We start from the raw sequence: 41,486 nt of genomic DNA, 5'->3' as shown, positions 1-41,486 counted from the left end.
ACTTCTGGTTTCACTTCTGGTTTTACTTCTGGTTTCACTTCTGGTTTTACTTCTGGTTTCACTTCTGGTTTTACTTCTGGTTTCACTTCTGGTTTTACTTCTGGTTTCTCTACTTTATTAATCACATTATATAAGAACTGCGAATATTGTTCGCGAGTTACAATTACTTTAGGTTCAAATTTACCATTTCCTGTGCCTGCGCTTAATTTATTTTCTTGCAGTGCACTGATTGCTTTCGTTGCCCAATAATTTTTATCTACATCTTTAAAATTAGTTATTGAATTCGCTTTTAATTTAAATGCATTTGTAAGAACTACTGCCATTTGTTCACGAGTTAAGCTATCATTTGGTCCAAATTTACCATTTCCATATCCAGTCATAACTCCTGCTTTTACCATTGCTAAAATGTCTTTTTCAAACATATTACCTTTTATATCTGTAAATGGATTTTTAAAACTTGAGTCTACATCCTGTGGTTTTAGATAATTGTATAACATTCTCGCTACCTGACCACGTGTGACTTTATCTCCAAATCCAAAAGTATCATTTCCATAGCCATATACAATTTTTCTACTTGCTAAATCATTAATTGCTTGTTCAGACCAATGATTGACTGGAACATCATTAAATATTTTCCTCTCAGCCTGTACACTATTCAAAGTCGTTAATGTGGCTGTAGCAATGACAGCACCTGCTAAAATAATTTGTTTAAAATTCATAATTAAATCTCCTTTATTTTTATGAAATGATGCTATATATATCGGTTCATCATAAGAAATCCAAGATACAAACGAGGAGAATACTGGATATACCATAATTTTAATTTATTTTAATATTACGTTTAAAATAAAATCATTCTTTATATTAATTTCAAGTTCTCCAACTATCCATACGAAATTATGACTAATAAGACTGTATCCTATACATATAAAGCTAATAGTTACACGTGTTTTTGTTTTAAAATAGATACACATCTTTTTTAGTTAAAAGTATTAATATACACAGTACTTACAGATGAATCGCTGTTGCGTAATTAGTATAGTTACTTATATATACGAGTGTCAATTAAAGAAATCTTACATTATTGTAAGGTAACTATATTATATAGAATAGTTAAGAAAAATGTTTCTAATTCCATGAAGTAAAGGAATTTTCTTTAGATTAAACAATATCAACGTAAGAATTTTTTATATCTTTCTTATAGTTATTATAATGAGTAATTATTCACCTTATATAATAATTACTAACTTCATTATTAACATGGTTATCTTACAAAAATGTAATTCTTTTTCAATTGACACTCGTACATACGAGTAACTATACTAGTTACACACGCTTGGTGAATATATCAAATAGTCCCTTACTACAAGTGTATGTCTGTGAATTCTTTTCGAAATAATATTTTGAATCAACCATATATTATTTATCTGTAATATAGTGATGATACCAACCCAATCTATTAAACTAGGTCATATTACTTATGAGTTTAACTATAAATGATAGATTTACCAAGCTGTAATAATTTTTAGGAGTGTTACATTTTGAAATACAAATTAATTGCTACAGGAATTCTTGCTGGAAGTCTACTTTCCTACTCAACTAGTGCATTTGCAAATACTCACAAATTCCCAGATGTTCCTGCATGGGCTGACAAATCCGTTAATTATTTAGTTGATAAAAAAGTATTAAGTGGGTATCCTGATGGCACTTTTGGTTCAAGTGATTCATTAGATCGAGCTGCTGCTGCAACCATTATGACAAAAGCACTAGGTATACAAGTTGACTTCGATGCAAAACCATCCTTTACAGATTCTCAAAATCATTGGGCAACCCCTTATATTGCAGCTGCTGAAAAGGCAGGAATCATTAAAGGCGAAGGAAATGGAATATTCAATCCCTCAGGAAAAGTTACACGTGCTGCTATGGCAGCAATGCTAGTAAATGCATATAAGTTACAAGATACTACAAATAGTAATGGACAAATTACGTTTCATGATTTAAAAGGACATTGGGGTGAAAACCATGCAAACATTTTAATACAAACGGAAATTTCTAAGGGCACTGATGATGGAAATAATTGGTCCCCTAATAGACCGATTACTCGTGCAGAGGCTGCACAATTTCTTGCAAAATCTGATCAAATCCACCACCAAACAAAACAAGTAGAAAATACTGTAGTTGGAGTAATAAATGATGCAGACCCTTATTATGTGACTGTTACATATAAAGATGCTAATGGCAATAATCAAGAAGTTACTATAGACTTCCCGAATGGTAGTAACTCTAACTTTAAAAACGGTGACAAAGTTAAAGTTGCTAACAAAAATCAATGGAAACATCAAAAAATCTATGGACAAACTGTATTTTATACTGATGTAAATTCTATTTCTAAAGTAAATGAAGAATCTAATAAACAACAAGAAAACCATGTAGTTGGGGTAATAAATGATTCAGATCCTTATTATGTGATTGTTGCATATAAAGATGCTAATGGCAATAATCAAGAAGTTACTATAGACTTCCCGAATGGTAGTAACTCTAACTTTAAAAACGGTGACAAAGTTAAAGTTGCTAACAAAAATCAATGGAAACATCAAAAAATCTATGGACAAACTGTATTTTACACTGATGTAAATTCTATTTCTAAAGTAAATGAAGAATCTAACAAACAACAAGAAAACCATGTAGTTGGGGTAATAAATGATTCAGATTCTTATTATGTGACTGTTGCATATAAAGATGCTAATGGCAATAGTCAAGAAGTTACTATAGACTTTCCGAATGGTAGCAACTCTAACTTTAAAAACGGTGACAAAGTTAAAGTAACTAACAAAAATCAATGGAAACATCAAAAAATTTATGGACAAACTGTATTTTATACTGATGTAAATTCTATTTCTAAAATAAATGAAGAATCTAACAAACAACAAGAAAAGCAAGTAATGAGTAAAGATAAAGAACAAAAACTCTTAGCACAATTAAAAAAACGTTCTGGTACAGTGACAAAAAAATCCGAAGATAGCCTAGAAATTTCAAGTGAAAATCAAACCATTCGTTCCCATGTTAATCCAAAAGTACTACCAAACATTCAGATAGGTGATACAGTAAATGTTTATGCTCAAGCATTTGAAATGGCCCCTATTCTTCTAAAGGACTTACCTTTCGAGGCAAGAAACGCGATTATTCAAAAAGGAAATGAACAAAATATTTTAGAGAATCAATACAAAAAAATCACAGGAAATGTTACAGGAAAATCTGACAATTCAATCTTAGTTTCAAGTAACAACATAACTTATGAAGTTGAAACTTCTACCGAAGTATTACAAGATATTGTAATCGGTGATACAGTAAACGTTTATGCTGCATCTTTTGAGTTTAGCCCTATTTTACTTGCTGGTGTTCCTGTGAAAGCTATTTCTCCGATTGTTGAAAAAACAAATTAATGTTCAGCATTCTATAAATTTGTTGACTTCATCCGAAAAGAACTCCTAAATAACATAGGAGTTCTTTTTATGAAGTTCTATTTTTTCTATCGTGCTCGTAAGACCTAGTATATTAATCGTGATTTACTATCTGTTCAACAGTAACTATCTTATTTTTATTTCTATAAGTTTTTATCAAGAGACAGAGCTTAATTTACCCTTCTTTCTTTGAACTCCCCCACTCTCACTTCTAAATAAAGCTAACGTGTGGAATTCAACTGTTTTAAAAAAAGCAAATTTTATCATTTTAGCCAAGAAGACTCCTTCCTCAAGGAACTCAAAGTGAGTAGGTGGGAGATGAATTGGCTTCGAACAAGAGATGGCAGGAAGCCATCTTAATTGTTCGACATACAGAAAGTGTTACTTCACTATCAATCAAATATACGTTCTGTGTATATTAGTCATATACTGAAATGGAGGTGAATCAAATGATAATTAATAAAACCTTTAAGTTTCGTATCTATCCAAATCAAGCACAAGCAATTCTAATTAATAAAACGATAGGTTGTTCTCGCTTTGTATTCAATCATTTCCTATCCCTATGGAATCACACATATAAAGAAACTGGAAAAGGTTTAACATATGGTACATGCTCTGCCAAACTTCCTGCCATGAAGAAAGAGTTTGTTTGGCTCAAAGAAGTGGATAGTATTGCGATTCAGTCGACTGTTCGCAACCTTGCGGATGCGTATACACGATTTTTCAAAAAACAAAATAGTGCCCCGCGTTTCAAATCCAAGAAGAATAACGTACAATCTTATATCACAAAACAAACAAATGAAAACATTGCCGTTGTAGGAAACAAAATAAAATTGCCAAAACTAGGTCTTGTTCGATTTGCCAAAAGTCGTGAAATAACGGGACGTATTGTAAATGCTACGGTTAGACGGAACCCTTCTGGCAGATACTTTGTATCATTGTTAGTCGAAACAGAAGTACAAGAACTTCCGAAAACAAGTTCGTACATTGGAATGGATGTAGGACTAAAAGATTTTGCCATTTTGTCAGATGGAACAACCTATAAAAATCCGAAGTTTTCCGGTCATTAGAAGATAAGTTGGCGAAAGCACAGCGTGTTCTTTCTAGAAGAATGAAAGGATCTTCTCGTTGGAATAAACAACGAGTAAAGGTAGCTAGAATTCATGAATACATATCAAATGCTAGAAAAGATTACTTAGACAAAATCTCAACTGAAATCATCAAAAGCCAAGATGTTATCGGTATAGAGGATTTGCAAGTATCAAATATGTTAAAAAATCGTAAGTTAGCAAAAGCAATTAGTGAAGTATCTTGGTCACAGTTTCGAACCATGTTGGAATATAAAGCAAAATGGTATGGCAAACAAGTCATTGTCGTATCGAAAACATTTGCTTCCAGCCAATTATGTTCTTGTTGTGGATATCAAAACAAAGACGTTAAAAATCTAAACCTACGTAAATGGGACTGTCCTTCTTGTCGTACACACTATGATAGGGATATTAACGCAAGTATCAATCTAAAGAATGAAGCAATAAGGCTTCTAACCGCAAGGACTGCGGAGTTAGCCTAATCAATTAGAGTTCAATAGAACTCTTTACTTAGGAATCCCTCACTTCTAAACGAAGTGAAAGTGGGGGTAGTTCAAGTTCTCTACTTAAATAAACGTAGCTGTTTGTTTAAAAATATTCCTTCATGATTAGTATATGAATTGCACTTTGAAAAAGAAAAATTTTGTTCAACCGCCTAACTGAACAAGATAAAACACCTAACTAATATTAGTAATTTTTACTGTTTCTATTGATAAATATAAAAAGACTGCCTATTACACTTAATGAAAGCACAAAATATAACAATAAATCAGGTAGAAATTCTAAAGAAATTATATCTACTGATTGAAAAATAAAAATGGCAATGATACCTACAGATAAGATATTGTACAACACATTATTTGTTTTATATTGAATTTCTCTCCCTCTTTCGTCTTTTGCTTCATCACTGGACTGAAATTGTATTACGTACAACTGACTAATGAATATTACAACTAAAAATGAAATTTTTAACCACAACATATGACTCACTCCTCCTGATAATCGAACACGTCAGTTATTGGCTTTTCAAATGCATTTGCGATTTTAAAGGCAAGAATTAGAGAAGGATTATATTTATTCTTTTCAAGAGTAGCGATAGTTTGTCGACTAACACCAACCCTTTTTGCCAATTCTTCTTGAGTCCAACCTTTTTCTGCTCGACAAACTACAATTTTATTATGTAACAATAGGAACACCTCTCAGGGAAATTGTAATTTATTTCTTACAATTCGTAAAGTATTTTTTACAAATCTTTCAATACTTAAAATAAATTTAGATAAAAAGAACCTAAGTTATAAACCACCAAATTCCCCCCTTAATAAAAATAAAGCTCTTTACTTTAAAGTATATAAAGCAGAAGCATAAACCTACATTTTATGAAAAGTTACGCTTCCTATGATAATTATCAAAAACCTACGCTCCCTCTCGTAAGAAGTCTTTAATAGAAAACCGTTAAAAAATCAAAAAATACATTAACGAAACTTGTACTACCTTACCTATACTTTTCAAATTTAAAAGTATGGACAAATTATATATTCAGAACATTCTGTATATTTATGAAAAAAATCGTGATTAAATTTAATTTATCGAATTCCTGTTATTATCAGAATAAGCCTTTACAGAGAAATGGGGGATATTATGACTGTTCAAGAAAAAAGTAATAAACAATTGATGGAATTATTACATGAATGGTATGAAGAAATTCGTTTATATCATGTAGTAGAAGCGAAACAAACATATCTAAAAGTAAAAGAAAGTTTAAAAGGAATAGAAACAGACCAATATGTATCATTCTATTATTCCCTACTGAATTTTAGATATAAAATTTTGGTAGATGGAATGAGTATTACAAAAGATTCTTTTAATCAAATAGAAAAACTACCTCATATTAAAGATGAATTTTCATTTTTAGCTTACTATTATAATTTCTTTAAGGCAATCCACTCTACAATTATAGCAAATTATACTGAGGCAAAAACACACTATGAAAAGGCGGAAGGACTTTTAAAAGATATACCTGACGAAATTGAAAAAGCTGAGTTTGAGTATAGATTTTCAACATACTGTTATCAATCTTATCAACCATTTGAAGCGATTCAACATGCAGTAAAAGCCAAAGAAATATACTTGAATCATGTAGGCTATAAAATTAATATTGCTTTATGCGACAATGTATATGGACTAGCTTGTATAGATTTAAGAGAATTTGAAAGAGCGGAAGAATGTCTCAATATGGTTATTGATGTTTTTAAGAAGTATGATGAAGAACAATTATTATTACGAGTACGATCCAATTTAGGCTGGTTATATAATATTCAAGATTTATATCCATTGGCGATTAGACAGAGTTCTGAAATTATAAATACCATACCGAACCATTTTAAAGCATTATTTGTCTTAGCAAGAGCATATTATAAGTTAGAAGGCGTTGAAACAGCAAAATCATATATCGAGCAAGGAATGAAATATTCAAATGAGTCAGGAAATGAAGAATATATACACCGTTTCTCAGTTTTAAATGAACTAATCACAGAACTGCCTAGAATTAAACTAGAAAAAGTAGTTACTGATGCCATTTCTTATTTTGAAAAAGAGGAAATGTGGGATTGTGTTAAAGAATATGCAGAGATTTTAGCACTGCAATTTTACGAAGCAAATAATCATGTTAAAGCGAGTAAGTATTTCTATATTAGCAATAATGCTGATAAGAAACATTTAAGAAAAGGAGCGTTAAAGTAATGAAAAAAATAAAAAAATTGTTATTCAGTACGATAATAGTAAGTACATTAGCATGTAGCATGATTAGTTTAAATGTATCACAACACTCTTCATTTAATGGTGGAGATACGCCTGCACCAACAAAACTGAATGTCTCTGGTGGAGTATCTATTAATTAACGTAATCCAGTTTTCTCACTTAAAAAACCAGAAAATTCATACTACAAATACAAAAAAGTTGAATAACGTGGATAAAATATTGAACCCCCAGCCCGAAACAGATTTGTTTCGGGCTATTCACGTTACTATAATTGTGCGTAGGGTGATAGACTAAAAGTAGACAAGATTGTCTTTACATAAAAAAGAGCATCCTTTCGCGATGTATAGGAGTGCTCTTTTTTGCGTATATATTTAATGGCCTTCTTTGTCTCTTCTACTGGATTTTTCACTACCAAACCATCCAAATGACCTGTCCCTTTTTCAGAATCACTAATCATTGGTGTATTCATACCAATAATCCCGACTTTAATTCCACCTTTTTCAACAATTGTATATGCAGGAAGAAAATACTCTCCATTTTCCTTGTAAATATTTCCTGCTAACGTCTTTCCCTTATATTGCTCACTAACTTTTTTCAATGTATCTAATCCAAAGTTAAATTCATGATTTCCAAATGCCCAAGCATCGTATCCCATTGCATTCATCGCTACCATCATTGGCGATTGTGGTTGATCGTTGAATAACTCTACTGAGTTTCCTTGAATTGTATCCCCAGCATCTACTAATATGGTATTGGGATTTTCCTGACGCACCTTCTTTATAACCGTATAAAGCTGCGTTAAACTTCCACTCGTATTTGCACCATCAAGTGCATAATCCCAAGGCATAAATCTACCATGAATATCTGCCGTACCTAACAATGTAATATTAACATCAGATTCCTCAGCTTTAGAAATAGCTGGTTTGGCTGTTACTACTGTTCCAAGAAGTATAAGAATAACAAAATAACATAAATAGTTCTTCCATTTCATTTTTTGCATAATAACAATATTTCTCCCCTTTTGTACTATCATATGGTTGCTTGAACTTTAAAGATGTAACTAATTATTCAGAAAACTTAAACTGCAAAAAGTACTTTTACGGGTGATTCTGTATGAAAAACAAAAAATGATATAGAAAAAGCACTGCCGAATTATTCAGCAATGCTTTTCTGTTACTCGTACTATAACAATGAATGTCTACTTTCTTTTATTCATTTGACTAAAGGTTCATATATTTACTTTAATTTCAAGATACGTTCTATTTCCTCTATACTCAACTTACTTGCTTTTGCAATAGTTTCAAGTGGTACACCTATTTCATGCATCCCTCGAATCATTTGCATCTTACCTTGCTCAATACCTTTTTCCATGCCCTCTTGTTCTGCATGTGCTAACTTGGCTTGTTCATCTAGAAGTAATTTCTCTCGAGCTTCATAAGCTGTTCGGAAAGAAGAATCATGGCTCATATTTTCCCATTTATTAATTGCCTTTTGTAAAATTGGATCTTGATTCATCGCAATCTCCTCCAATGTTTGAGTTAAATGTTCATCTTCATGTGCTGGTAATAATAACATCCAACGAACAAATGTATTTTCCCAAGGGTTTACTTTTTCTTCACGCCATTGTTTTACTAATTTCGGTATCTCTACAAAATGAATTTCAATGTCGTCACTTAATATTTTTTGCATTTTTGTATTCCATAATTGTCCGATGGTATGAAATTCATCTTCCTGAGAAAATAAAATAAAATCTAATAAGTTAATGGTAATTGTTTTCCGAAGTGAACGATATGGCATCCCTTCTTGCATTTGGGATGTATAAAGTTTACTCCAATAATATAAAGATCGCTTCACCATATCATGTGTATTTCGAAGCTGAATTTCGATATTTACCTGCGTCCCATTATCTAAAGTTGCTAATAGGTCTAAAATTGATAATTTATCATCTTCATAAGATTTATGGAGATGCGGATCATCTAGTTGTAGCGATGTAATAGGTGCATCTAAAGACTCCTCTAAAATTGCATTTAAGAAACCCGTTAAAATTTCTTCATTTCCTTTCGTCCCAAATAACTGTTTAAAAGCAAAATCAATTCGTAAATTTACTAATTTAGTGGACATGGATTTCCTCTCCCTGTCTATTTCATCTCTTATTCTTATTGTACATAATAAAAGGTAGAACATGCAAACAGACCCTTATGTTATCTCACATAAGAGCCTTCTTAAATTCAAAAAATTGGTTCTGAGCAAAAAAATTGCAAGGACATCATTTTTATCCCGAACCTTTATTTTCGTCTATTCCTTTTCTGGCCAAATTTTCGCGTTTGGTTCTAATAACCACTTGTGTTCTTCCTCCATGATACGATCATTCCAAGGATTATTCTCAAGGTGTCGAATCATCCAACAAAAATACATGGCATATCCAGGCGCGGTTGCTTGTGGATGGTCTAGCTCACCTGGAATTGTAATAAAGCTATTATGTACAACGCGATAAGCATCCTCACCAACCATTGCACATCCAAAACCCTGTGGCTTGTTAAATCGATAATAATATACCTCCGGTTGATCATGGTGATGTGGTGGATAACTGGACCATCGCCCTGGATAAGAAATAACTTCTCCTACTACCATATTAGAATAAGCTGCATTGTTATAGTCAAAAATCGTACGAATAACACGCTGCGCCGTTCCCTCCCATACTCCATCTCCCGCTACAACACTTTGACACTCATTTGGAGTATATAACTTAGACGCAAATTCTTGATCATTATCTGTTTTTTGAACAAGCACTTCACTATCTGAAAGAGCAGTAATTGTAACCTTCACATTTTTAGATATATGTAAGCACCAAGGGTTCTCTTCAAACACAGACTGTCTTTGAATAACTTGTTTCATTCCTTCCCACTCTAAACGTATTGCCCCTTCCAGTAAAAGAACCGCAGTTTCATTCTTATTATCAAATAGCAACTCTTCTTTTCCATTAGATATCTTATATATGCCTATATCCATTAACATATCACTGCATTGACCGTTCATTTCTGTTAATACATTATACCCCTCATTTAATTCACCTAATTTTCCTAACATGGCTTTCTCCCCCTTTTATTTAATGGCTACTCAATCATTCTCTACTTTTGTCAGCTAACTACATTCCAAGTTTCATCTAACTATTACTGAAGAAAGCTTTTCTATTTATACTCTGTTTTCACTTCCGAATATTTGCATATGACTTTTAACATTTTCGTATGCAGCCTCAATAACATCCTGGTGGTACGTAAAGTAATCTGAATACGGATTATTTAGGACTGTATTGTTAACAGCAGTAATTACATTCTGAAATGTGGCTGTTGCTACATTAACTTTTCGAACACCATGTTGAATACATTGCTTGAAATTCTCTGGACTAATGCCAGAGCCGCCATGTAAAACGAGTGGGATATGTACTACCTCATTAATCTCTTGTAGGCGGTCTAATCGTAAATTAGGATCTCCATTGTACATACCATGCGCATTTCCAATTGCAACAGCTAATGCATCTACGTCTGTTTCTTCTGCAAATCGTTTTGCTTCTGTAGTGCTTGTCAGCAACATTTCAATATCTTCTGATCCGTCCTCACTACCACCAACTCTGCCAATCTCAGCCTCTACCGTCGCACCGTACTGTTTCGCAAGTTCTACAATTTCTTTTGTTTTTTGTATATTTTCTTCTAACGGATAGTGAGAGCCATCAAACATAACCGAACTAAAACCAATTTCTAATGTCTCTTGAATCTTTTCAAATGTCATACCGTGATCAAAGTGAACTGCTACTGGAACAGTCGCTTTTTTCGCAGCAGCTATCATCAAAGGGCCAATCATATGAATTGGCGAATGATTCAAACGAACTTCTGCAATTTGTAGAATAAGCGGCGAACTTAACTCTTCAGCTGCTTTGATAGCCCCTATGACCATTTCCATATTCGCAACACTAAAAGCTCCAACCCCATAATTCTCTTGATTTGCTTTTATTAAAATATCTTTCATTTGAACTAATGGCATTACATACTCCCCTATTTCAATATTATTTATTAAATGTAAAAACAACCGTCGCGCCTTTTTACCCCTTTTGTAAGAAGACATGTTGATTACCATGGCATTTACTTAGGGATACTCTCAAAATACGGAAATTACAGACCTGCTTTTTCTTGTATAAATTTTCGGGCTTTTAATGCGTACTCAAAAGGATTCGCTAAAGCCGGGTCTTGCTCTGCTTCTACCACAAACCACCCTTGATAATCAGAGTTTGCAAGGATAGTAAACACTTCATCAAATCCAATTACGCCATCTCCAGGGACTGTAAATACCCCATTCTTCACTGCCTGTAAGAAGCTCAATTCGTTTTCCTTTACTGCATCTACTACTTCTTGACGAATATCTTTTAAATGTACGTGTTTAATACGAGGTAAATATTTCTTCAAAATATAAAGTGGCTCTTCTCCTGAAAAAACAAGGTGACCTGTATCAAAAAGCAGAGATACAAGCGCTGGATCAGTCATATCCATTAACTTTTCAATTTCTGCCGTTGTTTGAACACCCGTACCCATATGGTGATGGTATACAATATGTAGCCCCTTTTCCTGAGCTAATTTACCGAGGTGATGTAATCCATTCGCAAGCTTATCCCACTCTTCCTCTGTAAAAACAGGCTTATTTTTAAATAGTGGTACATCCATTAAACCTTGAATACTATGCCCTTGCTCTGAAACAACGATGACTTTTGCACCCATGTCATGCAAGAAATCTCTATGGTTAATAAATGCTTCTACCGTCTCTTCAAGCGGCTTCGTTGTTAAAAACGTACTAAACCATGCACTAGCAATCTCTAAGTTTCGTAATTCCAAATATTTTTTTAATACAACTGTATTTCTCGGATATTTATTCCCTACTTCACTTCCATTAAATCCAGCTAGTGCCATCTCACTAATACATTGTTCAAATGTATTTTCTGCTCCTAGCTCTGGCATATCATCATTTGTCCAAGCAATTGGTGCAATTCCAAGCTTAATTGTATTCTCTTTAAACATCCCCTTGTCTCTCCTCTTTACAAAATGTGATAGAATTTCGCCCACTTCTCTTATCTATTCGTTAAAAAGAGAGCTTCCTTAACAATATGCATGTAGATAAAAAGCTCTCATTGTGTCCTAATCTAATAAGACCTTGCCTGTTGCAAATTACTTACTTTACTCTCATACGCAGCTTGTACACTTTGACTTTTAGATACTCCTGCAACACCTACATGCCACCATGACTCGTATCCATTTGTCATTGTTTTTGGTAATACTTTAATATCAATTAATGTGGAAACTGTTTGTTTTTTCGCATCTATAAGCGCTTCCTGTAATTGTTCTAGTGATGTAACATGATATGTTTTCACACCATATCCAGCTGCGCTAGCTGCAAAATCAATTTTCATAATTGCCCCGTCTAATTTACGAGTTTCCTGGTTTCGATAGCGAAATTCTGTTCCAAAGCTCCCCATCCCATTACCCATTTGTAAGTTATTAATGCAACCAAATCCGGAGTTATCAAACAATATGACATTAATTTTTTTGTTTTCTTGAAGACTTGTGACAAGCTCAGAATGAAGCATCTGGTAACTACCATCCCCTACCATTGCATATACTTCCTTTGATGGTTCAGCTAGCTTTGCACCAAGTGCGCCCGCAACCTCATAGCCCATGCAAGAGTATCCATACTCCATGTGATAAGTATTCGGTTTTCTTGATGTCCACATTCTTTGTAAATCACCCGGAAGACTTCCTGCCGCTCCAACGATGATTGCATCTTCATCAAGTAATGTATTGATTTGTCCAATGACTGCGGTCTGTGTTAATTGTGTACCAAGTGCGTCTACATACTCATTTAAATTTTCATCGAAATGACCTTCGACTTCTGGTGTGAAATCTTGACCTGTAAAGCGAATATTATGTAGACGTGATAATTCTGTTTCCCAAGCCTCTTTTGCATCAGCAATTTCTACTGTATAACTAGATCGATAATCAATTTCTTGCAGTTCATCTATTAGAGCAAGAAGCGCTTCTTTCGCATCCGCTATAACCTTTAATGCATCCAGCTTATTCGCATGGAATTCTGAAATGTTAATGTTTAAAAACTCAACTTCCTCATTTTGAAATAATTGTTTTGATGCCGTTGTAAAATCCGTAAACCTCGTCCCGATGCCAATAACAAGATCCGCTTCCTTTGCAATTGTATTAGCTGCTATATTTCCAGTTACCCCAATGCCACCAAGATTATATGGGTGACTACTTTCAATTGCACTTTTTCCAGCCTGTGTTTCTCCAAATGGAATGTGGAATGTTTCAGCAAACTGTTTTAACTCTTCTGCCGCTTCTGCGTACCTTACACCACCACCGCAAATCATTACTGGCTTTTTCTTTCTCTTAATCATTTCCACTGCATCCGCTAAGCTGGCTTTTGTAGGTAGACGACGTTCAATACGGTGAACACGCTTTTGGAAGAAGTAACTTGGAAAATCCCATGCTTCTCCTTGGACATCTTGTGGTAAACAAATGGTTACAGCTCCTGTATCTGCCGGGTTCGTTAAAACACGCATGGCTTGAATCATAGCTGTCATCAATTGTTCAGGACGATTTACCCGGTCCCAATACTTACTTACTGCACGAAAAGCATCATTTGTAGAAATAGATAAATCATGTGTTTGTTCAATTTGTTGAAGAACAGGATCAGGTTGTCTCGTTGCAAATACATCTCCTGGGAGTAGTAAAACGGGAATATTATTTGCAGAAGCTGTTGCTGCAGAGGTAATCATGTTTGCTGATCCAGGACCTACTGAAGAAGTACATGCCATAATTTGTTTTCTATGTTTTTGTTTTGCAAAAGCCATCGCAGCATTTGCCATTCCTTGTTCATTTCTCCCTTGGTAAACTTCTAGTTCCCCTGCGTCTTCTTCTAAAGCTTGACCTAGGCCTACTACATTCCCATGACCAAAAATCGTAAAGATTCCCTTAATAAACTTTTGTTGCTCTCCATCAAACTCTACGTATTGCTGATTCAAAAATTTCACCAATGCTTGCGCCGTCGTCATTCTAACAGTTTGCATATGATTTGCTCCTTTCTATCTCTAACAGTCATTCTATATATGAAAAAGGAGTATTAGGAATTTGATAGACTCCTAATACTTCCTTCTTATGTTTTACTACTTGCGTTACTTTCGCTTCCAAGCACTAGACAGATTCTACTTCTCTCTTATTGATTACTTTTCCCAACGAGATGTAAGCATTTTCTTTCTTGTATAAAACTCAACGCCGTCAGTACCGTTCGCATGGAGATCACCATAGAAAGAGTCTTTCCAGCCAGAGAACGGGAAGAATGCCATTGGTGCCGGAACCCCAACATTCACACCTAACATACCTGATTCAATAGTTTCACGGAATTGACGTACACTTGCCCCGCTATCTGTATAAATACATGCTCCATTTGCAAAACGAGACTCATTGGCAATTTCAATCGCTTCATCCAATGATTTCACACGAACAATAGATAAAACAGGAGCAAAAATCTCATCTTGCCAAATCTCCATTTCTTTTGTAACATGGTCAAAAATTGTTGGACCAACGAAGTAACCAGCTCCTTTAACAGCTGTATCTTCACGTCCATCACGAACTAATGTAGCGCCCTGTTCTACACCTGAATCGATGTAACCAATTGTGCGCTCTTTATGGTTATCACGAATAACTGGCCCTAAAAATACATCTTCATCAAGACCATTTCCGATGATAATTTTGTTCGCTTCTTCTACTAATCTATTAACTAATTGATCTGCAATATCTTCTTCTACTGTTACTACAGAAGCAGCCATACAACGCTCACCAGCTGAACCAAATGCAGCACTAATAATTTGCTTTGTTGCTAGTTCAAGATTCGCATCATTTAATACAATGGAATGGTTTTTCGCACCCGCTAATGCTTGCACGCGTTTTAAGTTTTCTGTTCCTTTTTTGTATACATATTCTGCGACAGGCTGAGAACCTACAAATGAAATTGCCTTCACTAATTTATGTTCCAGAAGACCGTTTACTACATCGTGAGCGCCATTTACGATATTTAATACACCTTTTGGTAAGCCTGCTTCTTCAACTAATTCTGCTAGTCTTCCTGCTAGAAGTGGTGTACGCTCTGAAGGTTTTAATACAAATGTATTACCACAAGCAATTGCAAGTGGGAACATCCAGCATGGAACCATCATCGGGAAATTAAATGGTGTAATGCCGCCTATAACACCAATTGGGTAACGATACATACCAGACTCAATACCTGTTGCAATATCAGGTAGCTGTTTTCCCATCATTAATGTAGGAGCACCCGCTGCAAACTCCACGCACTCAATACCACGAAGAACTTCACCGTAAGCCTCGTTATAGCTTTTTCCGTTTTCAATCGTAATAAGTTTCGCTAACTCTTCCCAGTTATCTACTAGTAATTGTTGATATTTAAATAGAATACGAGCGCGTTTTGGCACAGCCGTTTTAGACCAAGATTTGAATGCTTCATTTGCTGCTAGTACAGCTCGTTCAACATCTTCTTTTGTTGAAAGTGGTACTTGAGCGATTACTTCTCCTGTTGCAGGATTATATACAGCTTCCATCTTAGTTGAAATCGATTCTACCCATTCGCCGCCAATGTAGTTTTTTACAATTTGTGCTGTTTGTACTGTCATATTCATTCTCTCCCTTTTATGTAATGTAGAAGCGTCCAATAAGATACGCCCTTACTTGATTATTGATTTATAAAGTTTCTATACCAATTCCTCAGCCGTTTCCATGAATGCAGAAATCTCTGCCCTTGTTGGCATTGCATCAGAACAGCTATGTTTAGAAATAACCATTGAAGCAGAAGCACCACCTAATCGCATCGCTTGAGGAATCTCAAGCCCTTGCATTAGGCCATAAATAAACGCAGAAGCGTACGAGTCGCCAGCGCCAAACGTCTTTAACACCTTGGTTTTAAAGATACCGCCTCGGTGAGATTGACCGTCCCTCGTATAAGCGATTGAACCATCCCCGCCGTGTTTAATTACAACGATTTTCGCATGATGAGAAAACCATCTTTCAGCCGTAACTTGGTCATTAGATTGTTCGTAGTTTAATAGTTTTTCCATCATATCGAATTCTTCACGCGTTCCAATAATGACATCAGATTTTTCAGCCGCTAGGTTGTAATACACAGCCGTTTCAGCTTCTGACTGCCATGTATAAGGGCGGTAATCTACATCAAAAAATACAACTACATCATGCTTACGCGCATATTCTAATGCTAAAAATACCGCCTCGCGAGAAGGACTTTTCGCTAAAGCTGTTCCTGAAATTAAGAGTGCTTTTGATTGTTTAATATAGTCCTCAGATACCTCTGTTGGATCAAGATTTAAATCTGCAACATTGTCGCGGTACATTAAAATACTGCAATCCTCAGGGCTTTTAATTTCTGTAAATGCTAGACCTGTCACTGCACCTGTACGATCGATACGTATCTGATCTGTATTAATCTTATTGTCCTTTAGGTACCCTGTAATAAAACGGCCCATTTGATCATCAGACACTTTACCAATAAATCCCGTTTGTAAACCAAGACGTGCTGCACCAATCGCAATATTTGCAGGAGATCCTCCCACATATTTAGTAAACGTTCTTGTTTCTTCCATAGGACGTTGTGTTTCATTGGCATTTAAATCAACGCATAAACGTCCAACTGCAATTAGGTCTAATGGACAATCTTCTTTAAAAATAAGTGGATTCATTATTACTACCTCCCATGCTTTATAAACCTATTATTCATTACTCTTTATCTATCCAGAAGTAAGCGCTCTCTTTATTGATTTAATGCAGGCTGTTTATGTTCAATATGTACAGGTTTTCCTGTTAGTAAGGATTCCTTCGCAGCCTTCGCAATTCGCTCTGCTTGTAATCCATCATTACCACTGCAAATAACAGCTTGTCCTTCTATAATTGACTTTGTAAATTGTGTTACTTCCTCAATGTAAGCTTGCGTGTAGCGCTCTAAGAAGAAATAAAGCGGCTTATCTTTTACAATACCTTCTGTTTTTGACACTTGAACTGTTGTCGGGCAGCAATTATCCGCAGCAACCGCGCCTTTTTCACCAAACACTTCCACACGCTGGTCATATCCATAAACAGCTTGTCGGCTATTATCAATTACCCCTAAAGCACCATTCGCAAATTTTAATGTGACAATTGCTGTATCAACATCATTTACCTCCTGAATGGATGGATCAATTAATGTTGTTCCATATGCAAATACTTCAACGACTTCACTATTCATCACATAACGAGCCATATCAAAATCATGAATCATCATATCCATAAACAATCCGCCTGAAGAGCGAACATACTCTATACTTGGTGGTTGTGGATCCCTCGACGTAATTTTTAAAATATGTGGCTGTCCCACTTCTCCTTGTTGAATAAGATCATACACTTTCCTGAAGTTCGGATCAAAACGACGATTAAAACCTACTTGAAGAGATACTCCCTGTTCTTCTACCACTTCTAATGCTTCTAATGTTTCTTCTACCGAGAAACTAACAGGCTTTTCGCAGAAAATATGTTTTTTCGCAAGAGCCGCTTCTTTAATAATTTGCGCATGTGTATTTGTTGGTGAACAAATAAAGACAGCATCAATCTCTGGATCTGCTAATAAATCCTGATAGTTTGTAGTCAGAGTGGAAATCCCTTTATCTTGAGCCCACTTTTCTAAATGACTAATTACTACATCTGAAACCGCTTTAATTTTCACTTGTGGCATAAGCTGCAAATTATCAACATGTAGTTTCCCAATTCGTCCAGCACCAATAATCCCAATTTTTAAAACGTTCATATGATTTCTCCCTCTATATTAAAATTTAAGAAACGAAATGAAAGTCTATAGGGTTTAGCGTATCAAATTAGTTAAGCGCTTTCCCTATTTTTCTTCATTATACACACTTGATACTAAATTGAAAACATTTTTATTTTTTTGAATACTCCTCTTTTCATCCGAATTTTACATTCCCTCAATAAACGTATTACATAAAAATAAATAATAATAATTAGAAATAAATCATCAAAAAAGCTACAAATATAATCTTTTAAAATACTGATATAACAAAGATAACGAAGCCTTTTAAATAGTAATCCTCCATCTATAAGGTATTTCTTTCTTTTCATACTCACTATTATTTTATTGTCCAATAAGTAAATAGAATGACTCTATAAAAGAAAGTTGTAAATTGTCAAAAAATTTGATTGACGACCTCATAATGTAAGCGTATACTTTTTTTATCAAAAAGAATTAAGCGCTTAACCAAAAAATAACTTATCGGTGGTGGGAGAATGAACGCTATTAGTTCAAACAAAACATTTATGGACAAGATTGGGATCCCTTCTAATTTAACTTGGGGATACATAGGGATTATCGTTTTTATGATTGGGGACGGGTTAGAACAGGGATGGTTATCCCCTTATCTCGTTGAAAAAGGACTAACGCTAGAACACGCTGCTTTCCTGTTTACTATTTACGGAATTACTGTATCTGCTTCTTCTTGGTTTTCTGGGGTATTTGTACAAATGTGGGGACCAAGAAAAGTCATGACATTTGGTTTAGTATCATTCATTTTAGGCTCAATCGGGTTCATAGGTATAGGAATTCAACATATGAATTATCCCGTAATATTAATTTGCTATGCCCTACGAGGGTTCGGTTATCCTTTATTTGCTTATTCTTTTCTAGTTTGGGTATCTTACAGTACTCCTCAACAAATGCTTTCAAGAGCAGTTGGCTGGTTCTGGTTCGTATTCCAGCTAGGGCTTAGTGTTATAGGAGCCTTTTATTCTAGCTATATGGTTCCTAAAATCGGAGAAATCGCTACATTATGGAGCGCTTTAATTTTTGTTGTCGTCGGGGGATTATTCTCAATTGTTGTAAATAAGGATAAATTTAAAGCACAAACCGTAAGCGCTAACAAATCAAGCGAATTACTAAAAGGCATTACCATCGCATTTGAAAATCCTAAAGTTGGTATAGGCGGTATTGTAAAAATTATAAACTCGGCCGCTCAGTTTGGATTTGTTGTTTTCCTGCCTACCTATATGATGAAATATAATTTTACGATGACTGAATGGCTTCAAATTTGGGGTACTCTATTCTTTGTAAATATGGTGTTTAATATTATTTTTGGTATTGTTGGAGACAAGTTTGGTTGGGTAAATACAATTAAATGGTTCGGAGGAGTCGGTTGTGGTATTGTAACTCTTGCACTCTATTATGTACCACAAATGGTAGGACATAACTATTGGGCAATATTATTTGTTGCCTGTTGCTACGGAGCAACACTTGCCGGTTATGTACCTCTTACCGCATTAGTCCCATCTTTATCTCCTGAAAATAAAGGAGCTGCAATGTCTGTCTTAAATTTAGGTTCAGGATTATCAGCATTCGTTGGGCCATTAGTAGTAACTGTCTTCATCGGTCCATTAGGTGTTGGCGGCGTGATGTGGATCTTTGCTGGTTTGTATTTCTTTGGTGCATTTTTAACTCATTTCCTTACTATTCCAAAGGAAAATGAGATAGAGCAGGATTTAAATACGAAAAGCGGTGAACAATTCTCTGTATAAATCCTAAATATAAAAGAAGGTCATCCTAACTATACTTAGTTACGATGACCTTCTTTTGTTACATTCAAATAGGCTTATAAAAAATCTATCATGTAATATCCTTTACTGAGGATCGCTCTACTAACTGAGGAATAATTGTAATTTTTTGCTTAGCATGCTCCTTCATTTCCATCGTTTTTAGCAGTTGTTCAAACGTACAGGCTGCCATTTGTTTAATTGGCTGCTCAATTGTTGTTAACCCCGGATCTGCAATCTCAGCATAAATTGTATTATCAAATCCGATTATTGATAAATCTTCCGGAATTGAAAGTCCTTGTTTTCTTGCTTCATTCATAAGGCATATAGCAATTAAATCTGTACAAGCAAAAACGGCTGTAGGCCTGTTAGGCAAATGAAGTAATTCCTTACTTGCACGTTTACTATCTTCCACTGTCGAATAGCAGCTAATGATAGCCTCATCATCTAACGAAATCCCCGAATCCGTAAGAGCTTGTTTGAAACCATTCAATCTCCCTAAGCTACTTTTTCTATCCTTCTCCATCATAATCGTTAAAGATGTATGGCCTTTCTGCGTTAGATAACTTCCAACTAGATAGCCTCCCCTCATATCATCAGTTGTCACAACATGAGTCGTGATAGAAGGATGATCTACAGTGAACAGTACTAGTGGCAAATCTCGATTCACGATTTTTTTTACAAGTTTATAATCATTTAGCTCCGTTGCAATAATAATGCCATCTACTTGCTTTTTAAATAGTAAATCAATGTATTCATGCTCACGTTTTGTTTGATGGTCTGTACTACATAAAATAAGTGTATACCCTGATCCTTGTGCACTATTTTCAAAAGCTCTTGCTACTTCTGCAAAAAAAGGGTTTGAGATATCTGGGACAAGTACCCCAATCGTATATGTTTTTTTACCTGTTAACGCTGCTGCTACACTACTTGGCTGGTAATCTAATTCATCCATTACCTGATTTACTTTGTTTATTGTTTTTTCACTAATACGCCCAGTTTGATTAATTACCTTGGATACAGTCGCTATTGATACACCTGCTTTTTCCGCAACATCATAAATTGTTGGTTTCACTTTAATTATCCCTTCTTAATCATCTTTTTCTATATTTTATCATAAATATATTTTGCTTCTTGGTACACAAAAGGAATTCTTTTAAAATTTGTAAGTATTTCTATCTTTTAGCGTAGTACTTCATATTTACAAATTAATCAGCCTTGATGATACACCAGTAGAAAAATATTTGACTGATTTACTTATTAGACATTTAATGTCCACATGCAAGTCTTATTACAACCAGAGCATGCAGGAACGTTTATGTTTTCCCCCATTTATACCACCTCACGGTAATCTCTAATTTATTATTGTAATTCCTAATATTAAGATGTAAAATAATATTATCTTATATGCGCTTAAGATAGATCGGAATAAGAAAAGGAACCCTACTGGGTTCCTTTTTCTATACAAAATAAAAAGCATTCTATTTAAATGCTCTGTGCTCTTATTTTTTCTATATGACACTAATTCCTATTACCATAAAGATACCTATTAAATACATTATATTTATATATAGTTATAAAAAGTTTCAGTGTACTTATTAAAATAATATATTGCTTTTAGAAAGGAAATGTTATGAAAAGAAAATTAGTTACATTATGTTCTGCACTATCTATTAGTACCTTAACAATACTTGGAATTGGACATTATACCGCCCATGCCGAAGATCGCTTTATTGATGTACCACAAAACCACTGGTCATTTACAGCCATACATGACTTAAAAGAAAAACAGATCCTATCTGGATATGGAAATGGGATATTTGGCTTTGGAGATGATGTAACACGAGAACAAGTTGCCATTCTTATGTACAATTACCTCAAACCAGAAAATAAAGAAGGATTTACTAATCCTTATTCAGATATCAATTCTCTCACAACCCATTACTCAAAGGAGATTTTATCTCTGACAAACTTAGGAATCTTCACTGGAGATGAACATGGTAATTTCCGCCCTAAGGACACTTTAACACGTGCTGAAATGGCTTCTGTATTAACGAAGGCATTCCAATTAAAAGCAACGGGAGCATTTACTTTTAAAGATATACCGTATGGATATTGGGCAAAAGATGCAATTCATGCTATTCATTCCAATCATATTGCGGAAGGTACAGGTAACAATGACTATAGTCCTTATATGAAGGTGTCTAGAGAACAGTACGCACAATTTATCTTTAATGCTATGAATAAAAATAATGAACCAGATAATAATAATTTACCACTTATACCTGTTGAGGGAATTGGAGAAATTGGAGAGTCTCATGTTACTAATGTAGGAACACTATTTAAAGAATAAAATGCTCTAATACAATATTAATAATTAACTTTCTATATCTACTTTCGTTTAATACACCGTAAGTTTGTTAATACTATAAAAACCAAGTCTCCAATTCCCCTGGAGCTGAGCAGTTAGTTCATTCTAACTGCTCTTTTTATTTTTTATCGTCACCCTTTCATAGCATCCCCATATGTTGTATAGAGATATCTCCTTCTAAGTTGTCATTGATGCCTCTTTCAAGTCCTAATGACCATCTTAAAAAGAGCACTTTTAAAAAGTGCTCTTTTTACTTTGCATATCACTCATCCTGCGATAAATTAAGATTTTAACTTATGAATAATTTATCAAATTATTTCCAATACTACAAACAGATTGGTAACAGCCAATCTGTTTCCATAATGAATCTCTAATTTTTTTGAATTCTCCCTGAGGCAAGGCAGCTATTTTTTATAGCTGCCTTTTTGTATGAACTGCAAATATATACACATACTATTAGCGGAATGCTTGAATCATTGTCATTGAAAATGTTCAGCACTTCCGCTCCTTAAGAGAACAGTCTACGCAACTGTTCTCTTTCCTATTTCCTTTTTTCACTCATATAATCTGACAACCATTATTAATTCTAACTCCCCTACAATCAATCGCATTGCAACATTCTCAACATTTCCTCAACAAATTCTCAATATTTTTCATGGACAATAGCACACTTTCTCAACAGTTTTAATATCTTAATATTAGATACTGAAAGGAGGTGTTGAAAAATGACTTGGTTTATTATTTTAGGATTTATGCTTATTTTAATAATAAGCGGTTTTCATGCACATAGTATTCATATCATTTTCAAAATAGGTTCAGATACAAAAGCTGGGCCAAGTTGGTCTTTCGTTAATAAAATAAACTTCCAAACATTAAGAGAATTAATAAAAGGACTAAATAAGGATAAACTTAAAATCCTTACAATAGGAGAACTTGTTATTCCTTTAAGTTTCTTTAATAGGTTATTTAGCAAAACATTAATATTTCTATTCCTATTCTTTTACTCTCAATACTTAAACTAACGTAATATGAGATGAGTTAAAGAATAACAATCACTGAGCGTAGCAAGCCAACAATCGATCGCCTATGATGAGCTGGGCCTGAAGAATTAAACAAAAAATTAAGCGGCTGTCTGAATGTGAGTCCGGTATTGTACTGGACTCATTCTTTTTAGTGTACTTTGATTTTTTTGCGATTGTAATGACCTCTATAATTATCTAATACTATCTTAATATGTTCTATACTTTCGAATTTGGTAAGATAAATTACTCTTACTTTGTCTTGTTCTGTAATTCCATCTCTTTCTGAAGGAAGACCTTTAACTTTTTTAAGTATTCGATTTCCATACATAAACATTCATTTTCATCTTTTAATGCCTCAATAACCTCTTCAATAGCTGCATTATCTAGCTTTGATTTTGTATTTGTATTTCCCATAGCTGGATCCCCTTCCTTCTTTTATATAGGAAATCCATGTCTTATAAATCATATATTTCCTTTCATCTACGAACTATTTCAATGAATTCCTTAAGAAAAACAATTCATTTATTTCCTTTGTTTTTAATCTATTTCTAAATATATCAGATCCACCCATTGAAAAATCTCCCTATATTCATTCCATATTCCTCTCTCCTAAATGGATCGTAGTACATATTATCCTCAATACATTTATAGGTTTTTATAGGATTTTTAACAAAATCTTCTTACATTTAAATAGACATAACACTTTATTCTGTCAACTCCATCTATATTGATAAATATGAAAAATCTAATTCATTTGACATTTCAATGACTTATAACAGGAAAATATATACATTAAATGAAACCTGATATATCTTTAATTTGTAAGTTGTAGTTAGTTGGCCAACTTTCCATACAATTTAATAATTTAAAATATGGGGGATCTAACATGAATCAAGTATTTAGAAAAAGTAAGAAAAAAATGGTGTATCTAGTTGGTTCACTTCTAATTTCTCTATCAATGTTTTCAACTACTAGTTTTGCAGCTACAGAAGGTGCTGTAAAAAGCGTTACAAATAGTACCTATACTGGAATTGCAGCTGATATAAATCTACCAAAATCAGTCGTTGTTAAAGATGGGTATGTGAATTGGTATTTAGGTATTGGAGCATCTAAAGTTGAGGGTGGTATTTCCAAAACACCAAGTGGATATAAAGTATTTCTAAATTCAGGGTATAATGAATCAGGTCAAAACAGTAAGTATTGGAACACACAGTATGATGAATCAATTAAAGATGGTGACCGAGTAAACCTTAAACTCGTTAATAACGGAAATGGTACGGTTACTATGTATGTAAATGGAAACCCTAGATATGCAAATCAGCCTGTATATGGCTCATTTTCTCAATATGAACCAGTAAAAATGGTTCAGGGGGTTGAAGATACTGGACGTAATTCCTTTAGCCAAGCTAGCTTTTCAAACGTACTTCTAAGAACAGATACATCTGGGGCTACCTACAAAAGTTGGAACGGTTCAATTTCTTCCTCATTTTCAAGGCACGGTACTTATGGTAACAATTTCACAGTTTATTCTCAAGTACCATTAAGCGCAAGTTTACGCTAAAGGTGTTATTTGAATCATAATGTTTTTATGAAAAAGTAGTTGCACTTTGAAGTGCACCCCAATTGTTAGACACAGTCTAACAATTGGAGGTGCATTTTTTATATAGAATACATTGTAATAGATATTTGCGCCAACATAAATGATATCTTTCAACTTTTCCAAAAATAAGCTGTTTATTTAAATGTTATGTACAAAAAAACGTAGAAATATTTAATTTCTACGCTTTTTATAGGTTAATCAATTCATTCGTTTACTATTACAATTCCTCAAATTCATCAATTTCAGCTTTACGCTTTAAAAATAGTTCCATATCTTTACTCTCTCTTTCTATTAAACCAAGAGCATGTGTATCATCCAAGGCTAACTCTTTATATCCCCATATATAATCTATAGTTGTATCTTTGACATGTCTGTGTTCTGCACAATACCATTCTATAGGTTGTAACGCATCAGATATTTTAAATAATTCTGCTGGATACCATGATGGCATATTTTCACGTTCTCCTAAGATTAAATATGTTAATTCACCACTGTGTAACTTACATATGCCATAAACAATATATTCCTTCTTAATAACTAAGTTAAATATTTCCTCGGTTGCCTTTGTTAGATAATCTCCAGTGTTGTACAAACAAGCTACTTTCATAATAAACGCTCCTTATTCATTTTTTATCTTTAAATTTAAAATCATCAAATTCACCAGTTTTTGTATTTTTAATATAATGTATTTCCACACCATTTACACCTAGGATTTTTCTTTCCCCATTTCGCACGAAGGTTCTTTTTTGCTCTACGGTAACACTTTCATACATACACATCTTCATTTCCATTTGAATGATAAATTATTAAATCAAGATTTATTATTATGCAAAATTACATTTCAATTGTAGTTGATAATCATTCTTATTGTAACTATAATGATTACATGTTAGGTGATATACGAAAGTTATTTACGAATTAAACCTAACTGCGCATTTAACTACAACCGGAATGGAGATGTTATAAGGTATGAAAAAAATCATTTTAGCTGGTGCATTAGGAATTGCAGCTCTTGCAGGCACAAATCTACCAGGATTAGAAGTAACAAAAGCAAGTGCAGCTTCTATCGAGTCAAATTTATCAACAATTGAAGGGCGTGTAGTTGAGGTTACTGATAATGTTATCTCTGTTGAGTCAACAAAGTATTCAGAACCTATTAGTATCTATTTAAACTCTACACCAAATGTAAAAGTTGGTGATCAAGTAAAAGCTACTGGTGCAATGATGCGTAATTTTACGGACTATATGATTGCAGAGTCAATTGAAAAGGTTCAAGGTACTGATACATTACACCAAGGAAGTTATTTAAAACATGTTTTTGCATACGAATATGAAATAGGACATGTTACAAAAGTAGATAAGTTTAAATCTGGAATAGAAGAATATAATTATGTAATTGTTCAATATACTGGAAATGACGGAAGCAAACGTAATGTTACAGTTTATTTGACACACGGGCAGAAATTTAATGTAGGTGAAAAGGTTAAAGTTCATATGGCGAACGCTGAAAGAAGTAATGAGTGGTCGATAACAGATGAGATTGAAAAAGTTAATGATTCTCAAGCATTAACTGATGATCGATGGATTTGGTCTTAATATAAAATTGTATTTTTTCTCTTATTGAAAAGAATTATTTGTCTTGGTTAATTTCTTCTGTTAGTAATGTGAAGAATTGAAATATTATCCAACCAACTAAATGTATAAACCTTTTAATCGAAAAGAACTTGTAGATAAAACTACAAGTTCTTTTTACTTTTCCAAATAATAAGAGAAAGTAAACAAATATTCAAAACTTCATATTTATAAACCAATCTGTTCAAAATCGATGGTATATTCTATAGCAATATTGGTTCTTTAATGGCTGGTAAAAACTCGATACTCATAGCGTAATGTAATAGCAAATTGATATATTCTTGATTTGGTTCTAAACAATGTACATTCTTCAGATATCCTTGCGTATACGAACAAGATGGTATAGCTACTGATAGTTCTTCTACAGATTCTAATAAAGGCATTATGAGCTCTAAAGCTTTCTGTTCATCAGTAGTTAGATTCGTATTAAAAAACTTCTCTATATACTTCTCTTGTTTCATTAACAGGATATCGTATCCAAAAGCTTGTAAACTATTAATAAATTGGTCCCATTTTAGCTGAGTTGGATTACAAATATGCATAGTTTTATTTACTGCATTGACCTTATAGGATAATTCAGTAATAGCTAAACTTCCATAGTCTACAGGCGTTAAATCTACATACGTATTGATTTCAGGTGCTATGCTAGATAGGCATATCCCTTTTAATAATCTATAAAATGCGTTTTCATTTATATTATATTGAAATTTACCCGTTTTAGAGTTGCCCACTAAATTTCCCACACGGTATATCGTGGCACGAACTCCTTTTTCCATTGCTTCTCTGACCATTTTCTCGCCTTGAATCTTACTTTCTAAGTACACATTATCTAAATTTTGCCCTCGATCAAAATTAGACTCAAAGAATTCGAATTCTTTTGGATCGCTTTCAGCCTGACCTACTACACTTAAAGTCGATATATAATGAAAACGTGCATTTGTATTCTTAGCTAATTCCAATAAGTATTTTGTAGACTGAACATTTACCTTTTGAAAATGCTCACGTTCTCCATAGTGTCTAACTTCTCCACCACAATGTATGATTGACTCTACCTTATTCTTTAAATGGTCCAATTGATTTGAATCTAGACCTAGATTCATCAAAGATAAATCTCCTTCAATTAATTCTACTCTCTCCTTCAACTTTTGGAGGATTTCTTTACCGAAATAAAACTCCATTCTTTCTTTTAACTTTGCATCAATTATTTGATTCTCATTTTTTCTTACTAAACAGTAAATAGTCATAGATGGCAACTGTAATAACCGTTCTAAAATATGTGCCCCTAAATATCCTGTTGCTCCTGTAAGGAAAACTGCCTTTGGATAATTCACCATATCTAACTCACATTCTTCTAATTTAGTTGTTTTATAAACAGGAGTCATTTTCGTTTCATTTTCCATACATGCCACATTCATATTTTTCTCTATCTTGAACGACATATCTTCCATCGTTTCAATATGAGCGGCTAATTTTTCTATTGTTCTATACTTAAAGAAATCTTGAATTTTCAAGTTAGGGTATAACGGTTTTAATTTTCCTAATGCCGGCATAACTTTTAAAGAATGTCCACCCAAATTAAAGAAATCATCTTTTAAACCTATAGATTTAATGTTTAGAACTTCGGACCATACTTTTGCAATATTTTTTTGCACTTTAGTTTGAGGCTTAAGTATACATTCATCGTTTTGCTCATGATCAAACTCTATTTCTGATAGTTTTTCAAAATCAATTTTCCCATTCGCCGTTTTTGGTATTTCTAACACATGAGAGTAATATTTAGGGACCATATATTCTGGCAATACATTTGATAAATGTAAAGCTAACTTATTTTTCTCTATCCCTATACCGTTCACTGTTTTATAATAAGCTTGCAGTAACATTCCATCTTTCGTTTGTGTTACCACAGCCTGACTTATCCCCTCAAGTTGTAACATTGCATCTTCTATTTCTCCTAATTCAATTCTGTGCCCTCTAATTTTAACCTGCTTATCTTTTCTTCCCATAAATTCTATATTTCCATTTGGTAACCATCTTGCTAAATCACCTGTTCGATATAATCTTTTACTATTGTCTTCTGAAAATGGGTTTGAAATAAATGCCTGTTTTGTTTTCTCTTCCTGCTTCCAATACCCTTGGGCCAATCCTACACTTTCAATATATAATTCACCCATGCTCCCTACCGGACAATTTTGCATATATGAATTCAATATATGAACCTTTGTATTAGAAATTGGTATACCAATCGGTACGCTTCCTAAAAGATTATTTTCGCCTTCTAAAACTGGTATGAAATAATACATTGCTGAAACGGTTGCTTCAGTAGGACCATACTCATTTACCAGTTGTATTTGGTTTTTAAAAGTATTTTGCCAACTTCTAATAGCATTTGTTGATACAGCTTCCCCTCCCATTATTATAAATCTTAAAGAACGTATCTTTTCGCTATCCAGTTTAGTTAATGAAGTCGATAATTCATTGAAAAATACTGTTGGTAAGTCAGAAATAGTTGCTTGTGTTTCTTGAATGGCTTGAGCATATGCGACAGTTGAATAGCGCTGTTCATCACTTAATACATACAGTTCTGCCCCATTTAACAAGGTAGAAAAAATTTCCGATACAGAAGAATCAAAACTATGGGAATAAAACTGTGTTACTTTATCATTTGGAGAAATCTGAAATACTTCATTTCTCCATTCAACTAAATTTAATACTCCTTTATGCGTTAATAATGTACCTTTTGGTTTTCCTGTTGATCCTGAAGTATAAATTACATAGGCCAAGTCATCTGGTTTATTTAAAATTTTCACATTATCATTTATAGTCGTACGATATATATCCTCTATTATTGAAACCTTATAATCACTTAAATTCAAATGACTTTTGTATTTGTTACTCGTTATAATTCTACATGCCTCACTGTCACTTACTATATAATTTATTCTATCCTCAGGGTATTTTACATCGATTGGTATATAGGCAGCACCGGCTTTTAATATTCCAATCATAGAAACGATACTATTCATACTTCTATCTAAAAATATGGCTACCTTGTCACCTTTTTTTATACCTTTATCAAGCAAATGTTGAGCTACTTGATTAGAACTCCTATTTAATTGCCTATATGTTAAAGACTCTGTTTCAGTCGCTATAGCAATCCGATTTGAATGTCTTTCTACTTGCTTATAGAATTGCTCCTGTATATTTTGAAAATAAGGATATGGTCTTTCTGTCTGATTTACCTTTTTATATAGAGATTCTTCTTCCTGTGATAGGAATGAAAGATTCTCATATTCCACTGTTCTTTGATGAATAAATGCGTCCAGTATATTAAGTAAATTTTGAGTAAACCTATTAATTGACTCTTCCTTGAAAAGATTAATATTATACTCAAATGAAATCTCTACATAATCCGATCCTTCTTCAACAGCTAGAGAAATGTCAAACTTACTAACATCTTGTTTATTAGGTAACAATTGAAGCTTGCACGCATCATGTTGTTGCAAAATATCTTTCTGGTAACTAAACATAGTAGAAAAGATCGGGTTATTTCCAAAGCTTCTATCAGGATTTATTTGCTCAATTACTTTATCAAATGGGTATGATTGGTTTTGGAAAGAATTCAAACATTTTTCTCTCACTACTTTTAATAGCTGTTTTAAATTTTTCACATCATTTAATTGTGTTCTAATAGCTAAAGTATTTACAAAAAATCCTTGTATTTGTTCAAATTCTTGATAATTCCTTCCAACAACCGGTGTACCTACAATAATGTCTTTTTGATCCGTAAGATAATGTAACAATTGAATATATGCTGCCAAAAATAGCATATACATTGAAACATTCTCTTGTTCACACACTTGTTTCAAAGACTCTTTCATTTTATTATCTAACTTCATTTCAAATACTGTACCTCTATTTGTACTTTGATGATTCTTACTAAAATCTAAAGGAAGATTTAGTATAGGAAGAGGTGCTGCAAGTTCGGCCATCCAATAAGATTTTTCTGTATCCCACCGACCTAATTTTAACTGCTCCTGTTCCCACTCAACATAATCTACATATCGATTAGAAATAGTTGGCAACTCAGGATTTCTTCGTTTAGCAAAGGCACTATATACCTTCATTAATTCATCTAATAAATTCCTTACACTCCACTCATCAGTAATAATGTGATGTAAATTGATATATAAATAGGATTTTTTCTTATCAAGATTAAAAATTCTAATCCGGAAAAGCGGTCCATTTTCCAAATCAAATGGTGTATGATCCGTTTGATTTATTGTTCTACGTATATATTCTTGTTGTTCCTTTTTAGCCATGTGTTCAATCTCATGGTGTATTAGGTCAATCGCTATTGATTTTAATATGACTTGTCTAGGCTCCCCATTTTTTTCAATAAACACTGTTCGGAGCATCTCGTGTCGTTCAACTAAAAACCTTATGGCGTCCTGTAAAATATCTTTTTTCAAACTCGGCTCAATATATATGTGTAGTGGTGTATCGTATACTCTATTAATAGCGTTTGATTTATTTAAAAACCAGATTCTTTTTTGAGCACTTGATAACTGATAACTTTCCTTATCTGCAACTTTTAATATTTGCATCTTCTGTTCTTCCCTATCATGATTTACTTCCATTAATTTATCGATGTAAGCAGATAGACTAGCAATTGTTGTATGCTCAAAAATATCTCTAATTTCTATTTTCAAATGAAACTCTTTTTGAATTTGATTTAATACTTGCACAGCAATTAATGAATGTCCCCCAAGTTTAAAAAAGTCGTCATCTCTACTGATTCTATATTTCCCTAAATTTAAAATCTCTGACCATGTTTTTGCCAACCTTTTTTCTGTGCCACTTATTGGTGGTATATATTGATTTTGCATATTTTCAAGTAAAGATGGGATTTGTGATTCTAATTTTTTTCTATCAATCTTACCACTTGATGATAATGGAAATGTTTTAAGATGAAATATATAATTTGGCATCATAAAATCTGGTAATCTTTCACTTAAGAATGTTTTTAAGTTCTCTTGTTTTATCTCTGTATTGTCTTTTGATACATAAAAGCTAGCAATTTTGTCATTTCGATAAGTTACTACTACTGCATCTTTTACCTCTGAGTGTTTAAATAATGCTCTTTCTATTTCATCAAGCTCAATTCGATACCCACGTAGTTTTACTTGATTATCTTTCCTTCCGATAAATTCTAAGTTTCCATTTGGTAAAAGGCGTACTAAGTCCCCAGTACAATATATTTTTTTATTGCGATTATATGATTTTTCGAAAGAAATAAATGCCTCTTCTGTTTTTTTCTTTTGATTTATATATCCTTTAGCAACCCCATCACCACCAATGAATAACTCACCTACTACTCCTGGCGGACATAGCGTGTTAAACGGACTGGCCACGAAAACTTTACTATTTGCAATTGGTTTACCTATTGGGATATTAGAACTTTCTTCTTTTATCTCATGATTTACTTCATATAGGGTTGTACATACAGTGGCTTCAGTAGGACCATATGCGTTAAGAACCGGAATCTTTAACCCTATTTTACTTTGCCATTTACGAACTGATTCAGCAGGTAATGTTTCCCCTCCTACAAATACACATTTTAAAGAATTTAATTTCAGCAACATTTCTTTTGACATATCAGCTATTAATTTAAAAAATGCGGTTGGTAAAAGAACATATGTAATACCATTCTTGTTAATGACATTTATAAACTCCTCTGCAGAACGTTTTTTCATTTCAGAAATTACATGCATTCTTCCTCCGCATAACAAAATCGGAAACATTTCCATAATAGAGGCATCAAAAATCATCGTTGCGAATTGTAAAAATACATCATTTTTGCCTAAATGAAATTGATTCATTAATGAATATGATAAATTAATTACTCCTCTATGTGGTACAACGACACCTTTTGGTAAACCTGTTGAACCTGATGTGTAGATAATATAGGCTGCATCTTCTATGGTATGTGTAGACGCAATATTTTCTATAAAATCAGTGTAATGAAAATCCTCTAGATAAATTGTATGAATCGCAAAACTTTCAATTAATCCCCTGAATTCTTTCTTTGTAATAATCATTTGACTTTCACTATCTTTTAATATAAATTCTATTCTTTTTTCAGGAAACTTTGGATCGATTGGTACATAAACTCCACCTGATTTTAGTATACCTAGAATGCATACAATTGTATCGATCTCTCTCACCATAGTTATACTTACACGCTGTCCCTTTTTTATATCATTTTCACGTAAATAATTCGCAATTTGATTTGACCTTTGCTGCAATTCATAATAGGTAATCGATTTATCCCCCATTGAAATCGCTATTTGATTTGGCGATTTTAATGCTTGTAGATCAATTAATTGATCTACTGTTTTTAAATTAGGATATGCAAGAGTATTTGAGTTTATATCTTTGTATAAACGATGATCCTTTTTTAAAAGTAAATCCAATGAATGGATAGGTTCGTTCACATTCTTCATTAGTTTTTGCAACAAATATATATATCTTTCAACTAAATCATTCATACTATCTGGATTATATAATGCTGAATTATAGTCAATCTCAATTTTATTCTCTGTTTCCCCTTCATATCTCATTATTCTCCAGGTCATGTTAAAAGGATTTACTCTTTTACAATCTGTTAAAACTGTGGACTCAATATCGGGAATTTTCAATTGAGGTATCCTTACCGTATTAAATGCTGTTGAATAAATCATATTATGATGTCTATTATTATTTAGATTTAAACCTCTTACTATATGTGAATATGGATTATGTTTATACTTAATAGCCAAATGAACAGATTTATTCACCTTGTTAAGTATTCCCTTAAATGTATCACCTTTTTCTATTGTTATACGTATAGGTAATGTATTAACAAAATAACCAAAAGCATTCCCTTCTTCCGTTTGTGGTCTAGTATTAATTGGAATACCTACAATAATTTCTTCAGCATTTGTCATTTGATGAAGCAAGGCACAATAAGTACTTAACATAACCCGATAGACACTTATGTTATTTCTTTTAGCAAAACATTGTATTTGATAAAATAGATCGGCATCAATATTCTTGCTTATATTTTTGTTCGTATATATCGGTTCATTCATTTTATTAATAGTAGCAGGAAACTCTGTAGGAGGTAATTTACCTTGTAAATAATCTTTCCAATAGGATGATCCTTCTCTATATATTGCACTGTCAATAAAACCTTCCTCAAATTCTACAAGGCTCTTATAAGGAGATTCTAATACTAAACCCGTATTTTCTTGAAGTAATTCGCAATACGTATGAGACAATTGTTGGATAAAAATTCCTAAACTACATCCATCATAAATAATGTGATGAAAAATCATATGTAAAATAAATTCATCTTCACAAAATTTAATGATGTGGAATTTAAACAAAGGCCCTTCTTCTAAATTAAATTTCTCATTCACTATAGAGCCTAAGAATTTTTTTAAAATAAATTTTTGTTCTGTGTTTTTAAAAGCAGTTAAATCCTTAATTGGCATATCAAAATCTATACTCTTTTGAATGAATTGTTTAATTTTTTCGTCCCTCTTAATAAATAGTGTACGTAGCGCCGGGTGAGATTGTACCATTAAAGTAAGCGCTTTCTTAAGGGTATCTATTTGAAGATCTCCTTTTAGCTTTATTATGGTAGCTTCATTGTTCATTCCATTTTCTAATTCCATTTGATGAGCTATCCATAATGCTTCTTGCCCTACTGTTGCATCCAATTCTTCTACAATTTCATATTGCTTTTGTATTTCCTTCATATGAATTTCTCCTTTTATAAATATTTCAAAACGGATAATATTTACAGTTACAACTATATGTACATATTCTACAATTTGTAAATGTATATTTTCCGACTTAATTCAACATTTATTTCACTTATTGCATAGTTATTAAAATCATGAATAAAACTCATAATTATGCTGTAATAGTTCATACTTTTATTCAATTTAAGCATAAAAAACCATTTAACTAATAATTCTAATTTATTTTTATACAGTAATCTTACATATATTTATTAAGGTAAATAGCCTAATTTATATCCCGAAAACAAATTCAAGAATATTCCAACTGATCACTATATATATTTCTAATAACATAATTTGAATAGGAGGCGTTCGTTCATAATGGAATATAGATTATTAGGTAACACGGGATTAATAGTTTCAGAGATAGGATTTGGTTCTTGGGCGATTGGTGGCGATGAATGGGGAGTAGTAAAAGATAATGAATCCATTGATGCAATTAATAAAGCAATTGACCTAGGGGTTAATTTTATTGACACTGCTGACGTTTATGGATTAGGTCATAGTGAAACACTCGTTGCAAAAGCTATACATAAACGTAGGCAGGATATCATTCTTTCTACAAAAGGTGGATTAATTGGTCATCATTATGATCCAAATCAACCAGCGGTTTATGGAGACCCTCAAAAGATCATTGATGCGTTTGATGCTAGTTTACAGCGGCTTAAAACGGATTATATAGATGTGTACTTTTGTCATATTTGGTGGGATAAACCTGAAGAAACAGAAGCCTTTCTACAAGCTTTCCAAACCTTAAAAAAATCTGGCAAAGTGAGAGCAGTTGGCGTTTCTACTAATGATTTAGATTATATTAAACATTTTAATCAGAATGATGATTTAGATGTTGTACAATTCGATTATAGTATTTTAAATAAAGAACCTGAAAAAGACATCCTTCCCTATATTGAAAAACATAATTTAGGTGCTGTGATAAGAGGTCCACTTAAGATGGGCATTTTAACTGGGAAATTTAATCATGGAACTCAATTTCCAGACGATGATTTAAGAAAAGATTGGCCAAAAGAAAAGTGGTTTAAAGATAGCTTAAACAAAGTAGAGAAATTAGGTTCACTTGTACGATCAAATCGAAGTCTAGCGCAAATCGCCTTACGTTATGTTTTAAGCCACCCAGCCGTTTCAGTTGCGATTCCTGGTGCAAAAAATTCTACTCAGGTTAAAGAAAATTCTTTACACTTAACTCGTCCATTATTATTAAATAATGAAATTGAATTCATTAAAAAACTTTGATCCATTAATTATTCTTCCATAAAAATTCATGCTAATTTTACTATCAAATCCATACTACTACTTCTTCTCCACTAGAACATATCTTTAACACTTCCACCTTATTTTTTTATCTTTTCCTAACAATATCTACAGTCTATAAGGTAGTTGAGCCCTTATATTCAACTACCTTATAATAGTTCTACATTATATTAAAATATCTACTACACTAGTTAAATATATGTTAGGACAACATATAAATTAAATAAACAATTAATTCAGATATATTTTTAGAAACTTCATTATTTCACAATTACTTTTTTAAAAATAAATCAAAAAATTTTTCTTTACTTTAAATTCCATAGTTCATATAATTTTCTATGGAATTACATTTTTTTCTAAATAGCTCCTCATTTCTAAGTATTCAAAAGGGCAATTACAAATTATTATTCCCTTATGTTTAACCAAGTAAAATAAAAATCCAGTTTTTCACAAGGAGAAGTGACTGCATGCAAGATATTTTAAAATTATTTCCAAGCGTTGACGGAAATGAAGAAAAACAAAAACTTTTATTAGAATCTATGCAGAAAATAATTAAAAATCTTGACCAATTAAAAAATGAAGAGCGAGCTACTTTAGGTAAATGTGAGGAAAAATCAGAAGGATACTACAATAGCTTAATTCAACAAAGTCATATTCCACTAGATGGAATCACTATGTCTGAGGTTATAGAAGAGCTAAACCAATTTATGAATGGACATCCTTATCCAAATAAATATTACTTGTCTAACGCTGTACCACTACCAAGTATACCTTCACTATTAGGTTTACTAACCATGGCCCTTTTAAATGGTAATGGTGTTTGGGATGTCTATGGCCCAGGGGCAGCTGAAGCAGAGGTAAAAGTTGTATCCATGCTTTCAAAACTGATTGGCTATAATCCACATAATAGCGGTGGTTATACAACATGGGGTGGACAAGGTTGTGTATTTTCGAGCTTACGTTTAGCAATTTCTAAACAATTCCCATTAGCAAAAGAACATGGTGCTCCACAAAATGTTTATTGCTTTGCTTCTGAAAATGCACATTATAGTTTATTAAAGTCAGCTGAAGCAACTGGCATAGGATCGAATCACTTAATAAAAGTGAAAACTGATCCCTATACAAGTTCTATGGATATAGATGATTTAGAGGCTAAAATGATACAAGTTATTAAAAATGGAGGTATCCCCCTTTATATTCTAGCTACTATGGGGTCAACAGATACATTTACCATTGATGATATAAAAAAGATTAAAGAGAGTGCTGAAGCAATACAAAAAAAATATAAATTAAAACCTATTTATATCCATGCGGATTCTGCAATGGGCGGATTCTATAGTTTCTTTAATAATTATAGTTTTGAAGAAAATTCACTCTCATTTGAACCTAATGTGAAAAATGCCTTACAATACGTGCAAGATAAAATGCAATATATGTCCCTTGCAGACAGTATATGTTTTGATTTTCATAAATTAGGACAAACACCTTATGCTTCAAGTATTTTAATCGTAAAAAATCATACTGATTTAGAACTGATGGACATTGAACAAGATGATACACCTTATCTTGGTAATAGATCATATGGTAGTTATCATACAGGCTATACCTTAGAATGTTCACGTGCTGGTAGCGCTATTCCCATGTATATCAATCTATTAGCCTTTGGAATTGAAGGATATCAAAAATTATTAGCAAATTATGTCCGTGTAAATCTATTATTTAGAGAGAAGTTGCGTGAGGCTCTACCTCAAGTCGCAATCACTAATGATTTTACATATGGACCAATTACAACCTTCCGTTTCTATATGAATGGAGATGGCCAAGAAAATTGGGAAAAAGAACGAATAGGTCTTGCAACAAAAGAAGAGATTGAGGATACAAACCGATTAAATATAGAACTATTTAATTATCTAGGAAAAAATCGCGATCAAGTATTTTTTGGTGATACAACTCGTTCTTGTGTAGTAGATGTATTAAACAGTAGCGATAGAAATCCGATTTCCACATTAAAATTCTTTTCTATCTCTCCATATACAACTGTTGAATGTTTAGATGATATCGTAGAATTTCTTTATAAAAATATTTCGATTTCTACTAAACAGATTTATTCATATGTTTAATAATCATATTTGTTAGCGCTTTAATAGTTAAATTTAACTAAGTTAAATAAAAATCTTTATTCTTATAATTACTATTAACTATATCAGGAAAAGAGGAAAAACATATGAATATAGAGCTACTAGATACACACCACGTGAAAGATGCAGCACATTTACTTGCACATTCTTTTGTGAATAACGAACCTCTTGTAAGCAGTTTACAAATTCCCTTTGCTCCTTTTCACAAAATGTGTGAAGAAATGATGAAACAAGCTGTATCTCAAGCTATGTCATTTGTAGCAATAGAAAATTTTCAAATTGTCGGTGTTCTTTTAACAAAAAAAGTAACCCAGCCACTAATAGATACAGAGAAAGCAATTGAACTATGCCCGCAAATGGAACCTATTTTTCAACTTTTAGATACATTAGAGACAGAATCTATTGAGTTTTCTCATTTAGATAAAGAAAAATTGGTCTATCTAGATATGGGCGCTTGTCATCCAGATTGGATGGGAAGTGGGATAGTCACCAGCCTTCTTTCACATGCAATTCAAGAAATAAGTAAAAAAGATTTTGATTTTATTGCTGCTTGTACAAATAAGATTTCTCAAAACATCCTAAAAAAACTGTTTACGACCTTGGAAATTAATGAAATAGTGTATAGTAGTTTTCTTTATAAGGAAACATACCCATTTGCTAACACAACAGCTTCCTTAGCAGCTCAATTACTATATATTCCTCAATCCCAATTCGTCATCAAGGCCATATAAATTTGTGTAGAAGACTAGCTGTACTTTTGTGCAGCTGTTTTTTTATATAGAGTAAACTAACAATAGTTATTTTTACATAAGTGACACCTTTTACACTTTAACTTCTTCGAATTCAATAGTCCCCGTCTCAGCATGCCTTTTTTCTCTGCTTAGCTTACCTCAAGATTCCCTTCTATTTATTAAAACATGTTTCATCATGTTTTAATTTCATACGCTCCATTACTTCATCTACACCAGTAACTTAAATACTTTTCCCTATTTTAATGTCTAATCTTTTATTTTTTAAATAACGTGTGATACATAGATTCCCACCCTCAAACACTTTAAAACAAATTACCTAATAACCCCTTAATATTCCCTATAATACTGACGGTTACCATTCTCTTTCATTTCATTTATCTATTCATATTACATACCCTATAGCTATCTAATCTTCCTTAAAGAATCCCATGTAAAATTCATGATAATAGAAAACAAATTTGTCATATTTAGCATTTAAGAAAAAAGAGTGAGAATTACTGGATTCCCCTTTCTTCTCTTCCTTTTAAGAAGCTCTTTTAAGTCTAATTCTATTGTATTCCCGCTAAATAACATGTCCACTAATCATTAACAATTTATATAACTGTATAAAGACTCTACAGATTACTAAAGGAATCTCCTTCCCCCTATCGAATTATTTGTAGAGGAAAGGAGAGGAATACATGGAAATTCTAGGATTAGATCCTCGTGCATTAGCGACTTTAGGTGCACTTGAATACACCAATCGTCGCAATAAATTAATCGAAGACTCAGCGAATGACATATATGAGTGTAAAGAAATAAAAGAAATACTCCAATCACTCCCTAAAGAGAAGCAGATTGAGGTCCTTGAGAATCAAGCTCACTTTGAAGCTGTGGCAAAGATGATTGAACAAAACAATTTAATTCTTTTAGAACAGATGAAAGCTCTACAGCTAATTCAGAAATAATAAACTTATGATTAATTAATTCTACATATGCTTCCATAAATAATGTATCTTTATTTATATCATCTGCCTCTGTTTTTACAGGGGCTTTTGTTATGCGTTGATTCATATTTTGAATTTGAATAGTTTCTTTCACATGTATGAATAGATCTTCTAATAAACCTGGTGTAGACCCTAACTCTTGCTTTTCAATACCCTCTGTTACAGCACTTATAAACTCCCATAGTACTTTTGCTCCCAACAGTTCCGCTAAACGTTTTTCACGCATTTCAAATGTTTTCATATTCATATTTAAACACTTCCCTTATCTAATATTTTCTTAAAAATAATTAATAATTTATTTCGTTTTAGGAAAACAATAAAGAAACATAACTTATCATGTTTCGAATTACACGAATCGTGACATTAATCTTCAAAAAAAAGAATCCAATCAAAATTTAGTACCTTAGCTATATTCTTTGCAACAGGAACACTTGGATTTCTTTCACCACTTTCAATCATCGCATACATACTCCTAGATATTCTTGCCTCATATGCAATATAATCTTGTGTTTTCTCTTTATGTTTACGTTTTTCCAATAACCAAAACCTCATTATTCCCCCTCTTCCATTGTCACGAAATGTGTAACTAATAATTATATTACATAAAAATAAGTATAAATTCAATATTTTTTACACATTTCGTGTACTTTATTAAATGTTACATATTGTGACGTTATAATTGATATAGAAAACACCTAAAAGGAGGTAGCATATGTTTGGCACTAGACTACACAATCTTCGAAAGAACGCAAACTGCGTCAAGAAGACATGGCAAAACAACTAGGGATTGCTCGAACTACATATGCAATGTATGAACAAGGAAATCGAGAACCTGATTATAATACATTGATAAAATTAGCGACTTTCTTTGAAGTATCAATTGATTACCTCCTTGGTACAACTGAAATGAGACAAGTTACAAAAATACAAGATCCTGAGCTTTATCAATGGTTTGAAGATATAAAAAATGCGACTCCTCAAAAACGTGAGGAATTAAAAAAGTTTTGGGAGTTTATAATACAAAGAGAAGACTAGATTATTTAAAAGACCTCCACCTTGACAGGGTGGAGGTCGTGAGTTCGAGCCTCTCCGGGGTCATACAGTTAGAAACCGTGTCAAATTAAAGTTTGATGCGGTTTTTATTTGTTTAAACTCGTATACTATAACACCAGTGGTCACAGAATTGGTCACATTACCTATAAAATCCCTTCTATTTTATTAACTGTATCCTCTTGCATCGTTGGCATTACATGTGAATAAGTATCTAATGTGATTTTGATATTACTGTGTCCTAACCGTTCAGAAATCACCTTCACATTCACACCTTTAGCTAATAGCAAAGTCGCATGTGTATGACGTAAATCATGGAATCGAATCTTTGGAACGGCTCAAGCGTTTAAACTTCGTCTAACGTTAGCAGGATTAATTGGCGTTCCAGAAGGAGTACACATTACCAAGTCGTTGTCATTGTATTCCTCACCTTGACTCAGCTTCTCTTTAAGTACGACTGCTCTATGCTTCTTTAGCTTTGCTACTGTTGATGCAGGAGTAGTATCTTCCTTAAACTTTCCTTCGTCTTACCTCCAAGCAAGAACGTTTTCCCATCATGACTTAGCGTTTGACTAATGACTAAATGTCCCTTTTCTAAATCAACATCTTTCCACCGCAAACCTAGTAATCCCCCCTGTCTCATTCCAGTTACAAGACCTAAATGAAAGACAATAGAATACCTGCTATCCAGTGCAGCTTTCAAGAACAATTGTACTTATTGTTCATTCCACACAGTTAACTCTTCCTTATCACCTTTAGGTAACTTGGTTTTAGCTGCAACATTTTTGGTGATTAACTTCAAATCTATTGCATGT

General features: G+C 33.0%; 28 protein-coding genes and 4 pseudogenes (1 of these 32 running past the window's edge). 13 read left to right on the top strand and 19 right to left on the bottom strand.

The features are described from left to right. Positions 1–719 (bottom strand): S-layer homology domain-containing protein (locus MKO96_RS13225; RefSeq protein ID WP_240587683.1); only part of this gene is annotated, 719 nt, incomplete at its 3' end. Positions 720–1,541: 822 nt separating this feature from the next. On the opposite strand from MKO96_RS13225, the gene MKO96_RS13220 reads away from it, so the two are divergent. Together MKO96_RS13220 and tnpB are read left to right on the top strand one after the other, a co-directional pair. Further along, positions 1,542–3,443, top strand: a complete 1,902-nt coding sequence (locus MKO96_RS13220; RefSeq protein WP_240587682.1) for an S-layer homology domain-containing protein — start codon at positions 1,542–1,544, stop codon at positions 3,441–3,443. 467 nt (positions 3,444–3,910) lie between these two features. Next, positions 3,911–5,031, top strand: a pseudogene (tnpB, locus tag MKO96_RS13215) (IS200/IS605 family element RNA-guided endonuclease TnpB). A gap of 205 nt (positions 5,032–5,236) precedes the next feature. On the opposite strand, the gene MKO96_RS13210 reads toward tnpB, so the two are convergent. Next, positions 5,237–5,530 carry a hypothetical protein gene (locus MKO96_RS13210; protein WP_240587681.1) on the bottom strand — a complete coding sequence of 98 codons (294 nt, stop codon included), beginning with the start codon at positions 5,528–5,530 and terminating at the stop codon, positions 5,237–5,239. A 5-nt stretch (positions 5,531–5,535) separates the two neighbouring features. Then, on the bottom strand, positions 5,536–5,736 hold the full coding sequence (locus MKO96_RS13205; RefSeq protein WP_141542188.1) for a helix-turn-helix transcriptional regulator: 201 nt from the start codon (positions 5,734–5,736) through the stop codon (positions 5,536–5,538). A gap of 451 nt (positions 5,737–6,187) precedes the next feature. On the opposite strand from MKO96_RS13205, the gene MKO96_RS13200 reads away from it, so the two are divergent. Further along, positions 6,188–7,288 carry a response regulator aspartate phosphatase gene (locus tag MKO96_RS13200; RefSeq protein WP_240587680.1) on the top strand — a complete coding sequence of 367 codons (1,101 nt, stop codon included), beginning with the start codon at positions 6,188–6,190 and terminating at the stop codon, positions 7,286–7,288. Continuing rightward, positions 7,288–7,446, top strand: coding sequence for a Phr family secreted Rap phosphatase inhibitor (locus tag MKO96_RS13195; RefSeq protein ID WP_016135871.1), 159 nt, complete (start codon positions 7,288–7,290; stop codon positions 7,444–7,446). The genes MKO96_RS13200 and MKO96_RS13195 overlap by 1 nt, the downstream gene beginning before the upstream one ends. A gap of 215 nt (positions 7,447–7,661) precedes the next feature. Here the strand turns inward: MKO96_RS13195 and MKO96_RS13190 are convergent. From MKO96_RS13190 to iolG, 9 genes and pseudogenes are all read right to left on the bottom strand, one after another. Next, positions 7,662–8,306 (bottom strand): annotated as a pseudogene (locus MKO96_RS13190) (metallophosphoesterase); the annotation flags it as partial. Between the two features lie 236 nt (positions 8,307–8,542). After that, complete coding sequence (locus MKO96_RS13185; protein WP_240587679.1) at positions 8,543–9,427, bottom strand: Rpn family recombination-promoting nuclease/putative transposase; 885 nt, start codon at positions 9,425–9,427, stop codon at positions 8,543–8,545. Positions 9,428–9,601: 174 nt separating this feature from the next. Then, positions 9,602–10,393, bottom strand: a complete 792-nt coding sequence (locus MKO96_RS13180; protein WP_240587678.1) for a 5-deoxy-glucuronate isomerase — start codon at positions 10,391–10,393, stop codon at positions 9,602–9,604. 105 nt (positions 10,394–10,498) lie between these two features. Further along, entirely contained in the window at positions 10,499–11,344 is an 846-nt protein-coding gene (locus tag MKO96_RS13175) for a class II fructose-bisphosphate aldolase (RefSeq protein ID WP_240587677.1), read from the bottom strand. A gap of 128 nt (positions 11,345–11,472) precedes the next feature. Beyond that, positions 11,473–12,369 (bottom strand): myo-inosose-2 dehydratase, encoded by an 897-nt coding sequence (gene iolE, locus MKO96_RS13170; protein ID WP_240587676.1) that lies wholly within the window; start codon positions 12,367–12,369, stop codon positions 11,473–11,475. Positions 12,370–12,491: 122 nt separating this feature from the next. Further along, on the bottom strand, positions 12,492–14,426 hold the full coding sequence (gene iolD, locus MKO96_RS13165) for a 3D-(3,5/4)-trihydroxycyclohexane-1,2-dione acylhydrolase (decyclizing) (protein ID WP_240587675.1): 1,935 nt from the start codon (positions 14,424–14,426) through the stop codon (positions 12,492–12,494). A gap of 153 nt (positions 14,427–14,579) precedes the next feature. Next, on the bottom strand, positions 14,580–16,043 hold the full coding sequence (locus MKO96_RS13160; RefSeq protein WP_240587674.1) for a CoA-acylating methylmalonate-semialdehyde dehydrogenase: 1,464 nt from the start codon (positions 16,041–16,043) through the stop codon (positions 14,580–14,582). Positions 16,044–16,121: 78 nt separating this feature from the next. Continuing rightward, entirely contained in the window at positions 16,122–17,120 is a 999-nt protein-coding gene (gene iolC, locus MKO96_RS13155; protein ID WP_240587673.1) for a 5-dehydro-2-deoxygluconokinase, read from the bottom strand. A gap of 71 nt (positions 17,121–17,191) precedes the next feature. Next, positions 17,192–18,217, bottom strand: a complete 1,026-nt coding sequence (iolG, locus tag MKO96_RS13150; protein ID WP_240587672.1) for an inositol 2-dehydrogenase — start codon at positions 18,215–18,217, stop codon at positions 17,192–17,194. A 494-nt stretch (positions 18,218–18,711) separates the two neighbouring features. Between iolG and MKO96_RS13145 the strand changes: the two genes are divergently transcribed. Then, the gene (locus MKO96_RS13145) at positions 18,712–19,992 is read left to right on the top strand and encodes an MFS transporter (protein ID WP_240587671.1); all 1,281 of its coding nucleotides are present in this window, start codon (positions 18,712–18,714) and stop codon (positions 19,990–19,992) included. A gap of 88 nt (positions 19,993–20,080) precedes the next feature. Here the strand turns inward: MKO96_RS13145 and MKO96_RS13140 are convergent, their stop codons facing one another. Then, positions 20,081–21,082, bottom strand: a complete 1,002-nt coding sequence (locus MKO96_RS13140; protein WP_240587670.1) for a LacI family DNA-binding transcriptional regulator — start codon at positions 21,080–21,082, stop codon at positions 20,081–20,083. A gap of 558 nt (positions 21,083–21,640) precedes the next feature. Between MKO96_RS13140 and MKO96_RS13135 the strand changes: the two genes are divergently transcribed. Together MKO96_RS13135 and MKO96_RS13130 are read left to right on the top strand one after the other, a co-directional pair. Then, positions 21,641–22,360 carry an S-layer homology domain-containing protein gene (locus tag MKO96_RS13135; RefSeq protein WP_240587669.1) on the top strand — a complete coding sequence of 240 codons (720 nt, stop codon included), beginning with the start codon at positions 21,641–21,643 and terminating at the stop codon, positions 22,358–22,360. A 743-nt stretch (positions 22,361–23,103) separates the two neighbouring features. Further along, entirely contained in the window at positions 23,104–23,400 is a 297-nt protein-coding gene (locus tag MKO96_RS13130) for a hypothetical protein (RefSeq protein WP_226545979.1), read from the top strand. 249 nt (positions 23,401–23,649) lie between these two features. Here the strand turns inward: MKO96_RS13130 and MKO96_RS13125 are convergent, their stop codons facing one another. After that, complete coding sequence (locus MKO96_RS13125; protein WP_226545980.1) at positions 23,650–23,814, bottom strand: hypothetical protein; 165 nt, start codon at positions 23,812–23,814, stop codon at positions 23,650–23,652. Positions 23,815–24,286: 472 nt separating this feature from the next. Between MKO96_RS13125 and MKO96_RS13120 the strand changes: the two genes are divergently transcribed. After that, positions 24,287–24,961: a hypothetical protein gene (locus MKO96_RS13120; protein ID WP_226545981.1), complete on the top strand. Its 675-nt coding sequence runs from the start codon at positions 24,287–24,289 to the stop codon at positions 24,959–24,961. 256 nt (positions 24,962–25,217) lie between these two features. Here the strand turns inward: MKO96_RS13120 and MKO96_RS13115 are convergent, their stop codons facing one another. Continuing rightward, a complete protein-coding gene (locus tag MKO96_RS13115; protein ID WP_240587668.1) occupies positions 25,218–25,607 on the bottom strand; it encodes a hypothetical protein in 390 nt (129 codons plus the stop codon). A gap of 362 nt (positions 25,608–25,969) precedes the next feature. Between MKO96_RS13115 and MKO96_RS13110 the strand changes: the two genes are divergently transcribed. Beyond that, entirely contained in the window at positions 25,970–26,596 is a 627-nt protein-coding gene (locus tag MKO96_RS13110; protein ID WP_240587667.1) for a hypothetical protein, read from the top strand. 239 nt (positions 26,597–26,835) lie between these two features. On the opposite strand, the gene MKO96_RS13105 is transcribed toward MKO96_RS13110, so the two are convergent. After that, a complete protein-coding gene (locus MKO96_RS13105; RefSeq protein WP_240587666.1) occupies positions 26,836–34,434 on the bottom strand; it encodes a non-ribosomal peptide synthetase in 7,599 nt (2,532 codons plus the stop codon). A gap of 366 nt (positions 34,435–34,800) precedes the next feature. Here MKO96_RS13105 and MKO96_RS13100 point away from each other — a divergent pair, with 366 nt between their 5' ends. The 3 genes from MKO96_RS13100 (at position 34,801) to MKO96_RS13090 (ending at position 38,614) form a co-directional block, all read left to right on the top strand. Continuing rightward, positions 34,801–35,727 (top strand): aldo/keto reductase, encoded by a 927-nt coding sequence (locus tag MKO96_RS13100; protein WP_240587665.1) that lies wholly within the window; start codon positions 34,801–34,803, stop codon positions 35,725–35,727. Positions 35,728–36,212: 485 nt separating this feature from the next. After that, complete coding sequence (locus MKO96_RS13095) at positions 36,213–37,865, top strand: pyridoxal phosphate-dependent decarboxylase family protein (RefSeq protein ID WP_240587664.1); 1,653 nt, start codon at positions 36,213–36,215, stop codon at positions 37,863–37,865. A gap of 104 nt (positions 37,866–37,969) precedes the next feature. Next, positions 37,970–38,614, top strand: a complete 645-nt coding sequence (locus MKO96_RS13090; protein WP_240587663.1) for a DUF1248 domain-containing protein — start codon at positions 37,970–37,972, stop codon at positions 38,612–38,614. Positions 38,615–39,457: 843 nt separating this feature from the next. On the opposite strand, the gene MKO96_RS13085 is transcribed toward MKO96_RS13090, so the two are convergent. Beyond that, positions 39,458–39,868: a hypothetical protein gene (locus MKO96_RS13085; RefSeq protein ID WP_240587662.1), complete on the bottom strand. Its 411-nt coding sequence runs from the start codon at positions 39,866–39,868 to the stop codon at positions 39,458–39,460. Positions 39,869–39,984: 116 nt separating this feature from the next. Further along, positions 39,985–40,173 (bottom strand): helix-turn-helix transcriptional regulator, encoded by a 189-nt coding sequence (locus tag MKO96_RS13080; protein WP_240587661.1) that lies wholly within the window; start codon positions 40,171–40,173, stop codon positions 39,985–39,987. A 160-nt stretch (positions 40,174–40,333) separates the two neighbouring features. Between MKO96_RS13080 and MKO96_RS13075 the strand changes: the two are divergent. Then, positions 40,334–40,656: pseudogene (locus tag MKO96_RS13075) on the top strand (helix-turn-helix domain-containing protein). 161 nt (positions 40,657–40,817) lie between these two features. On the opposite strand, the pseudogene MKO96_RS13070 reads toward MKO96_RS13075, so the two are convergent. Then, a pseudogene (locus MKO96_RS13070) lies at positions 40,818–41,486 on the bottom strand (tyrosine-type recombinase/integrase); it runs 431 nt beyond the window's last position.

The sequence above is a fragment of the Bacillus sp. ES1-5 genome (assembly GCF_022487605.1).
Classification (GTDB): domain Bacteria; phylum Bacillota; class Bacilli; order Bacillales; family Bacillaceae_G; genus Bacillus_A; species Bacillus_A wiedmannii.
This window is presented reverse-complemented; position numbering and strand designations above follow the sequence as displayed.

What these genes read in the sequence shown, in the direction of transcription:
- MKO96_RS13120 (WP_226545981.1), top strand. Translation starts at nt 24,287, where the DNA reads ATGAATCAAGTATTTAGAAAAAGTAAGAAAAAAATGGTGTATCTAGTT.
- MKO96_RS13145 (WP_240587671.1), top strand. Translation starts at nt 18,712, where the DNA reads ATGAACGCTATTAGTTCAAACAAAACATTTATGGACAAGATTGGGATC.
- MKO96_RS13185 (WP_240587679.1), bottom strand. Translation starts at nt 9,427, where the DNA reads ATGTCCACTAAATTAGTAAATTTACGAATTGATTTTGCTTTTAAACAG.
- MKO96_RS13080 (WP_240587661.1), bottom strand. Translation starts at nt 40,173, where the DNA reads ATGAGGTTTTGGTTATTGGAAAAACGTAAACATAAAGAGAAAACACAA.
- MKO96_RS13160 (WP_240587674.1), bottom strand. Translation starts at nt 16,043, where the DNA reads ATGACAGTACAAACAGCACAAATTGTAAAAAACTACATTGGCGGCGAA.
- MKO96_RS13085 (WP_240587662.1), bottom strand. Translation starts at nt 39,868, where the DNA reads ATGAATATGAAAACATTTGAAATGCGTGAAAAACGTTTAGCGGAACTG.
- MKO96_RS13110 (WP_240587667.1), top strand. Translation starts at nt 25,970, where the DNA reads ATGAAAAAAATCATTTTAGCTGGTGCATTAGGAATTGCAGCTCTTGCA.
- MKO96_RS13130 (WP_226545979.1), top strand. Translation starts at nt 23,104, where the DNA reads ATGACTTGGTTTATTATTTTAGGATTTATGCTTATTTTAATAATAAGC.
- MKO96_RS13105 (WP_240587666.1), bottom strand. Translation starts at nt 34,434, where the DNA reads ATGAAGGAAATACAAAAGCAATATGAAATTGTAGAAGAATTGGATGCA.
- iolE (WP_240587676.1), bottom strand. Translation starts at nt 12,369, where the DNA reads ATGTTTAAAGAGAATACAATTAAGCTTGGAATTGCACCAATTGCTTGG.
- MKO96_RS13180 (WP_240587678.1), bottom strand. Translation starts at nt 10,393, where the DNA reads ATGTTAGGAAAATTAGGTGAATTAAATGAGGGGTATAATGTATTAACA.
- iolD (WP_240587675.1), bottom strand. Translation starts at nt 14,426, where the DNA reads ATGCAAACTGTTAGAATGACGACGGCGCAAGCATTGGTGAAATTTTTG.
- iolC (WP_240587673.1), bottom strand. Translation starts at nt 17,120, where the DNA reads ATGAATCCACTTATTTTTAAAGAAGATTGTCCATTAGACCTAATTGCA.
- MKO96_RS13210 (WP_240587681.1), bottom strand. Translation starts at nt 5,530, where the DNA reads ATGTTGTGGTTAAAAATTTCATTTTTAGTTGTAATATTCATTAGTCAG.
- MKO96_RS13095 (WP_240587664.1), top strand. Translation starts at nt 36,213, where the DNA reads ATGCAAGATATTTTAAAATTATTTCCAAGCGTTGACGGAAATGAAGAA.
- MKO96_RS13090 (WP_240587663.1), top strand. Translation starts at nt 37,970, where the DNA reads ATGAATATAGAGCTACTAGATACACACCACGTGAAAGATGCAGCACAT.
- MKO96_RS13125 (WP_226545980.1), bottom strand. Translation starts at nt 23,814, where the DNA reads ATGGGAAATACAAATACAAAATCAAAGCTAGATAATGCAGCTATTGAA.
- iolG (WP_240587672.1), bottom strand. Translation starts at nt 18,217, where the DNA reads ATGAACGTTTTAAAAATTGGGATTATTGGTGCTGGACGAATTGGGAAA.
- MKO96_RS13100 (WP_240587665.1), top strand. Translation starts at nt 34,801, where the DNA reads ATGGAATATAGATTATTAGGTAACACGGGATTAATAGTTTCAGAGATA.
- MKO96_RS13115 (WP_240587668.1), bottom strand. Translation starts at nt 25,607, where the DNA reads ATGAAAGTAGCTTGTTTGTACAACACTGGAGATTATCTAACAAAGGCA.
- MKO96_RS13200 (WP_240587680.1), top strand. Translation starts at nt 6,188, where the DNA reads ATGACTGTTCAAGAAAAAAGTAATAAACAATTGATGGAATTATTACAT.
- MKO96_RS13135 (WP_240587669.1), top strand. Translation starts at nt 21,641, where the DNA reads ATGAAAAGAAAATTAGTTACATTATGTTCTGCACTATCTATTAGTACC.
- MKO96_RS13195 (WP_016135871.1), top strand. Translation starts at nt 7,288, where the DNA reads ATGAAAAAAATAAAAAAATTGTTATTCAGTACGATAATAGTAAGTACA.
- MKO96_RS13175 (WP_240587677.1), bottom strand. Translation starts at nt 11,344, where the DNA reads ATGCCATTAGTTCAAATGAAAGATATTTTAATAAAAGCAAATCAAGAG.